A 57,671-nucleotide genomic window follows, 5' to 3' on the forward strand; every position below is an offset into this window, starting at 1 on the left:
GTTCGGGCGTCTCGCATGACAACCAGCCGAGCTTTGCCGAAGTGTTCGACGGAATGCGGGGTCGTTAGGGTCTGGCCCGACTATTTATGGGTCCGAGGTTTGAAGCGATTTTGTTCAGGGCAAGGAAGCAAGGCGAAGTAATATGCTGATATTTCAAGGCTTGCTGACGCAGCCATGGGCAAAATCGATCAAATCCCGAAGGGACGCCGAAATGGCTTCGATCTTGGGCTTGCGCGGTCTTGCGGGTAGCGATGCTACCCGCTGCACCCGCCGACACCCAATATCTTCGCCATTTCGACGCCTCGGACCCATAAATAGTCGGGCCAGACCCTAAATGGCCGCGCGTCCCAACATGCCGCGGCCGATCATCGTCAAGAAGATCGTCGCGGCGCCGCACGCCGCGCACCATGGCGGGGCGTGGAAGGTCGCTTATGCCGACTTCGTGACCGCGATGATGGCCTTCTTCCTGCTGATGTGGCTGCTCGGCGCGACGACCGAGAAGCAGCGCAAGGCGCTCGCCGACTATTTCGCGCCGACGATCGTTCAGACGAAAGCCGACACCGCGGGATCGACCGGCCTGTTCGGGGGCGATTCGCTGGTGGCGGCCGACAAATATCCACATGGCGCGGCGCAGACTGGCACGCGGGCGATGACCATTCCGCGCGACGCCGTTGGCGGGCCGCGTGAGGCCTCGGGGCGCGAGCGCGAGGCGGAGTCGAAGAAATTCAACCTGATCGCCCAATCGCTGATGGATCGGGTGTCGAGCAAGGGCGACCTCAAGCGCCTCGCGCGCAATGTACGGTTCACCGAAACGATCGAAGGGCTGCGCATCGACGTGATCGACGACGCCGATTTTTCGATGTTCGTGATCGGCACCAGCCAGCTGACCCCCGATGGCGCGCGGCTGTTCCGCGAGATTGCAGAGCCGATCGCGACCGTTTCCAACCAGGTGATGATCCGCGGCCATACCGATGCGGCCCCTTGGTCGGCGAAGGCGGGGACGAACAACTGGCGCCTGTCGGTCGACCGCGCCGAGGTGACGCGCCACTATCTCGAGTTTCGCGGCATCACGTCGGATCGCTTTTCGCGCATCGAAGGGGTTGCCGATCGCGAGCCCTACGTGCCCTCCGACCGATTCGATCCGCGCAACCGCCGCATCTCGATCACGCTCGGCTGGCGAAGCGGCGGCAACAATTAGTGCCAGTTTGGCAGCGTTTCGGGGATGGTTAACGCAATTGCGGGCCCATTACTTCCATTTTGGCAATAACCATTTATTTTGAAAGAGTTAGCTCGTCCCAACTAAGCTTTTGTTTACCAATTTCGTCAATCTCTGGATCCATCGAAAAGGCGCCGATTGGGGGGCGCGGTGGAGACGAAAATGACGGTGGGGCAGAATGTTAACGCGGCGCTTGAAGCGCTGATCATCGGGACGAGTCCGGCGACCTGCCGGCTGCGGGAAATGATCCGCCGCGTGGCGCGCTCGAACGCCTCGGTGATGCTCTGCGGTCCGTCGGGGTCGGGCAAGGAGCTCGTCGCCCGTGCAATCCATGACGAAGGCGTTCGCGCCGGCAAGGCTTTCTCCGCGATCAACTGCGGCGCGATCCCTGGCGAACTGATCGAATCCGAATTGTTCGGGCATGAAAAGGGCAGCTTCACCGGCGCACATGCCCGCCGCATCGGCCATTTCGAAGCGACCGAGGGCGGCACGCTCTTCCTCGACGAAATCGGCGACATGCGTTTCGACATGCAGGTCAAACTGCTCCGCGTGCTCGAAGACCGGACGATCGTCCGCGTTGGCAGCAGCGACGTGAAGGCCGTCGACATCCGCGTCATTTCGGCTACCCACCAGGATCTCGGCGCCGCGATCGCCGATGGCAAATTCCGCGAAGACCTGTTCTTCCGGCTCGGCGTGGTTGTGCTCCAGGTCCCCAGCCTTGCCAACCGCGTCGAGGATATTCCCGCGCTGATCCGTCATTTCCAGCGCAAGATGCCCGCCGACGCCAAGTGCCGTTTCGACGATGCGGCAATGACGCTGCTGATGCAGCATGGCTGGCCGGGCAATGTCCGTGAACTGCGCAATTTTGTGGAACGCGCCAGCGTTCTCCATGGCGGCGAGACGCTCGGCGTCGAAGACGTCGCCATGCTTTTGAACCCCACCGCAGCGCTTGCACCACGGCGGGCTGTCCCCAGCAGCCCCGCCCTGGTGCAGGCCAGCGCGGAAGACCTTGCCGCCGCGCCGTTCGCTTCGGGCACGCCGCATGCCAAGACGCCGGCGCCGGGCCGCCCGATTGACCTCAAGCGCGAGATCGAAACGATCGAACTCGAACAGATCTACGTCGCGCTCGACCTCGCCGACGGCATCATTTCCGAAGCCGCGCGCCTGCTGACGCTGAAGCGCACGACGCTGATCGAAAAGATGCGCAAATATGGGGTTCACCAGCAGGCCGCCTGACCGGCCGCGACACAGGTTTCAGCATGGCTGAAAAAAGGGGGCTCTGGTCCGCCCCCGCTCCACCCGGCCGCCCGTCCCCACCTCGGGCGGCCGGGTAACCAGTTTAGATTGCACAAGACGGCACCGGTCCGCTCCCCATTCGAGGGGCGGGCCGGGTGCCATATTTCCATGTCGGTGGATCGGGGATCAGCGAAGCTGCCGCCAGGCGGCGCTGATCGTCAAAATCCCGTCGAGTAGTTCGGTCAGTGCCTCGGCGTTGTTCTGCGCGACCGCCTCGTCGAGCTTGCGCCGCATGCTCCGATACACGCGCGACAGCGCGGTCGCCACATCCCCCCCCGCCTCGCGATCGAGACCCGCATCCAATCCGATCAGGATCGCGCGCGCGCGGTGCGCGGGTTCGGTGGCCGAGACGCGCTGGCCCTGCCGTACCATCGCCGCGAGCACGCCGACGGCGGTTTCGAGCTCGTCATAGAGCATCGTCACCAGCTCGACGGGGTCGGCGGCCGCGGCGCGGCTTTCATACTGCAATCGGCGATAGAGTCCGGTCGCCCGGACGGTCGAGGCGGTAGCGTTCACGGCCCTGGTCCCTAGTCGTTGCCCTGGTTGGTCCAGAGCTTGATCTGCTGTTCGAGATAGGTTTGCGTCGCCTTGAACGCCGCAAGCCGCGCGTCGAGCGACCCATATTGCTTCTCGAGCCGCGCGCGATAGGCATCTTCGCGTTCCTCGATCTTCTCGAGCTGCTCGGCGAGCGTTTCGCTTTTCGCCTTGAGCGAGCTCGACACGCGGTCGATCACGCCGTCGGTGGCGATCGCCTTGTCGCGGATCGCGTCGAGGGCGAAGGCGATACCCGGATCGGTCGTCTCGTTATGCGCCCCGTCGCGGCGCGGATTGAACAAGGCCTCGACCGCGCCGGCGTCGGTCTCGAGCACCTTGGCGAGCTTCGCCTCGTCGACGGCGAGAAGGCCCTCTTTTGTCGTCGAAATGCCGATGTCGGTCAGCTTGTTGATGCTGCCATGGCTCGAAAGCACCTTGCCGACCAAGCCCGCAAGCTCGCGTTCGAGTTCGCGCAGCGAGGTCGTCGACCCCGACAGGCCGGCGGCGGACGACAGGCTTTTCTTGAGCTGGTTATAGACCGAGACGAAATCGCCAACGGTCTGCTTGATCATGTCGAGCGGGCGGCTCGCGCCGATGTCGACCGGCTGGCCGGGTGCCGCTTTTTTTAGCGTCAGCGACATGCCGGGAACGACATCGTCGATGATATTGCTCGCGCGGCTGAACGCCACCCCGTCGATCGTGAATTCGGCGTTCAGGGCGCTCTGGCCCAGCGTCATGCCGCCGCCCGTGGCAAAGGCATTCAAGCCCGGATCGGCCCCCGCGTCGGCGGTGAGGGTGAAGGCGTTCGCTTCGCCCGACGGACCTTTCAGGATCAGGCGATGGCCGCCTTCGTCGGCGATGATCGACGCGGTGACCCCGGCACCGCTGGCGTTGATCGCATCGGCGAGCCCGTTGAGGCTGTTGTTCGTGGCGCCGACGGTGATCGTCTTGGCGACGCCGCCGACGGTCAGCGTCATCGTGCCGGTGCCGATCGCCGCGGTGCGGTCGGCGACCACGCCCGAATAGCTGCTTTGCGCGCGCGCAAGCTGGGTCACCATGACGGTCGCCGCAAAGCTGTCGGCGGAAAGACCGGCACGGCTCGTAGCGGTCAATACGCTCTCGTCGGACACCGTCGGGGTGCTGCGCAGCGTGCCGTCGCTGACCATCTGGCCCAGCGAATCGGCAAAGCCTTCGAGGTCGGATCGCGCCTGCGCGAGCGCGCTGATCCGCGTCTGGTTCTGCTGGGTCAGCGTGGTGATGCGCGCGACCTTCGGTTCGCGCGACGCATTCGACAGGTCGGTGACCAGCTGCTTGGTGTCGATGCCCGAACCAAAGCCCAAGCTGTTGATGATTGAACTGACCATGGCAAAATATCCTTCGCATCCCTTAACGGCGGCGGCGCGGCGATTTTAAGCCTGGCGGCGACCATCGGGATCGAAGCGATGCGTGGGCGGCACATCGACCGGCGGGGGTACCGTACCCTCGGCGGCGGCGCGCTCGAGCTGGAAGACGAAGGCGAGCACGGTGGCGACGGCGACGAACAATTCCTCCGGGATCACACGCCCGGCGCGCGCGGTGAAATAGATGGCGCGGGTCAGCTGCGGATATTCGAGGATGGGAACGCTGGCGCCGCGCGCGAGTTCGCGGATCGACAGCGCGACGTCGCCGCGCCCGCGCGCGACGACGACGGGCGCCGCATCGATCCCGGGGCGATAACGAAGCGCGACCGAGAAATGGGTCGGATTGGTGAGGACGACGGTTGCGTCGGACACGGCCTTGCGCGCCGAACCACTCAATATCTCGTGCGCGCGCTGGCGCTGCGCCTGCTTGAGCTCGGGGGCGCCATCGGACTGGCGCATCTCCTCCTTCACTTCCTGCTTGCTCATCATCAGCCGCTTGTTGCGCGTGAACCATTGCACCGGCACGTCGATCAGCGCGATGACGACCAGGCCGCCGGCGAGTACCAGCATCGCATGGCCGATCGCTTTTCCGGCAAGCCCGATCGCGGCCATGAGGTCGGTCGACGCCATCGTCATGATCGCGGGCAGGCTGCCCTCGACCAGCCAGTATCCGATGGTGCCGAGCAGCAGCACTTTGGCCATCGCCTTGCCGAGTTCGGTGACCCCCTGCATCCCGAACATGCGCTTGAGCCCGGTCATCGGGTTCATGCGATTGCCCTTGAAGTGCAACGCCTTGCCGCGCCACCCGAACGAACCGAGCAGCGCCGGCCCGGCGACCGCGGCGCCGATCGCGAGCGCAAACAGGCTCGCGAGCGGCAGCAAGATCTCGACCCCGTTGCGCATCAGCGCCTCGCCCGGCGCGAAATCGGCGACGTCGGCGGCGGTCAGCGTCAGGCCGCGGCGGAGCAGATCGCCCGCCGACTGGACGAACCAGCCGCCCGCGGCGATCATCCAGCCCGCAGCGGCGAGCATCATCAAGGCGGTCGCCAGCTCGCGCGACATCAGCACATCGCCTTCGCGCGCCGAGTCCGTCAGCTTCTTCGCCGTCGGCTGTTCGGTTTTCTGGTCCTTCTCGGTCGCCCCCGCCATCTTGTCAGATTCCCGCGATCATGCGCGCGCCGTCGAGCGCGTCGGACAGGATGCGCGCGATCGCCTCGGCCATCGCGGGGGTGGCGACGCCGAGCAGGACGATCCCCGCGAGCAGCGTTGCGGGAATGCCGACCGCGAACAGGTTGAGCGCGGGTGCCGAGCGGCCGATCACGCCCATGATGAGCTGGACGAGGATCAGCACGAAGCCGACCGGCATCGCAATAGTGAGCCCCGCGGCGAACATCAGGCTGCCGAAACGAAGCAGCCCGCCGATCGCGTCGAACGACGGGAAGGCATTACCCGGCGGCAGCGCGCCATAGCTGTCGACGATGATGCCGATCAGCACGAGATGGCCGTCGGCGGCGAGGAAGAGCGCGGTCGCGAGCATCGACAGGAACTGGCCGATCGCCGAACTCGACTGGCCGCTCAAGGGATCGACCATCGACGCGAAGCCGAGGCCCATCGCATTGCTGATCGCTTCGCCCGCGAGCAAGGCGGCGGCGAGCCCCATCTGGAGGACGAAGCCGATACCGAGGCCGATCACCACTTCGCCGATGACGAGCAGGAAGCCCGGGACCGAAACGATCCCTTCGGGCGGCAGCGCCATGCCCGACGCGGCCACCGCCGGCACCCCGACCGCGAGCGCGATTACCAGCCGCAGCTGGACGGGCACGCTCGATGCGCCGAACACCGGCGCGGCGATGAAGGCGGCGCCGGGACGGATCATCCCCAGCATCCACAGCTGGAGCATCGCCTCGATATTCGGGATGTCGGCGGGATTCATCCCCGGCTTACTTCACCAGACTGGGGATCTGCGCGAAGATCTCGCGCGTGAAGTCGGTGAGCAGCACGAGGATGCTGCCGCCGAAAATCGCGAGGCAGATCGCCGCGACGATCAGCTTGGGCACGAAAGTCAGCGTCTGCTCGTTGATCGAGGTCGCGGCCTGCACCATGCCGAGCAGCACGCCGATCACGAGCACCGGCAGCAGCAAGGGCGCCGAGGCGAGCGCGAGGATCCACAGTGACTGCTGCGCCACCCCGATGAAATAGTCGGCTTCCATCGCGCTAACTCATGAAGGACGAAGCGAGCGAGCCCATCGTCAGCGCCCAGCCGTCGACGAGGACGAAGAGCAAGAGCTTGAAGGGCATCGATATGATCGTGGGCGACAGCATCATCATACCCAATGACATCAGCGCCGAGGCTACGATCAGGTCGATGACAAGGAAAGGCAGGAAGATGAGGAAGCCGATCTGGAACGCGGTCTTGAGTTCGCTGGTGACGAAAGCGGGCAGCAGGATCGAGAAGGGCACGTCGCTGGGACGCGCATAGGTCGGCGCCTTGGCGATTTTCGCGAACATCATCAGGTCGGTCTTGCGCGTCTGTTTCATCATGAAGCCATGCAGCGCGACGCCCGATCGCGACACGGCTTCGCCGATGTCGATCTGTTCCTGGCCATAAGGCTCGATCGCGACGCGATTCACTTCGGTAATCACCGGCTGCATCACGAACAGCGACAGGAACAGGCTGAGCCCGACGAGCACCTGGTTCGGCGGCGTCTGTTGCAGCCCCAGCGCGTGGCGCAGGATCGACAGCACGATGATGATGCGCGTGAAGCTGGTCATCATCAGGAGCAGCGACGGCAGCACCGTCAGCAGGCTCATCAGGACGAGGATCTGCAGCGACAGGCTGAGCGGACGGCCGTCGCCACCGATCTCGTTCACCGCGCGGCTGAGGCCGCCGGCCGCCTGCGCATAAGCGGCGGGCGCGGCGCAGAGAAGGCCGATGCCACCCGCGATCGCTGCGGCGCGCAGCCAGTGGCGGCGATCAATCCGCATGGAAATCGCCCTCGCTATTGTCGGCCAGCCGGGTGATGCCGCCCCGCGACACCGCGATCAAGATCTGCTGGCCGCCGAATTCGACGACCGCGAGCTTCGATCCGGGGCCGAGCGGCAGGACGTCGACCATCTCGACCGCGCGCGGGCGCTTGGCCCCGGTGAGCGGCACCCCCATCTGGACGCGCTTCCACAGCCACAGGCTGCCCCACGCCATGCCGCCGATCAGCGGCAGCAGGATGAGCAGACGGAGGATATATTCGAACATCAGGCCCTCCGCTCGAAACCTTCGAGGCCGCGCGCCGGGGCGACGATGTCGGCGACCTGGATACCGTAACGGCCATCGACGCTGACGATCTCGCCCTTCGCGATCAGCGTGCCATTGGCATAAATGTCGAGCAGGTCGGTCGCCGCGCGGTCGAGTTCGATCACGCTGCCTTCGTCGATCGCGAGCAGCTCGGCGAGCGTCATCGAGGTCGAGCCGACCTCGACCGACACGCGCAGCGATACGCCGGCGAGCAGGTCGAAATTGGGCGCCGCGGCGATATTCTTGTTGTCGCGGCGCTCGGCGCGCGCGGCCTTGGGGGCATCGCTGATGTCATTCATGGTTCGGTCCTTTTTCGATATGTTCGATCATGATGGCGGCGTTGCCATTGGCTTCGCCGATGCTGCCGACCGCGAAGCTGCGTCCGGCGACGGTCACCGGCACATGGCGCGGCATGGTGAGCGGGATGATGTCGCCGACTGCGAGCGCGAGCAGCTTGACGAGGCTGATTTCGGGGCGCGCGAGCACCGAGCGGACGGGGAGGCGCACGTCGCGCAGCGCCTTGTTCAGCGCGCCGCTCCACAGCGGATCGCTGTCGTTGGCGGCTTGCGTTTCGAGTACCGCCTCGGCCCCCGCGATGCCGCGCAGCGAGGCGAGCGGATAGGCGCAGACGATCGTCCGGCCCTCGAACGGCGCGCCGCGCAGGATGAAGCGCTGGACGAACAATTCGTCGTCGGCGCGGACCGCGGCGAGTTTCGCGGGATCGGTCGTGACGCAATCGAGTTCGGGCTCCATCGCGAGCTTGTCGCGCCATGCGGCGGCGAGTTGCAGCCCCATGTCGCGGCCAAGTCGCGCGGCGAAGCGCTCTTCGGCGTCGGTCAGCTCTTCGCGCTCGGCGGCGAGCGCGCCCTTGCCGCCATAGAAGATGTCGACGAGCTGGAGGATCAGCGGCCGCGCGGCGGCGAGCAACACCGGACCCTTGAGCGGCGGCGCGTGATAGCGCCAGAAGATCGCCGGCGCCGCCGATGCGCTCCAGTCAGCAAAGCTCATCTGCTCGGCGCCGGCGCGCTCGACCTGGATCGCCGGGGCGCCGAGTGCGCGGACGAGATCGCGCAAGCTGCGTGCGAACTGGTTGGCGACGCTGTCGAGCGCGGGGAAGGCATAGCCGCCCTCCGCCTTGCGCAGCAGCAGCGACGCCTTTGTGTCGGCTGACTGGGCGGTAGGCGCGGCTGGGGCCTTCACGGCTTTTACGGATTTGGCGCTGGTGGTCACTGGATCACCAGGCTCGTGAAATAAACATTGTCGATACCCCCGAAACCTTCCTTCTCGCGCAGCACATCGTTGATCGCGGCGGTCAGCTGGCGCTGAAGCCGTTGTTTACCCTGCGATGTCGAGAGCAGCGCCGGATCCTGTTCGGCGAGCACCATAAGGACGACCGAGCGGATCGGCACCGCCTGGCGTTTGATATTATTGATAACCTTGCCGTCGTAGAAGGTCGAAAGGCTGATACCTATCTGGAGAAAACCCGACCCGTCGGCGAGGTTCGTCGTGAAGGCCTCGGTGATCGGATAATAGGTGACCTCATATTTCTTGGGGTCGACCTTATATTTGTCGTTCGGGACCGACACGGTGCCGACCTTCGGCGGCGCCTCTTCGCTTTCGCCCTCGGCGGCGGGGGCTTCGTCCTTGTTGCTGCGTTCAACCAGCTTGGGATAATGATCCTCGGGCTTGGCCTCATGCGCCGACAGCGCGCCGAAATAGATGCCGGCACCCGCGCCGGCGCCGATCAGCACGATCGCGGCGACGCCGATCAGCAGCAGCTTCTTGAACTTGCCCTTCTTCTTGGGGGCGCCTTCGATAGTATCCTTGGCCATGATGGGACCCTTTCTGATCAGGCGAAGCGGCCGCGGCGGTCGCCGGCGTGCTCTTCGCTATCGGTTTTCGGGCGCGGCTCGGCGCGCTCGGTGGCGGTTTCGATAAGATGCGCGGGATCGGGCGTCGCGGCACGGCCCTGGCCCTGCGACTGGCGGCCGGTTTCGCCGGGCGTGCACGTCACTTCGGCGCCCGAAACACGCACGCCCTGCTGGCGCAGCTCTTCGACGAGGCGGCCCTGCGCGGCGGTGACGATCGTCGCGGTCGCTTCGTGATGGGTGTCCATCTTCAGCGACATGCCCTCGTCCCCCATCCGCATCGCGATGTCGAGGCGGCCAAGGTGGCGCGGCATCAGGCGAAAGCTGATGTCGCCGCCGTCCGATTTGGTCGCGGCGATGTCGCGTGCGAGCTGGTCGATCCACGCGCCGTCGCTGTCCATGTCGAGCACGCGTTCGGCAATAAGCGCGGGCTGCGCAGTCTCGCCGAGGATGGCGGTGCCCTGCGCCGCCGGCTGGGCGAATTGGATCGTCATCGACGGAGCGGCTTCGGCGGGTTTCGCCGTCGGCGGCTCGGTGCCTGCGATGGTGAGCATCGGCGTCGGCGCAGCTTCGCGCGACCGCGCCGTGGTGGGTGCGGCGGCGTCGTCGCGAGCTGGGACGGCGGCGGCTTCCGCCGGCTTGGCGGGCTTGGTCGTGGTGGGGACAGCCACGACGGCTGCCAACCAGGTAGCGACCGACGCGGCCGTGACGGCTTCGTCGGCGGCGGGGTCGGCGGCGGTCTCGGTTTCGGTCGCGGCCGGAACCGGTTTGCCGGACACGGGTTTGGGGGCAGGGGCGGTGTTGCCGCCGTTCAGCGCGATCAGAAGATTGGCGGCAAGGGCCGCTGCGGCATCGGCTTCGACTGTCTCGGGCTTCGCCACCGGCGTTTCGGGGACGACTGCGGTTTCGGTCGGTGCGGTACCGACATGCGGCGCCGCGCCTTTGACGGGCGATGCCTGCGCGGCATTGGCCTGAACAAAATTGGCCTGGACAAACGGGATCGCAGCTGCGCCGTCTGCCGGCGCGATCGCCCCGCTCACTGGAGCGGCGGCGAGCAGCTGGTCGAATCCGCCGGCTTCGCTGCCGTCAGCCGAAACCTGACCGATCGTCGCGAGAAAGGCGGCGAAGCCAGCGGGCGCCGGGCCCTGCGCGGAGGGGAGCGAGGGCGCGCTCATCATGATGCGCCGCCTTCGATCAGGCGCAGGCGCATGCCATTCCGGGCGCGGTGCGGGCGGTTGGCGTCGCTGCGGCGTTCCTGTTCGGCTTCGGCCGACTTGCGGCTGCGTTCGTAGAGGCGGACCGCCGATTCTTCCTTGACCATCGCGCTCTGGGCAAGCGCGCCGGCTTGGTCGCGGCGCGCGTTGGCGTTGCTCAGCGGCGCAGTCAGATTTTCCTGCGCGATGTCGAGGCGCATCGCGAGTTCGCCGATCGTGTTGAGCGCGCCGCCCGCGACCGCCCCCTTCGCCATCGCAAGGTCGACGCGCAGCGTTTCGAGCCGCTTGGCCAGTTCGACGAGGTTCGCGAGTTCGCCATTGGCGCGCGCGAGATTGGCTTCCGCCATCTGATGTTCGACGGTGCGCACGCGGATGATACGTTTGCGGCGTGCGGTGCGGGCGTTCATGCGGAATATCCTTCAATCAGGGCTTGGCGGGAAAGTTCGAAATCGACCTGCGCCTTGGCGGGCTGGGTCACGAAGGCGAGCTGGTCGGCGTGGCGCGCGATGGCGGTGTCGAGCACCGGATCGCCGCCGGCGACATAGGCGCCCATCAGCATCAGATCGCGGTTCTCTTCATAGGCCGACCAGAGCTGGCGGAAGCGCGCGGCGGCGACGGCATGTTCGGGATCGACCGAATCGACCATCGTGCGCGACAGCGAACGCGCGACGTCGATCGCGGGATAGACCCCCTGTTCGGCAAGCTGGCGCGACAGGATGATATGGCCGTCGACGATCGCTCTTGCTGAGTCGACGACCGGATCGTCGATGTCGCCGCCGTCGGCGAGCACGGTATAGAGCGCGGTGACCGATCCGCCGGTCTGCTTGTCAATGCCGGCGCGCTCGCACAGCGAGGGGATCAGCGCGAAGACCGAGGGCGGATAACCCTTCATCGTCGGCGGCTCGCCGAGCGTGAGCCCGATCTCGCGCTGCGCATGGGCAACACGCGTGAGGCTGTCGATCAGCAGCAGCACCTTCTTGCCGTCGGCGCGAAACGCTTCGGCGATCGCGGTCGCGCGCATCGCGGCACGTAGCCGGAGCAGCGGCGGATGATCGGCGGGAACCGCGACGACGACCGCCTTTTTGCGCACCTCGGGGGGCAGCTTGGTTTCGACGAAATCGCTGACCTCGCGGCTGCGCTCGCCGATCAGGCCGACGACGATGACGTCGCATTCGGTGCCGGCGATCATCTGACCCATCAGCACCGACTTGCCGACGCCCGAGCCCGCGATGATCGCGACGCGCTGGCCTTCGCCGACGGTGAGCAGGCCGTTGATCGCGCGCACGCCCATGTTGAGCGGCTTGGTCACGCGGCCGCGGCGCAGCGGATTGACCTTGCGCCCGGCAAGCGGCCACTGGAATTGCGATTTGACCGGCGGACGGCCGTCGAGCGGGTTGCCCTGTGCATCGATGATGCGGCCGAGAAGCGCCTTGCCGCACGCAACCATGGAGCTCGCGCCATGCGGTTCGACCGGCGCGCCGGTGACGAGCGGCATGTTGGTGTCAAAGGGAAGGACGAGACTGCTCTGGCCGCGAAAGCCGACAACCTCGCCATAGACATAATCATTGTTCGCCGAACGGATGCGGACATTGCTGCCGAGCGGCTGCGGAAAGCCCGACACCTCCAGCATGATGCCCTCGTGCGAGACGAGCGTGCCGATACGGCGCGGGCTGGCATGCGTCAGGTCGACGGGGTCGAGCAGCTGTTGCGCGCTCATGGCGAGGCGGCGCGTCATGCGGCGTCTCCCGTACCCAGCGCGGCGCGCAGTTCGTCGAGATAGACCGCGCGGCCATGTTCGATCCAGCCGGTCGAGGTTTCGATGCGGACGGTGCCGCGCATCATCGCGGGATCGCTTTCGAGCGCGATCGTGAGCGGGCAGTCGATGAGCAGCGCGGCATCTTCGGGGTGGACCCACAGGCTGCGCGCCTTGTCGGCGTCGGCGACCATGTCGGCCGCGGTCTGGGCCTGCGTCCGCAGCCATTCGGCGTCGATCGGCGCGGCGGCGACGATCTGGCGGACCAGCCGTTCGACGGTCTCGGCGATCAGCTGCGCGAGCTCCTCGCTCGGCTCGTCCTGCAACGCCTCGGCGCCGGCGAGGAGCGCGAGCAGCTGGTGGCGCTCGGCAACAAAGGCGGCTTCGGCGACACGCTGGCCTTCGGCCAGACCGCGGGCGAAGGGATCGTCGAGGTCGAGATCGTCGGGGCTTTGCGGCGCGGCTTCGGTCTCGCGCACGTCCGCGCCGAACGACAGCGGGCGAAATCCGCCGGTCCGGGCCATGGCGTCGGCGAGTGCGACGGGGGCAAAGCCGGTTTCGGCGGCACGATCAGACATAGTCGTCGCCGCTGCCCGCGATCATGATTTCGCCTGCCGCCGCCATCTGGCGGACGATCAGCATGATGCTCTTTTGCGCATCGTCGACGTCGGCGCGCTTGACCATCGTCATCTCGGCCATTTCGTCGCGGATCGTTTCCGACGCGCGCTTCGACATGGTGGCGAGGCACAGGTCGACCATCTCCTCGTCGGCGCCCTTGAGCGCGATCGCGAGCTGCGCCGCATCGACCGAACGCAGCACGCTGCCGAGGCTCTTCTTGTCGAGGTCGCGCAGGTTTTCGAAGATGAACATCTCTTCCTCGATCGTCTGGGCGAGCTGCCGGTCGTGCTTCTTGAGCGAACGGAGCGTGCGTTCGGAAAGCTGTTTCGGCATTTTCTTCATGATCTTGGCGACGTCGCTCGGACCGCCGATCGCCTGCTTGGCGACGCGCTGGCCATCGACATTGGCGCTCGCGAGGACCGATTCGAGATCCTCGATCGCCGCGGCGGGGACCGAGGTGAGCATCGCGGCGCGCAGGACAAGGTCGGCCTGCAGTACTTCGTCGAGCGTCTCGATCGCACGCGCGGCGACATCGGGAACGAGCACCGACAGGATCAGCGCGCCGACCTGTGGATGCTCGCTGGCGAGCAGCCCGCTGATCGCATCGACATCCATCCAGCGCAGCATCTCGAGCGACGCGGCACTCCGCTGCGGCGCGATGGCGGCGAGGATATTGTCGGCGCGGACATTGCCGACCGCCTCGTTCATCACGGTACGGATGCGCGTGTCGGCGCCGATCGCGAGCGCGCTGACGTCGCGGCTGCGCGTCACGAAACGGTCGAGCGCCTGCCCGATCTGCTGTTCGCTGGCGTTGGCGGTGTCGAACATCGCCTTCGCCAGCTGGCGTACCTCTTCGGGGCCGAGCTGCTTGAGGATCGTCGCGGCTTCGCTTTCGTCGAGCAGCATCAGCAGGATCGCGGCGGCGGCCGATCCCTCGATGGCGGGCTTCGTCGGTGTCTGGTCGATTTCGGCGGCGTCAGGCACGGGCGCCCTCCTGCATAAGGTGGCGGACGACCAGCGCGGCGCGCGCCGAATCCTGGCGGACAAAAGCGCGGACGAGGTTGGCGCGCGCTTCGTAGCTCGGCGCCTGTTCGATCATCTCGAGCGTGATTTCGCGGCCGCCATGGCCGCTGACGAGCGCGGGGCGCCCGTCGGTGGCGGCGAGCAGCGATTCTTCGAGGGCGGCGTTGCGCTCGGCGCGCGCCGCGCCGCGTTCCTTGGCGGCGCGGATCAGCGGGCGGCCGATGAACAGGAAGGCGAGCAAGGCGGCGAGGATTGCGCCGACCTGCTGGATCAGCGGCATGAACCAGCCCTGGTCGTAGAAGGCAGGCGCGGCGTCTTCGACCTGCACGAAGGGGCGCTGGTTGATCGCGACGAGGTCGCCGCGCGTCGCATCATAACCGATCGCGCCCTTCACCAGATTGTCGATCTTGGTCAGATCGGCCTGTGTCAGCGCTTTCTTGCCCTGGTTGAGCGCCACCGCGACCGAGACACGGCGAAGCTGGCCCTGCGGCGAGTGCGTCACCGAAATTTCGCGGCCGACTTCATAGGCGCGCGCGGCCTTTTCATTGCTCTCGGTTCCGGGGGTCGTGGCGGGGGCGGGCGTCGGCGCCGGCGCGTTGGCGGTGACCGTCGTCGCCTGCGGCGGCTGGTTCGACAGCGCGCCGGGGATGCCGACCGCGGGCGGGGTGCTCGCGCCGCTGACCGATCGGGTAATCTGTTCGCTGGTCATCGCGCGGTCGTCCTTGGGAAAGCTCTCGCGCGTCGCCTGGCTTTCGGACATGTCGACGTCGGCGTGGACCTCGACCGTATAATTGCCGGCGCCGAGCATCGGGCCGAGCAAGGTGTCGAGCGCGCGGCGGAAGCGGTCCTCGACCTGCAACTGGAGTTGGAACGCCTTCATGTCGCTGCCGCTCGCGGTATCGGAGAGCAATGCGCCGCGCTGGTCGATCACCGACACCTGGTCGGCGTTCATCCCGGGGACCGAGGAAGCGACGAGGAAGCGGATCGCCTGCACCTGACCGTCGGAGAGCGAGCGGCCATTCTGCAGCGACAGCATGACCGACGCGGTCGCAGGCTTGTCCTCGCGAACGAACAGGCTGGGTTCGGCGGCGGCGATATGGACGCGCGCGCCCTTCACCGCATCGATCGTCTCGATCGTGCGCGACAGGTCGGCCTCGCGCGCCGAACGGAGCGTTTCGCCCTCGATCGCGCGGCTCGATCCCATGGGCAGCGAGGCGATCAGGCTGTCGCCGCTCGGCTGCGCCTTGGGCAGGCCTTGTCCGGCGAGCGCGATGCGCGCCTGGTGCAGCTTGTCGGCGTCGACCGTCAGCGCGCCCGTCGTCGGATCGATGCTGTGGGCGATGCCTTGCGTCTGCAGCGCGTCGGCAACCGCCGACTTGTCGGTGTCGTCGAGCCCGGCGAACAGCTGGGCCTGCGGTGCCGACTGCATCGTGAAATAGGCGAGCGCGGCGATGCCGATCGCGGTCGTCATCGCGATCGCGGGCAGCGCGCGCTGCACCGCCGGCTGGCGGACGAACCCGGTGAGCGGTGCGAGGCGGCCGCCGAGGACGGGAGCGGGCAGGCGGTTCGCGGCGCCGTCGTCGACGGGGGTCAGGATCTGGGTCTCGGCCATGGGTTAGACCGGCATGTTCATGATGTCGCGGTAGGCGGACAGCAGTTTGTTACGGACCTGCAGCGTGGTTTCAAAGCCGAGCGAGGCCTTTTGCCGCTCGATCATCACGCTGACGATGTCGTGCGTGTCGCCGCGTTCGTAGGCTTCGCTGATCGCGCTCGCCTTCGACTGCTGGGCGTTGACCTGTTGCAGCGCATTGTTGATCGCCGCGCCGAAATCGGGGGTCCCCCCTGCGCCGTCGACGCCGCCTTCTGGCGCGCCGATACCGCCGCGGCCGGCGGCGCGCTGCAGCGCCTGGTTCTGATTGAGGATCGAACTGCGCATCTGCAGCAGCCGGCTCGGGTCAATCGTGCTCATTGCTTTCCATCCGTCCTTGGCGCGGCGGTGCGCCGCACGCAAAGAACAATGCAAAGGCCGTGCCAGAAAAATTTATCGCTGTTTTTCAGGATGTTGAATCATTGCCGCCTCGGCGATCAGGCGCTTTCGGCGTTTTTTTGACGGGGCGGGCTTAAGCGCCGCCGCCGCCCGCCGTTACTGCTTTTCGTGACCGCTCCTCGAGCCCTCACATCACGGGAATGGCCATCGAGGCCGGAAAGGAACATTATGACTGTCATCAACACCAATGTGAGCGCGCTTCGCGCCCAGAATAACTCGCGTGTTGCCGAACGCTCCCAGTCGCAGGCGATGGAACGCCTGTCGAGCGGCAAGCGCATCAACAGCGCCAAGGACGATGCTGCCGGCCTTGCCATCGCCACCCGCATGGACGCCAGCGTCCGCGGCCTGAACCAGGCTGTGCGCAACGCCAATGACGGCATTTCGCTTGCTCAGACCGCCGAAGGCGCGATGGGGGGCATCTCGAACATCCTCGTTCGCATGCGCGAACTGGCTGTCCAGTCGGCCAACGGCACGAACGCCGCGACCGATCGCACCGCGATCCAGACCGAAGTCACCGCGCTGCTTTCGCAGATCGGTGATATTGCGACCCGCACGACCTTCAACGGCACGAACCTGCTGTCGGGTGGCGCGAGCATCGACATCCAGACCGGCACGGCTTCGGGCCAGACAGTCAACATCGCGATCGGCGACCTCACCGCCACCGGTCTCGCCGTCGATACGGTCGACCTGTCGACGGCCGCCGGCGCCGCGACGGCTCTGGGGCTGCTCGATACGGGCATCCAGACCGTTGCCACGCAACGCGCCAACCTTGGTGCACAGCAGAACCGCCTTGAATCGGCTGTCGACAATTTGACGTCGACCGTCACGAATCTGGCAGCCGCCAAGTCGCGCATCGAAGACACCGACTTCTCGGCGGAATCGACGAAGCTTGCGGCTGCCTCGATCCTGTCGCAGGCGTCGACCGCGATGCTCGCCCAGGCGAACCAGAGCCAGCAGGGCGTGATGAACCTGCTCCGCGGCTAAAAATCCGCGAACCCATTTCAGGCTATATTCGGTTGGTCCCTTAGATAGCCTGATTCGATGCCCCGGCCCCCACAGCCGGGGCATCATCTTTTTCTGTTTCGCGTGAACCCTTTTCATCCACGCCTCTCCGGCAATCACGACTCTAATGAAAATCCCGCGACTTGGGCAGGATGCGGACGTTGCGTGGGTGTCCATGCCTTTGGGCATGGCCGGGCGGGGTTTGCGGCTCATCGGCGGGAGAAATGACGGGCGGGCGCGATTCGCCAAGCCGGTCGAGCATCGCGGTGCGATCGACGATCCGCGTCGCCATCAGGTGGATCACGCCTTCCTTGCTCCGCTGCACCTCGCCTTCGGCGAGCATCAGCCGCGACGCCATGACGGCACGGCGATAGCGTTCGAAATGGCGCGCCCATAGCAGGATGTTGACGATCCCGCCCTCATCCTCGAGCGTGATGAAGACCGCATTGCCCTTGCCCGGACGCTGGCGGATCAGCACGACGCCGGCGGTGCGGACGATCGATCCGTTCTTCGCCGCTGCAACCTCGGTACAGCTCAGCACGCCCGCCTTTGCAAAGGTGGGGCGCAGGAACGCCATAGGATGGCCCTTCAGCGACAGCCGCATTGTCTGGTAGTCGGTCAGCACATGCTCGACGAGCGGGGTGGGGGGGAGCTGCGCATCCTCCTCGAGGCCCAGTTCGTTTGCTTCGGCGGCGCCGAACAGCGGCAGCACGCCTTGCCGCACGCGCCGCGCATCCCATAGCGCGGGACGCCGTTCGAGCCCCATCGAGCGGCAGGCATCGGCATCGGCGAGCAGGCGCAATGCGCGCGATGGCAGATTGGCGCGGCGCGCGAGTTCCTCGACGCTGGCAAAGGGCGCGGTCCGCGCATCGGCGATCTGCTTCGCCCATTCCTCGCGAAACCCGTCGACCTGCCGGAAGCCGAGCCGCAGTGCGAGGGCGCCGTCGGTGCGCCGTTCGAGGCTGTTGTCCCAACCGCTCGTGTTCACATCGACCTCGCGCACCTCGACCCCATGCTCGCGCGCATCGCGAACAAGCTGCGCGGGGGCATAGAAGCCCATCGGCTGCGAGTTCAGGATCCCGCAGGCGAAGACCGCAGGGTGATAATGCTTGATCCACGACGAGACATAGACGAGCCGCGCGAAGGATTGGGCGTGGCTTTCGGGAAAGCCATAGCTGCCGAAGCCCTCGATCTGCTTGAAGCAACGCTCGGCGAAATCCTGCTTGTAGCCTCGACGTACCATGCCGCCGATCATCTTCTCTCGGAAATTCTCGATCGTGCCGACGTTGCGGAAGGTCGCCATCGCTCGGCGCAGGCCGTTCGCTTCTTCGGGAGTGAAATCGGCCGCGACCATGGCCAGCTTCATCGCCTGTTCCTGAAACAGGGGGACGCCGAAGGTTTTGCCCAGAACATCATGCAATTCGTCCGGTGGGTGCGGTGGAGACGGCTCGGGGAACTCGACTGGCTCTTCCTTGTTCCGTCGTCGGAGATAGGGATGGACCATGTCGCCCTCGATCGGACCCGGGCGGACGATCGCGACCTGCACCACCAGATCGTAAAAGACTTTCGGTCGCAGGCGCGGCAGCATGTTGATTTGAGCGCGACTTTCGACCTGGAACACCCCGATGCTGTCGCCCTTGCACAGCATGCCGTAAACGGCGGGATCGTCAGCATCGAGATCGAGTTCCAGCGTCTTGTCGCCCAGACCATGCTCGCGCATCAGGTCGAAGCATTTGCGGATGCAGGTGAGCATGCCGAGCGCGAGCACATCAACCTTCATCAACCCGAGCGCGTCGATATCGTCCTTGTCCCATTCGATGAAGGTGCGGTCGTCCATCGCGGCATTGTGGATCGGCACCAGCTCGTCGAGCCGTCCTTCGGTGAGCACGAAGCCGCCGACATGCTGCGACAGGTGGCGCGGTGACTTCAGCAATTCGCCGACAAAGCGGTGCAGCCGCTCGATTTCGCCATTGTGCGGATTCAGCCCGGCTTCGACGAGCCTCTCGACCGGCACCTCGTCGCCCCAGCTTCCCCAACTCGTGTCGGCGAGCCGTGCCGTCACATCCTCGCTGAACCCCAGCGCCTTGCCGACCTCGCGAATCGTGCTGCGCGGGCGGTAATGGATGACGGTCGCGGCGATGGCGGCGCGGTCGCGGCCATAGCGGTCATAGATATACTGGATGACCTCCTCGCGCCGTTCATGTTCGAAATCGACGTCGATGTCGGGCGGCTCGTCGCGCTCGGCCGAGACGAAGCGCGAGAAGAGCAGGTCGTGCTGCATCGGATCGACGGAAGTGACGCTGAGCAGGAAGCAGACGATCGAATTGGCCGCCGAGCCGCGGCCCTGGCAGAGGATCGGCGGCTTCTGCGACCGGGCGAAATGGACGAGATCGTGGACGGTGAGGAAATAATAGACATAGCCCCGCTTTTTGATCAGCCGGAGTTCGTCGGCGATCAGTTTGCGGACTTTTGGATCGCGCTTCGTCCCATAGCGCTTCGCCGCCGCGGTCTTCACCAGATGATGCAGATAGGGAAAAGGCTTCCAGCCCGGCGGGACCGGCTCGTGCGGATATTCGTAGCGCAGGTCGTCGAGGCGGAAGGCGATGCGTGCGAGCAGCTTCGTGCTTGCCTCCATCGTTTCGGGGTGATTGCGGAACAGCCGCTTCATTTCCGCAGGCGCCTTCAGATGGCGTTCGCCATTGGCGCGAAGCAGCTTGCCGGCTTTCTGCACGGACGTGCTCTCGCGGATGCAGGTGATGATGTCGTGGAGCGGGCGCTGCGCGACGGCCGCATAAAGCGCGTCATTGGTCGCGAGCAGCGGGACGCCGGTTGCCGCCGACAGTCGCTCAAGCTCGACCAGTCGCCGTGCGTCGGCGCCCGACCGCGGCATCGTTGCCGCAAGCCATACCGATTTCGGCCTGGCTCGTTTGAGCGTGCGGAGCAGCGTTTCATCGCCGCCCATCGCAATCAGCAGCAGGTCGTGGCAATGAGCCAGAAGATCTTCCAGCTCGAGGATGCAGTCGCCCTTTTGCGCGCGCAGGTTGCCGGTCGAGAGCAGCCGCGTCAGCCGGCCCCACCCGTGGCGCGTTGCCGGATAGGCGACGATGTCGGGCGTGCCGTCGGCGAAGGCCAATCGCGCGCCGACGACCAATTTGAAGTCCGGCATCGCCTCGCCGAGCTTGACCTTTCGTTCCTTGAGGAACGCCCATGCCCGCACCACCCCCGCGACGCTGTTGCGGTCGGCGATGCCGATGCCGGGCATGCCGAGGCGCATCGCCTCCGCCACCATGGCAGCGGGGTGCGAGGCGCCGCGCAGGAAGCTGTAGTTGGTCGCTGCGACCAGTTCGGCGAAAACGGGTTCGGGCTCGGGTTCGGGGGTAAGCGCCTCGCTCATGCGAACAGCCCGTGGATGTACCAGCGCGGGTCGGCCTTCTCTTCGTAAAGCCCGTGGCGGAAGAGCCAGTAGCGGCGGCCGCGGTCGTCCTCGACGCGGTAATAGTCGCGGGTCAGGCCGGCATTGTCCTTGCGCCGCCACCATTCGGCGGCGATCCGCTCGGGGCCTTCGTAGCGGCGGATTGCGTGGAGCATGCGGCGCCAGCGGAAACGGTGCGGCGGCCCGTCGGGCACCTCGGCGAGCACGTCGATGGGTTGCGGCGGGTCGAAGAGATAGAAAGGCCGCGTCGGCGGTTCGCCAGGTTCGGGCGTCGGCCAGGGCAGCAGCAGCGGTGCGTCGATTGCGGGCAGCGCGAGCTGCGCCTGTTCGGGGATATGGGTGTCGGCAGGGCGCAGCCGCCGGACGCGACCACGCCCGAGCCGGATCGCGAGCCGGTCGACGAGTTCGTCGGTTCCCGCTTCGCGCACTGCGCCACCCTCGAGCTGGAGCTGCGTCGCGGCAAGCCGCTCGAGCCGCGGCACGGCGAGGCGGATCATGTCGAAACCGAAGCCGGGGTCGAGCGGGTCGCGCAAGCTATCCATCCGCTCGGCGAACAAGCGCATAACCAGCCTCGCGTCGCGCGTCGAATGACCAGTCTCGATCTCGATGCTGCGGGCAAGCCCGTCGCTGCGAAAGAAGGTCGCGCGGAAATGCCGCCCGCCCTTGCCGTGCCCGGCGAGGTCTTCGATCGCTTCATCGGCGAGTTCGGCGAGGATCTTCGAGGCATGGGTGCTACTGGCAATAGGTTCGGCAAAGCGGCGCTCGGTGACGACCGGCGGCGGCGCAATCCGCGGATCGAGCGGGCTGGGCGCGTCGCCCAGGATGCGGCGCAGCGCGGTCGCGGCGCCGGCACCGAAGCGCGCGGCGATATTCGCCATTGGCCGCGCCGCAAGGTCGCCGATCGTCTTGAGCCCGGCGCGTAGCAGCGCGGTCGTCGCCTCGGCCTCCAGTTCGAGCGCCGCGACGGGGAGGCGGCGGATCGCCGCAGCCTCGTCGGGTGCCGGCAGCGCCTGATACCGCGCGAGCGCGCGCGCGGCATCGGCGGTGGGGCCGAGCGCGTGGCGCAGCGTCATACCGAGCCGCGCCAGCCGCATCTCGAGATCGGCGACCAGCTCTGCCTCGCCGCCGAACAGATGCGCGGCGCCCGCGATGTCGAGGATCAGCCCGTCGGGGGCATCGAGCGCGACGAGCGGCGTATAGCGCGCGCAGCCCTGTGCCAGCCGGTCGAGCCAGTGCTCGTCGGCGGCGGGGGCGTGCGGGACGATGGCAAGTTCGGGCACCCGTGCCCGCGCGTCGGCGAGCGGCATGCCGACGCTGAGCCCCAGCGCCTGCGCGCGCGCGTCGACGCGCGCAAGGCGCATCGCCCCACGCTGCTTCTCGGTGAAAACGAGCGGGGCGTCAGGCGGCTGCGGCGCTGTGCGAAGCCACCGCTCGGCGGGCAGCCAGGGGAAGAACAGCGCCAGGTAGCGCCGCTTCGCCGAAGCTTTGCCCGAAACTTTGTGCGTCATGGTTCCAGTCCAGTCGCCAGCGCAGACCGGCGGGGCCGGCGCGCCAGCGCAGCAGTTCGAGGTCGAAAGCCGGCGCCCCCGGTGCATTGGCCTCCAGTTCGCGCGAGGGGGCGGCGGCGACGCTCCAGCGCGTTTCGGCGACGCTCGGTGTCGGGGCGGCATTGAGGCGGAGCATCAGCAGCACCGTCCCCGCATCGCGCGCGCCGAGCGCGAGGCGGCGTCCGGCGGTGAGGTCGAGCAGGGGGAATTTCCCCCAGCTTTCGACGATCACCGCCGCCGATCCCGCGCAACGCACGGCATCGTTGGCGCAGGCGAGCAGCATCTTGGGATCTGGCGTCTCGACGAGAAGCAGCCGGTCGGGATCGCCGCCAAGTTCGGCGATGCCGGGCGCATAGATTTGGCCGGTGCGGCGCCCGGCATCGGCGGTGCGCAGCCAAAGGAGCGGCGCCTTGCCCGGGGTGCGAAAGGCGAGCAGCGCGGCGACCGCCGCGGCGCTTGTCGCGTCGAGCGCATCGGCGGCGAAAAACTCATGGCATCGTCCGATCGCCAGCCCGCCGCCCAGCGCGTCGTCGAAGGATGCGTGTCCGCTCGCCAGCCAGCCGTCGGCCCGGCGGCTTTCGAGACCGCCACTGGCGGTCAGCCGGGCGATGCGTTTGCGCAGCCCGGCGAGTTGGGAAGACGACTCGCGCATCATTTGTTCCTGATATGTTCTATTAGCGCTTTTGAGGCGGCGCTTGTCAAGGCGTCGAACGCAGCGCCAATTTGTTTCGCGCGAAGACGCGAAGAGGCTGGTTCGGGCCGACAGACCCATATTCTCTTCATCGGTGCGGTCGGTCGCAAGGCTGGAAAAGAAGACCGCTTCGCGGCAAGCCACAACCTCTTCGTGCCTTCGCGTCTTCGCGCGAAATTTTTAGCGCGGCGTTGCTGCCTCAGTTCCCGCGTTGCTGTCGCCGCCAAGGGCCCGGAACAGCGCGATTCGCGTCTGGACGAGCAGGAGCTGCGTACCGATCTCGCCGCGCCGCGCCGCATAAAGGCTGCGCTGGGCATCGAGGCTGGAGAGGAAGCTGTCGACCCCGCCCTTGTAGCGCGCGTCGGTGAGCGTCGCGGTGTCGGCCGCGGCTTCGCTATTCGCCGCCGCGGCGCGCACGCGTTCGGCGATGGTGCCCTGTACCGCGAGGGCATCGGCGACTTCGCGGAAGGCGGTCTGGATCGCGCCTTCATAGCCTGCGAGTGCGGCATCGCGCTGCGCCTTGCTCACGTCCACGCCCGCACGGCGGCCGCCGGCATCAAAGATCGTCGCGGTAGCGTCGCCGCCCGCCGACCAGTTGAAGGCCCCGCCATCGAACAGCCCGCCCAGTGCGTCGCTGGCAAAGCCGAGCAGTCCGGTGAGCGAAATCGACGGGAAGAGCCGCGCGCGCGCGACGCCGATGTCGGCATTCGCGGCGCGCAGGCCATATTCGGCCTCGATCACGTCGGGGCGACGCAGCAATATTTGGGAACTGACCCCGGCGGGCAGTGGGGCGATTGCCGGCGTCACTTCGGTCAGGCTCGCGGGCAGCAGCGTCCGGTCGACGTCGCCGCCGACGAGCAGGCGGATCAGATTCTCGTCCTGCGCGAGCGCGCTCGTCTGCGCGGCGATCGCATCCTCGGCGGTTGCCAAAATCTGTTCGGCTTGCCTGAGGTCGGTGCGCGGCGCGACGCCGCCGTCGAGGCGGGCGCGGGTCAGCCGGACATTCTCGCGCGCATTGGCCGCGGTATCGCGCGCGATCGCGAGCAGGTCGCGGTCGGCGCCATAGGTTGCCCAGGCTTCGGCGAGGTCCGCGATCAGCGCGACGCGCACCGTGCGCGAGGCGGCCTCGGTCGCGAGCGCGCGATTGCGATCGGCTTCGGTTGCGTTGGCGAGGCGGCCGAACAGGTCGATCTCGAAGGCGGTGACACCGCCGCGCAGCGAGAAATCGCCGCTGCCGTTTCCGCTGCCGCTATCCGAATAGCCCGCCTCGGCGCTGACCCCGATTTCGGGGAATTGCCCCGCGCGGGTGATGCGCGCCTGCGCGCGGGCGGCGGCGACATTGGCGTAGGCGACGCGCAGGTCGCGGTTGTTCGCGAGCGCCTGGTCGGCGAGCGCCTGCAGCCGCGGATCGGTGAAAACGCTTTTGTAGGAGAGGATCGGCAGCGCCGCCTCGCTCTGCAGCAGATAGGCGTCACCGACCGGCCAGCTTTGCGGCACCGGCGGTGCCGGCAGAACCGTCTTCGGTGCGAGCGAGCAGCCGGCGAGTATCAGCGCGCCCGCGAGCAGGAGAGTGCGGACGCCCTTCATGCCGGCGCCTCCTCTGCGCCCTTGTTCTTGCTGAAGCGGCTGCGCACTGCTGCAAGCCCGTCGCGCACCCCGCGGCGGACAAGCACGAAGAAGAGCGGGATGAAGAAGATCGCGAGAAAAGCCGCGGTCAGCATGCCGCCGATCACCGACGTGCCGATCGCGACGCGGCTGTTCGCACCGGCGCCGGTCGCGATCGCGAGCGGCAGCACGCCGAAGATGAACGCAAAGCTTGTCATCAGGATCGGGCGCAGGCGGATGCGCGCCGCTTCGACCGCCGCCTCGATCACGCGCTTGCCCTTGCGTTCTTCCTGCTCGGCGAATTCGATCATCAGGATCGCGTTCTTCGCCGCGAGCCCCATCGTGGTCAGCAGCCCGATCTGGAGATAGACATCATTTTCGAGGCCGCGAAGGTTCACCGCGAACACCGCGCCGATCAGCCCGAGCGGGATGACGAGGATCACTGCGAGCGGGATCGACCAGCTTTCATACAAGGCGGCGAGGCAGAGGAAGACGACGAGCAGCGAGATCGCGTAGAGCAAGGGCGCCTGCCCCGACGACAGCCGCTCCTGATAGGAGGAACCCGACCAGGCAACGCTGGTGCCCGGGATCTGCGCCGCCATCGCTTCCATTTCGTCCATCGCTTCGCCTGAGCTGGTCCCGGCGGCAGGTTGGCCCGAGATTTCGAACGCGGGGACGCCTTGAAAGCGCGAGGTGCTGCTGGGGGTGGTCGCCCAGCTTGTGCGGGCAAAGGCCGAGAAGGGCGACATCTCGCCGTCGGTCGAACGGACATACCATTGGCCAAGATCTTCGGGTGTGGCGCGATAGGGGGCGTCGCCCTGGACATAGACGCGCTTGACGCGGCCCTTGTCTATGAAGTCGTTGACGTAGCGGCCGCCCCACGCGGTCGAGAGGGTCGAATTCACATCGGCGTTGTCGATGCCATAGGCGGTCAGCCGCTGGGTATCGACGTCGATCTTGAGCGTCGCGACGTCGGGCAGGTCGCCGAGGCGCACCGACGTCAGCCTGGCGTTGGCGCTCGCCATCGCGAGCAGCCGGTCGCGCGCCGCGGCGAATTGCTCGCGGCTCATCCCGCTGCGGTTCTGCAGCTGCATCGTAAAGCCCGACGAGTCGCCGAGCCCGCGCACCGCGCCGGGGACGAGCGCGAAAACCTGCGCATCGCGGAGGCCGCTGAACGCCTTGCGCGCGCGGTCGACGATCGCGTTGGCGGTATTTTCCTGTCCCGGCCGGTCGTCCCAATGGGTGAGGTTGACGAAGCCTTGGCCCGTATTCTGGCCCGATGCACCGCCCCCGCCGCCACCGGCGATCAGGAACAGCGCCTGTGTATTCGCCTTTTCATGCGTCATGAAATATTTCTCGACCGCGTCGCGCACTTCGAGCGTGCGCGCCTGGGTGGCGCCGGCGGGCAGACGGAACTGGACCTGGACACGGCCCTGGTCCTCGTTCGGCAGGAAGCCGCTGGGGAGCCGCAGGAACAGGACGGCAAGCAGGACGAGGATGATCGCGTAGAGGCCGAGGAAAAGCCATTTGCGGTCGACCACCGCGGTGACGCTGCCGACATAGCGGTTCACCATGTTGTCGAAGCGCGTGTTGAACCCGTTCTTCGCGCGTTCGAGCGCGGCGCGCGCGCGCAGGAAGCGGCCGCCGGTCGCGGCTTCGCCATGGTTTTTGGGTTTGAGCAGGCTGGAGGTCAGCGCGGGGCTCAGGATCAGCGCGACGAGCACCGACAGCGCCATCGCGGACACGATGGTGATCGAGAATTGCCGGTAAATAACCCCGGTCGACCCGCCGAAAAAGGCCATCGGCAGGAACACCGCCGACAACACCATCGCGATCGCGATCAGCGCGACCTGCAATTCCTGCATCGACTGGATCGTCGCCTCGCGCGCCGACATGCCGGGATTTTCTTCCATCAATCGCTCGACATTCTCGACCACGACGATCGCATCGTCGACGAGTAGGCCGATCGCGAGCGTGAGGCCGAACAGCGTCATCGTGTTGATGCTGAACCCCGCCATATAGAAGATGGCGAATGTCCCGAGCAGCACGACGGGGACGGCGATCGCGGGGATAATCACCGCGCGCCAGCTTTGCAGGAAGACGAACATGACGAGGATCACGAGCAGGATCGCCTCGAACAACGACTTCTGCACCTCGCTCACCGACAATTTGATGAAGGCGGTCGCGTCGTTAGCATAGCTATAGGTCAGGCCGTCGGGGAAATCGGCGGCGAGTTCCTCCATCCGCGCCTTGACCCGGTCGGCGGTTTCGAGCGCGTCGGACCCCGGCGACAGCGAAATCGACATGCCCGCGCCGGGATGGCCGTTGATGCGGCTGACGACGGCATAGCTTTCGGCGCCGATTTCGACCCGCGCGACATCCTTGATCCGCACGCTTGATCCGTCGGGCAAGGTCTTGAGTACGATATTCTCGAATTCCGGAACCGTCTGCATTCGCGATTGCGCGGTGACGGTCGCGTTGAGCATCTGGTTCTGCGGTGCGGGCAGGCCGCCGACATCGCCGGCGGCGACTTCGCTGTTTTGCGCGCTGATCGCCGCAATCACATCGCTCGGCATCAGCGATACCGCGGCGAGCCGCTGCGGGTTCAGCCAGATGCGCATCGCGTGCGGCGCGCCGAAGATATTGACCTCGCCGACGCCCTCGACGCGCGACAGCGGATCCTGGATGTTCGACGCCATATAGTCGGAGACATCCTGGTTCACGCGCGTATCGGTCTCGTCATAGACGCCGACGAGCAGCAGCGTGTCCGAATTGGATTTGGTGACGCGGATGCCCTGGCTCTGCACCTGCGCCGGGAGGCGCGACAGCGCCGACTGGATCTTGTTCTGGACCTGCACCTGCGCGATGTCCGGGTCGGTCCCCTTGGCGAAGATCGCGGTGATGCTCGCCTGCCCGCGCGAACTCGACTGCGAGCTGAAATAGAGCAGACCGTCGATGCCCGTCAGCTGTTGTTCGAGCACCTGCGTGACGCTGTTCTCGATCGTCTCGGCCGAGGCGCCGGGATAGGTTGCGCGGATATTGACCTGCGCCGGCGCGATATCGGGATATTGCTCGATCGGCAGCGCAAAAAGCGCGCCCACGCCCCCCAGCATGACGATGATCGCCAGCACCCAGGCAAAAATCGGCCGGTTGATAAAGAGCCGCGACATGGGGGGTTATGTGCCCTTTTCTGTTGTCTTGGCCGCGGGTGCCCCCACCCGCTGCACACTGTTCGCCGGAACCGGCCGGATCGGTGCGCCCTGTTTCAGATTGCCGACCCCCTGCGTGATGACGCGCTCGCCGGACTTTAGTCCTTCGGTGATGACCCAGTTGGCACCGAGCGTGCGATTGGCGGTCACCTTGCGCCGGACCGCCTTATTATCCTTGCCGACGAGATAGACGAACGCCGACCCGTCGAAATCGCGCTGTACCGCGGGTTGCGGCACGAGGATCGCCGCCGGGTTGACCGCCTGGTCGAACAGCGCGGTCACGAACATGCCGGGCAGCAAGACCCCCTTGGGATTGGGAAAGCGCGCGCGCAGCGTGACGGTGCCGGTCGCTTCATTGACCGTGATGTCGGAAAACTGGACCGTCCCGGCGAAGCCATAGGCGCTGCCATCCTCCAGCCGCAGGCGTGCCGAGGCGCTGCCCGCGGCAACGCCGCCGCTTTCGAGCGCCTGGCGCAGCGTGGTGAGCTCGGCGCTCGACTGCTGCATGTCGACATACATCGGATCGGTCTGCTGGATGACCGCGAGCGGTGCCGCCTGGCTCGCGCTGACGAGCGCACCGGGGGTTGCGAGGCTGCGCCCGATACGGCCACTGATCGGCGCGGTGATCGTCGCGTAGCGCAGATTGATCCGCGCGGTTTCGAGCGCCGCGCTATTCTGTGCGACGGCGGCGCGCGCCATCCGCGCCTGGGCGAGCGCGTCGGTATAATCCTGCTCGGCGACCGCCTGCATCTTGGCGAGCGGCTCGAGCCGCCGCGCGCGCTCCTCGGCCGCCTGCGCGCTCGCGCGGGCGCTGGCGAGGTTCGCCGACGCCTGATCAACCCCCGCCTGATAAAGGCTCGCGTCGATCTGGTACAAAGGCTGGCCGGCGCGGACGAAGCCGCCCTCGGTGAACAGGCGGCGGCGGATCAGGCCGTTCACCTGCGGCCGTACTTCGCTGGTTTCGAAAGCGACGGTGCGCCCGCCGAGCGATGTGGTGACCGGCACGGCCTGCACCGCGACGCTGACATAACCGACCTCGGGCGCGCCGCGGCCGTTTTTGCTTTCGTCATCCGGGCCCGAGCACGCGCCGAGCGACAAGGTCGCGGCACACAGGGCTCCGGCCAGCAACGGCGACCATTTGTCCAGCATAGCAGGTTGTTCTCGTGTCGGTTCGCCGGGAGGCGGGGAGGCGTTCGTCCTATTCAACCCATTGGATTGCCGCATGCAAGCCCAATGCGGGCGCTGCGACAAATTACGACAATTTTCTGCCGCAGCCTATTGGCACCCAGAGTTGTCATACAATTAATGCTTGACAGGCGCGAGGCAATTCTCCCATCATTCGTGACACCGGTTACCAATACCGGCAACGAAACGAAAAACAGGCAAGGGCGCGCGTGGGTCGGCCGCAAGGACGCTAGCATCATGCAAACTCAGGGAAAGTTCCTGGAAAATGGTTCGCACGGACCGATTTTCCGCGAGGTGGGAGGATGAAAATGGCTATTCGGACAATGGGGCGCGCTCGCGCGCTGGCAAGACTGGCAGGCGGGGCGTCGCTCGCGGCCTATGCGTTATCTCCGGCTTATGCGCAGGACGCCGCGACACCGGCAGAAGAGGATGCGATCGTCGTCACCGGCATTCGCGCCTCGCTCGAACAGGCGGCCGATATCAAGCGCGAAGCGTCGCAGGTGATGGACGTCATCACCGCCGAGGACGTCGGCAAGCTCCCCGATGCCAATGTCGCCGAGGCGCTGCAGCGCGTCACTGGCGTACAGATCACCCGCGTGTTCGGCGAAGGCCAGTCGGTGTCGGTGCGCGGGCTGCAACAGGTGCGCGTCGAGGTCGACGGGCGCACCTTGCTCGGCTGGTCGGCGCGCCTGTCGCCGCCCGAAAACGACCAGCTCGGCCGCTCGTCGGGGCTCGATTCGGTGCCGTCGAGTCTGTTCGGCCGTCTCGAAGTGCGCAAGTCGCCGCTCGCGAGCCAGGCCGAAGGCGGGCTCGGCGGCACGGTGAACCTCGTTACGCCGAAGCCGCTCTCGTTCAAGGAGCCGACCGTCTCGCTGCGCGTGCAGGGGGTCTATTCGGAAAATTCGGACAAGTTCGAACCCGCGATCACCGGCTTTGCGACGACCAAATTCGCCGACGGCCGCATCGGCGTCATGATCGCCGGCGAATATCAGAAGCGCACCTCGACGACCCAGACGTTCGAGCGCAACAATTTCCTCAATCGCAATTATACCGGCGCGGGTGGCGGGGTGTTCCAGACGCCGGTGCTGTTGCAATATGAGCAGTTCACCGTCGATCGGTCGCGCCTTGGCCTCAACGGCGCGATCCAGTTCGAGGTCACCCCCGAATTCACTATCACCGCCGATGCGCTCTATTCGAAGCTGACCACGGGGCGGAAGCAGGATTTCTTCGCGTTCCGCCTGCCGACCGGCAACAACCCCGTCACCAACCGCGTGGTCGAGGACGGCATGGTCGTCGCGGGCAATGCCAATGGCACCGTCACCACCGCGGGGCAGATCCGCAACGAGCCGACCGAAAGCTTCCTCTACGGGCTCAACGGCAAATATGAAAATGACGGGCTGACGATCGAGGCCGACGGCTATTACAGCAAGGGCACGATCGATCAGACGATCCAGATCATCACGCTGCAGGCGACGGCGCCGGTCCCGGGCGCGTTCGATTTCCGCGACACCACCACCCCGTTGCTGACGCTGACCGGACCGTTCAACCCTGCCAACTACGCCTCCTACAATCCCGCCAACAACGGCGTGCGCAGCAACCGCCTGATCGGCCTGCTCGACGAATGGACGGGCAAGCTCGACGTCAGTTACGAAACCGGCGGCGGCGTTACCATCGCTGCGGGGGTGCGCTACACCGACCTGCACGCGCGGTCGAACGCCTTCCGCAGTCAGGTCACGCCGACCCGCGCCGAGATCGAGCCGTATCTGAAGCTCGTGAACGGCAATGATTTCCTGCCCGACATCGCGGGCAATTTCCCGCGCAGTTTCCTCAGCACCGCGCCGACCTTCGACTATGTCTTCACGCGGGCGCAGGCGGCCGAGCCGAACCCCGATCCCAACGGCAAATCGACGCTGCTGCCCAATTTGCAGCGCGACTATGACTTCAGCGAACGGACGCTCGCCGGTTATCTGATGGTGTCGGGCGAGGGTGAGATCGCGGGCATTCCGTATAAAGCGAACGCCGGGGTGCGCATTGCGTCAACGCGCCTGTCGGTCGATTCCTATGTCAACGTCGGCACCGTGAGCCGGCTGGTCAACGACAAGAATCGCTACACCAACGTGCTGCCCAGCGCGAACATCGCGTTCAACGTCACCGACGATTTCCTGATCCGCGTATCGGGGTCGCAGACGATGCAGCGCGCGTCGATCGCCGACCTCGCGCCCTCGACCTTCTTCAACGCGACGAACCTGTCGGTCACCGGCGGCAATGTGAATCTCCAGCCGCCGATCTCGACCCAGGCCGATGTCAGCTTCGAATATTATACGGGCAAGAGCTCGCTGGTCTCGGGTGCGCTCTTCTACAAGGATGTGAAGGATTTCATCGCCAGCTTCGTGACCACGGGGGTCGATACCAACCTCGATCCGCAGGGGCGCGAACTGACTTTCTCGCGCCCCGAAAATCTCGCGAGCGCGAAGATCAAGGGTTTCGAAATCGGCATCCAGCAGTTCATGGATTTCCTGCCTTCGCCGCTCGACGGCTTCGGGATCATCGCCAACTACACCTATTCGGATTCGGAGGATAACAACGGCTTCCCGTTGGTGGCGGTGTCGAAGAACAGCTACAATCTCGTCGGCCTCTATGAAAAGGGCATCTTCTCGGCACGCCTCGCCTATAATTACCGCGACGAGGCGGTGTTCGAATTCTCCGAAGGACGGCCGAGCTTCGTCGGCGCGCGTTCGCAGCTCGACGCGCAGATCGGGGTCGACATCACGAAGAATATCGCGCTGTCGCTGCAAGCACAGAATTTGATGCCCAAGAAATCGGCGACGAGCGAGTATAGCAATTTCAACACGACCGCGCTCAACAGCTATGCGCTGTCCGAGCGGCGCTTCTCGGTCGGCGTGCGCGCGAAGTTCTGATCCGCTGGCGTGGCGGTGCCGTTCGCGGCGCCGCCATGGTCGGGACCCGCAGGGAGTGGGATTTGATGACGATGGGTAGCCGGGGCGTGCGCCTTGCTTGTGGATTGGCGCTGGGCGCGGCGCTGGTTTTTCCGGCGCAGGCGCAGCCCGCGAAATTGTCCAGGATCCTGTCCGACCCTGCGGTCGCGAAGGCCAACCCGCTCCCCGATTTCAGCTATGCGGGCTATGGCTTCGGCCTCGCGCCGATCCCTGCCGATGCCGGGACCGTTGTCGATGTGACTGACCATGGCGCGATCCCCGACGACGGGCTCGACGATAGCAAGGCGGTGCTCCGCGCGCTCGCCGTCGCCAACGCGGTGAAGGGCAAGGTCACACTGCGCTTCCCCAAGGGGCGCACGCAGATCACCGAAGTGCTGCGAATCACGCGCAGCGACATCGTCCTCGACGGCGCGGGAGGCGGCCCCGGCGGCAGCGAGCTCTGGTTCCCACGCCCGCTGAAGCTGATCGACCAGAGCCACGACTATGACGAGCTGCGCGAATATCTGGTGCGCGAGAAGAAGCAGCAGGTCGAGCCCGAGCATAATATCGATTATCTCTTCACCGAATATAGCTGGGCCGGCGGAATGATCCTCGTCGGGCCCGCGGGCAGCCGGCCGGTTTCCTATGACGGGACGAAGGATGTGCGCGACCCGGTGCTCGCGAGCGGCGTGTCGGGCAAGCAGTTCGAGCGCACTCTCACCGTCGACAGCGCCGCGAAGCTGCGCGTCGGCGACGTCGTGCAGCTGCAGTGGTTTTCGGTCGACGGACCGAACAGCCAGATATTGAAATCGCTGTATGGCGACACCGACCTGCCGATCGGGTCGCACCACTGGACCTCGCCGAACCGGCCGGTGGTCGTGCAGGCGACGCGCGTCGCGGCGATCCGCGGACGAACGGTGACGCTCGGCGATCCGCTGCTCCACGATGTCCGTGCGGGCCAGCCCGCTGTGGTTGCGCAATGGGCGCATCTTACCAATGTCGGCATCCAGAACCTGCGCCTGCAATTTCCCGAAGCGCCCGCGTTCGGCCATCATCTCGAACAGGGCTATAACGGGATTTACATGACCGGCGTCTTCGACGGCTGGATCCGCAAGCTGACGATCGACCGCTCCGACAGCGGCATATTGACCGACAATGCCGCGAGCCTGACGATCGCCGACGTCACCACGACGGGCGACCGCCGCGCGCATTATTCGGTGCATGTCGGCGCGGTGCATAATGTGCTGGTCAAGGATCTGAAGGTCGAGAATCCGGTGATCCATCCGCTCAGCGTCAACACCCGCTCGACGCGGTCGGTCTTCCTGCGCTCGGTCGTCGACCGCGATGCGATCATCGATCAGCACAGCGGGTCGAACCATCAGAATCTGTTCGACCAGATCGTGATGCACATCGACCCCAAGCAAGTGAAGGGCGCCTGGCAATATCAGCTATGGGTCGGCGGCGGCGCGCCCTACTGGAAGCCGGGGCACGGGCTTTACAACACGCTGTGGAATGCCCGGCTGGCGATGCCCGACACCGTGCCGGCCGATGCGACGGTCGTGATCAACAGCGGGCTCGAAGGTCCGGACGAGCGGATCGTCGGCCTCCATGCGAATCGCAGGATCGCGGTCGATTACACCCCGGCGCCCTATATCGAGGGGGCGGGGCAGGCGGTGGACGCCGCGCCGTCACTCTATGAATATCAGCTCGCTCATCGGCGCCGCTGAGCCTTATTGCTCCGGCGGCGGGGCGACCGATTGCCGCTCGACGAAGGTCGAGGCCAGGACCGTGCCCTCGTCATGGGCGATCTTGGCGCCGGGGCCGAGGAAGTCGGGCACGAGCGTTTGCGCGGCGCGAATACCCATCTCGTGGATTGGCCAGCGCACGGTGCTGAGCGCGGGCCAGATATGCGTCGCGGTCGGGCTGTCGTCGAAACCGATGATCGAAAGCCGGCCCGGCACCGATATGCCCTTGCCGTGGGCGACACTCATTACACCCGCCGCCATTTCGTCGTTCGAGCAGAAGATCGCGGTCGGCGGCGCGGGCAGCGAGAGCAAGGCTTCGCCGGCTTCGATGCCGGCGGTGTAGCGGTAATTGCCGGGGGCATTGAACTCGACCGGAAGCTCGAGTCCGGCCTCGGTCAATGCTTCGAGGAAGCCCTTTTCGCGCTCGGCCGCCGAGCGGAAGCCGACCGGGCCGCGCACAAAGCCGATGCGCCGATGGCCGAGTGCGATCAGGCCGCGCACCGCCTCGGCCACGACCTCGCGATCGTTCGACGAAATGCAGTGCTTCGCATCGTCGAGCGGCGCCGAGCCGATGCGGACGTAACGCACGCCGAGGTCTTCGCAGAGCGCGGCGAGATCGTCATTCTCGGAGATCGGCGGCAGCAGCATCGCGCCGATTGGCCGCTGCTTTTCGAGGAAGGTGCGCACGTCGTCGAGCATCTTGTCCGACCCGCGGTCGACCGGGCGGACAAGCAGCGCAAGGTCGCTGTCCTTGATCGCGTCGAGCACGCCGCGCTGGAAATTGAGCACCGTCTGGGCGTTCGGGTTGTCGTGGAGCAACGCGATCAGGAAGTTGCGGCGAAAGGCGAGAGCGCGCGCTTGCGGATTGGGAACGAACCCCAGCTGTTCGATGGCCTTTTCGACTACGGCGCGCGTTTTGTCGGTCAGGAATTCGGACCGGTTGATGACCCGGCTCACCGTCTTCTTTGACACCCCCGCAAGCGCTGCCACGTCGTTGATCGTCGGTTGCTTGCCCCCCGGCCCCCTGTTTTGTGCCGCCATACTCTATTCTTTCCCCTGCAAGCCTCTGGCCAGGCTCGCGCTTTGGCTATGCTGATGGGCGCTCAGCACCGTAAAATCAACGCCCGGACGCGGCATCAACATCTCTTGACACCGGTTACCATCAAAACTAGCAAGGCGACAAGCCGGAATTTTCAGCGAGGATGCCTTCCGATGTTTGCCAAGACCTATCACGCCACCCATCCCGACATGATGGAATGTGTCGACAATGACGCGCTGCGCGACCGCTATCTGGTCGAGGGCATGTTCGAGGACGGCAAGATCAACCTCAACTATTCGCACAACGAACGCTTCGTCATCGGCGGCGCGGTGCCCAAGGGTGGCACTTTGACGCTGCCCGAGCAGAGCGTTCCGGCGTCGGCGGCGGGCCATCCCTTCCTCGAACGGCGCGAAATGGCGGCGGTGAACATCGGCACCGACGGCGCGATCACCGTCGACGGCCAGCGCTTCGCGATGAAGAACAAGGAATGCCTCTATATCCCGATGGGATCGAAAGAGGTCAGCTTCGAGGGCGACGGCGCGCGCTTCTACCTCGCGTCGCTTCCCGCGCACAAGGTTTGCCCGATCAAGCATATCACGCTCGACCAGGCGAACCCGCTCGCGCGCGGCGACCTCGCCAATTCGAACCAGCGCACGATCTACCAGCTCGTGATCCCCGGCGTGTGCGAAAGCGCGCAACTGCTGCTTGGCCTGACGGTGCTCGAGGAGGGTAGCGTCTGGAACACAATGCCGCCGCACCTCCACGACCGGCGCAGCGAGATATATCTCTATTTCGACCTGCCCGAGGCGAACGACCGCATCTTCCATTATATGGGCGAGCCCGACAGCATGCGGCACATCGTCATCGCGAACGAGGAAGCAGTGATCAGCCCGCCCTGGTCGATCCACATGGGGTCGGGGACCAAGAAATATGCCTTCATCTGGGCGATGGGCGGCGAAAATCTCGACTATACCGACATGAACGTCCTCGACATCTGCCAGCTGAAGTAATTCCTTCATCGTCACCCCGGACTTGATCCGGGGTCCATGGCCGAACTGTCGGAATGGATGCCGGATCAAGTCTGGCATGACGAATGAAGGGGAGGGACAAGAGAGTTATGTTCGATCTTTCAGGAAAAATCGCACTCGTCACCGGCGCCAACACCGGCATCGGGCAGGGGATCGCGCTCGCGCTCGCCGAAGCCGGGGCGGACATTGCCGCTGCGGGGCGCTCGCCTGCCGACGAGACGGTCGGCAAGGTGCGTGCGCTGGGCCGCAAGGGCGAGAATTTCAGCGCCGACCTGTCGAGTGTCGGCGCGGTGCAGCCGCTCGCTGATGCCGTGCTCGCCGAGTTCGGGCGGATCGATATTCTCGTCAACAATGCCGGCATCATCCGCCGCGCCGACGCGGTCGATTTCACCGAAGCCGACTGGGATGCGGTGATGGACACCAATCTCAAGACGCTTTTCTTCCTTTGCCAGAGCGTCGGGCGCCACATGATCGCGCGCGGATCGGGCAAGATCATCAACATCGCCTCGATGCTCACTTTCCAGGGCGGCATTCGCGTCCCGAGCTATACCGCCTCGAAATCGGGCGTAGGCGGGCTGACCAAGCTGCTCGCGAACGAGTGGGCGGCGAAGGGCGTGCAGGTCAATGCGATCGCTCCCGGCTATATCGCGACGAACAACACCGCCGCGCTGCAGGGCGACGAGGTGCGCAACCGCCAGATCATGGAGCGCATTCCCGCTGGGCGCTGGGGCGATCCGGCCGACATCGGCGGCGCCGCGGTCTTCCTCGCGTCATCGGCGTCGGATTATGTACAGGGTCATATCCTTGCCGTCGACGGCGGCTGGCTCGCAAGATAGGTAACCCAAGGCCGTTCGCGCTGAGCTTGTCGAAGCGCCGTTCTGCCTTTCAAAGTTACAAGAAAAGAACAGCCCCCCTTCGACTGACTTGTCAGTCGAAGGGGCAGGCTTTGACAAGCTCAGGGCGAATGGAGTTGGGATGGCGCAAGGCAAGCTAGTCTTTTTCGGCGAATTGCTGATCCGCCTGACCGCGCCGGGCAACGAGCTGCTGATGCAGTCGCCGTCGCTCGCGCTCCACGTCGGCGGCGCCGAGGCGAATGTCGCCATCGGCCTCGCGCATCTCGGCCACAATTGCGCGATGGTCAGCAAAATCCCTTCGAATGCACTGGGTCGCGGTGCGGTGGCGGCGGTGCGCGGCGGCGGCGTCGATTGCACCGCCGTCACCAGCGGCCCGGGGCGCATGGGGCTCTATTTCCTCAGCGTCGGCGCAGGGCTGCGGTCGTCCGAGATCGTCTATGACCGCGCCGGGTCGAGCTTCGCGGCGACCGGCGCAGAGGATTATGACTGGGATGCGCTGCTCGCCGGCGCGCGCCTGCTCCACCTCTCGGGGATCACCCCCGCGCTCGGGCCGCGCTCGGCCGAGGCCGCATTGGCGGCAGCGAGCGCGGCAAAGCGGCTCGGCGTTCCCGTCAGCTTCGACGGCAATTATCGCGCAATGCTGTGGGAGGCGTGGGACAGCGATCCGCGCACCATCCTGTCCGAACTGATCGCCGCCACCGACATCCTCTTCGGCAACCACCGCGACCTGTCGCTGGTGCTCGGCCAGCAATTCGGCGGTGAGGGCGAAGACCGGCGGCGCGAAGCCGCCGAAGCGGGCTTTGCCGCTTTCCCGGGTCTCAAGTTGATCGCCTCGACCGCGCGCCACGCGCTCACCGCCGACCATCACCGCATCGCGGCGCGCGTCGACTTGCAGGGCGGGGGCTATCAGACCGACGAGATCGACGTGACCGGCATCGTCGACCGCATCGGTGCGGGCGACGCTTTTGCCACCGGGGTGCTCCACGCGCATCTGTCGGGCGGCGACGCGCGGGCGATGGCGGCCAGCGGTCTCGCGCTCACCGCGCTCAAACATTCGCTGCCGGGCGATGCGAGCCGCTTCGGCCAGGCCGACATCGATGCCTTCCACGGCGGCGGGCTGGATGTCCGGCGCTGAGCTGACGCGGCGCGGCCTGCTCGCGGGCGGGCTGGGCCTCATGGCGTCGACGGCATGGGCCAGAAGCTATGTCGCGTCGGCCGCCGTGCGGTTCACCGTCAACACCCCCGCGGGCCCCTATATCGGTTCGATCGTCGCATCGCCGCGCGCGGACACGCCCGCTGCGATCCGTTTCCGCGGTATCCGCTATGGCCTCGACACTGCGCCCCGTCGCTTTCAGACGCCCGTCGCGCCGCCCGATCATCGCTCGGCCTATGACGCCACCGGCGATTTCGCGCCCGCCTGTCCCCAGCCGGGCGGGCACTATGTACCGGCTGGCGAGGATTGTCTTTTCCTCAATATCTGGACCCCGAATGCGTGGCCGAGACCCGCCGACAAGCGCCCCGTCATGGTCTATTTCCACGGCGGCGCCTATTCGACCGGCAGCGTGACCGATCCGGTCAACGATGGCGTCCGGCTCGCGGCGCGCGGCGACGTGGTGGTCGTGACGGTCAACCATCGGCTGAACGCGCTCGGCTATCTTTATCTCGCGCGCCTCGACCCGCGTTTCCCCGATAGCGGCAATGCAGGGCAGCTCGACCTGATCCTCGCGCTGCAATGGGTTCAGCGCAATATCGCGGCGTTCGGCGGCGATCCGGGTAATGTCACCGTTTTTGGCCAGTCCGGCGGGGGCGCAAAGATCGCGACCTTGATGGCGATGCCCGAAGCCAGAGCGCTGTTCCACAAGGCGATCACGATGAGCGGGCAGCAGGTCACCGCCTCGGGCCCGCTCAACGCGACCAGGCGCGCGGAAGCCTTTCTTGCCAAGCTGGGCGAGGGGGTCGATCCCGCGACGGCGCCGGTCGAGCAACTCGTTGCGGCGCTGGCCGCGAGCGATCCGATCCTTGGCGGCGGGGTCTATATGGGACCGGTGCTCGATATGACGCACCTGACCCGCCATCCCTTCTGGCCCGACGCCGCGCCGCAGTCGCGCGGCATCCCGATGATGCTCGGCAACACGGAGATGGAAACGCGGGCCTTCTACGCCTCCGATAGCAAGCAATTGTCGGGGCTGAATTTCGACAACCTCGCCGCGCGCATCGCGCCCGAGATGCGGATCGACATTGCGCCATCATGGGTCGTGAGAGAATTCCGCGCGCGTTATCCGCAAGCCGAACCGCTCGAACTCTTCCACCGCATCGTGACGTCGGCGCGCAGCTGGCGGGGGCAGGTCGAGGAGGCCGAGGCCCGCGCCCACGCCGGGCATCCGGGCTTCGTCTACCAGCTCGATTTCGAACAGGCGAAACATGCCGACGATATCGGTCTCAGCTTCGGGACGATCCCCGACCCGACCCCGGCGGAGCAGGCGATGAGCGACCGGGTGATGGACGCCTTCGTCCGCTTCGCGCGCACCGGTAATCCGGGCTGGCCCGCCTATGAGCTGGACAAGCGGCAGACGATGATCTTCGATGTTGAGAGTCGCGTCGAGAACGATCCGCGCAAATGGGAGCGCGAGCTGTTCGCGCGCGTGCCCTATATCCAGCCGGGCAGCTAGACGATCTTGTGCGAGGCGAGCCAGTTCCACAGCAGTTCGGGCCAGATCGCGACGGGTAGACCCGCAGTCTTCATCAATCCAAAGCCATGTCCGCCGCGCTCGAAGAAATGCGCCTCGCACGGCGCGCCGATGCCGCGCGTCGCCTCGCGCAAGCGAACGCTGTTCGCGACCTTGACGACATTGTCATCCTCGGCATGGAGCAGGAAGAGCGGCGGCTGATCGGGACGAACATTGCGTTCGGGCGAATAGAGTTTCTCGCGCGCCGCATCGGGCTGCGCACCGATCAATTTTTCGCGGCTCACCGCATGCGCGATCACCGGGTCCATCGACACGACCGGATAGAAACCGGCAAGCGCATCGGGTCGCGCTGACAGGCCATCCGCCGCATCGGCGGGGGCATAGACTTTGGCGTCGAAGCGCGTGAGGAGGCTCGTCGCGACCTGTCCGCCCGCCGAGAAACCCCCAAAAGCGATGCGCGCCGGATCGATCCGGTCGAGCTTCGCGCGGCTGCGCACCAGCCGCACCGCTCGCTGGGCATCGGCGAGCGGGACGTCGGCGCCGTTGGCCCACCCGTCGCCGGGAAGGCGGTAGAAGAGGACATAGACGGTAACCCCGCGCGCCTTGAGCCAGCGCGCCAGCTCATAACCTTCCTTGTCGATCACGACGTAACGATAGCCGCCGCCGGGCGCGAGGAGTACCGCGGCGCCATTGGGCTTCGCCGGACGGAAGACATCGAGCCGCGGGCGCGTGATGCCTTGCAGCATCCGGTCGCTGGCATTGGGGTCGTCGCTGCGCTGGACGACCGCTTCGACGAGGCCCGCGGGTGGTTGGATATGTCCGTCGGGCCACAGCGCGAAACTCGCGTCGGGCCGGACGTTGGCGGGCCGGCTGTTGTCGGGCGGAGGCGTCGCGGACGCTCTCGCGGCGAGCGGCAGCGCGATCCCCGCAGCGAGCAGCGCGCGGCGGTCGAGCGCCATCACTCCGCCGCCTTGTTCGGGTAGGCGATGATCAGCACCAGCGGTTCGCTGCCCGTCTGGCGGATGCCCACCTTCGCACCCCGGTAGAGCCACGCCGCGGTTCCCGCCTTCAGCGCCTTTTCCTCGCCGTCCGAATGAACGACGCCGGTGCCCGATAGCACATAATATATCTCGTCATGGTCGATCGGATGCACGCCGATCGCCGCGCCGACATGCAACGCGCGCTTGCGGAATTCGAAGCTGCGCGGGGCTGGCACCGAATCGCTGATCCGGTATGCCGTCGACATGCCAATCGCGCCATGCGGCGGGGCTTCGTCGCGCACCGTCGCCGCCTCGTCGATGACGACCATGGCGGGCGCGGCGGCGGCGCTGAGCACCAGGGCAAGGAGCGCGCTCATCGTCAATTTCCTGTGCGCGAGGCGCGGTCGCGCTGCGACAGGTTTTCCTGCGGCATCGGCGCAGTCTGGCCGGGATAGGCGCCCGACTTCGGTTCCATCGTGACGAGATTCCAGTCGGCCTCGACAAAGGGCGTGCGCACTTCCTTGACCTTGGGATAGCCGCTCACTTCCTTCTCGTCGTCGATCACCTCGCCGCGCCCTTCGGCGACGAAGAAGAGCACGCGGATCTCCTCGGCATCGCGCGCCCAGGGGCGTGCGCCGGCGGTCGCGAGCACCGAGGTTTCGACATCGCGCACCGGCAGGACCTTGTATCCACCGACTGGCGCGAGCGGTGCCTTGGCGCGGATGAGTTTTGCCTGCGTCTCGCCATAGCGGCCGAATTCGGGAAGCGGCTGGCCGTGGCGGTCGACGAACAAATTGTCCTTTCCATAATATTCAAGGTCGCCGTCGCCGCCGAGCATCAGGAAGGGCAGGCCGGGATCGGTATCGTTGCCGCCGCGCATCACATTGCCGACCGCGGTGATCTGACCCGTCACATAGTCATGCCCGACCCATTCGAGGTTCATCAGGTTGTAATGCACCGCGCGGTGCTGCGGGTTGTAGATCAGATTGTTGATCATCAGCGCCTGTCCGCCGCCCTTGATCAGCGGATTGCGCTCGACATTATGCGCCCAGACATTGCGATAGAAAACGATGCCCGTCGCATTGTCGTGGATCAGCGACCCCTTGCTGTGCTCGCCCTTCGGGTGGCTCGCGTCGGCCAGCCCCTCGGCGGCGAGATTGTTCGAGAAGGTGATGTTGTGGCTGGTGCCCCCCCGCCAGTCCTCGACCGTCTTGCCGGTGAAGCGCGGCCCCGACGCCGACATATTCTCGTCGATCCCCCACATCAGCGTGCAATGGTCGACGATGACATTGTGCGCGGCGACGGTCGAGAAAGTGTCGGCTTCCCATCCGCTGCGCTTCGGCTGGCCGTCGACGCCGGTGTAGATGCGCAGGTGGCGCATCACGACGTCGTGCGTCTTCACATCGATGCCCGTGCGAATGAGGGTGATGCCGGGTCCGGGCGCGGTCTGGCCGGCGATCGTCAAATAGGGATGTTTGATCTCGATCGTCGTGCGCCCCATGTCGATGATGCCGCCGACTTCGAACACGATAATGCGCGGCCCAGGGGTCTCGATCGCCGCTTTCAGCGACCCTGGGCCATCGGGCGTGAGGGTGATCACGCGCAGGATCTGGCCGCCGCGCCCGCCGGGCGTCTGCGCCGCCGGCCCGACCGCGCCGGGAAAGGCGAGTACCGGTGTTTCGGCCGCGAGCGCCGGGCTCACAGGCACCGCAAAGGCCAGAAAAAGCGCGGTCAGCCAAGGCTTTTTGGGCATCCAGTCTCTCCTGTTCATTGGGGTATTGACACGACCGCCCATATCCTTCAATCTTTCTGACACCGGTTACCCACATCGGTCAACGAGAAAATATTTCCAAGGGAGAGGGTTATTGCCGGGCCAGTCGTTAAGGGCGACGGCGCTGCCATCACTCTCGAAAATTTTTGAGCAGGCAAATCGGATCGATTTGCCTGGCTCGCGAAAGTAACCGGTGTCATTCCTTGCGCAAGCGAGGATCCGGGGCGATCAAGGGAGGATGACGATGATGATTTTTGCAACGCGGGGCACGCGCACTTTGACCAGGCTGGCGTGCGGCGCATCGCTTGCCGTGCTGGCGGTGTCGCCGGCCTATGCGCAGGACGCGGCGCAGGATGCCGCCGCGGCGGAGCCGGTGGGCGGCGAAGACGAGATCGTCGTCACGGGCTTTCGCGCCTCGCTCGAGGCCGCGCTCAACGTCAAGCGCGACTCGGTCTCTGCGGTCGATGCGATCGTGGCCGAAGATATCGCCAAATTCCCCGATCAGAATCTGGCCGAATCGCTTCAACGCATCCCGGGCATCTCGATCCAGCGCGACGGCGGCGAAGGTCGCGCAATTACCGTTCGCGGTCTCGGGGCGCAGTTCACGCGCGTCCGGCTGAATGGCCTCGAAACGGTCGCGACCTCGACCGATGGTGCCTCGTCGAACCGCGACCGCTCGTTTGACTTCAATGTCTTCGCGTCCGAGCTGTTCAGTAGCATCGTCGTCCACAAGACCGCCGAGGCATCGCTCGACGAGGGATCCCTGGGCGCGGTCGTCGACCTCAACACCGGCAATCCGCTCGGCGCAAAGGACGGCTTCCACGGCGCGCTTTCGGTTGTTGGCTCGTACAACGACCTGTCGAAGGACCTCGGGCCTCGCGTCGCGGGGCTGCTCAGCTGGCGTAATGTCGATGGCACCTTTGGCGTTTCGGTTTCGGGCGCCTATTCGAAGGGCGACACGCTCGAGCTTGGCAACAACAGTGTTCGCTGGGCACAGGCGCGCTTCGATTCGGTGAACGGGACGAATTGCTTCACGACTGCGAACAGCGGTGGCACCTACCTCCCGGGTGCGGCCTGCACGAAGGCCTCGCTTGCCTTTCATCCGCGCATTCCGCGCTATGGCGAAATCGAGCATCGCCGCGAGCGTATCGGCCTGACCGGGTCGGTTCAGTTCGCGCCGACGGAGCATACCCGCATCTCGCTCGATGCGCTTTATTCGCGCTTCCGTGAGGATCGCGAGGAAAAATGGGGCGAGGTGCTGCTGCGTTCGAACGAGCGCGCGATCAACGTCGTGAATCCGGTCTATGACGATAACAACAATATGATCGCCGCGACGCTCAACGACGTCTATGTCCGGACCGAGCATTATTTGCGCAAGTCGGAAACCGAGTTCACGCAGCTTGGCGGCAGCTGGGACCAGGATCTGGGCGACAGCTTCCGCTTCACGCTGCTCGGCGGTTTTTCGAAATCGAACGCCGATATTCCGGTCGAAACAACGATCGTTTTCGACGATCGCGACGCGCAGGGCTATCGCTACGACTATAGCGATATGAAGCGCCCGGTACTGACCTTCGGCACCAGTGTCACCGATCCGGCGAACTTCCAGCTCGCCGAAATTCGCGATCGCCCGTCGAACGTCACCAACAAGTTCAAGACGGCACAGCTGCGCACCGAATGGGATGTGACCGACGGCTTCCGGGTCAAGGCGGGCGCCATGTGGCGCCGCTTCAACTTCGACGCCGTCGCGTTCACGCGCGATACCGCGGTGTGCGGGAATGGCGGCACCAGCCTCGTCACCAGCACGTCGGGAACGATCGCCTGTTCGCCATCGAGCCTGTTCGGCCCGACGGCGGTCTATGGTTTCCCGGTGACCTCGCAGCTTGCCGAGCTGTTCACGCTCGGCCGCGCCGGCCAGCCTGACGGTACGACGACGCAGTGGCTGATCCCGTCCTTCCCGGCGGCGACCGATTTCACCCAGCTCTATGGCCGCACCGCGGCGCGCGATAACGGCAATACCCGTTCGGTGCAGGAAACGACCTCGGGCGGCTATCTGCAGTTCGATGTGAAGGGTGAAATCTTCGGTCTTGAATATGCCGGCAATGCGGGCATCCGCTACGCGCGCACCGGGCAGTCGTCGACCGGCGTCCTGTCGGGGAACAGGGTTACGGTGAAGCGCAGCTATGACGACTGGCTACCGTCGTTCAACGTCGCGCTCTATCCGCACGAGGATGTCATCGTCCGCGGTGCGATCGCAAAAGTGATCACTCGGCCGACGCTCGGCAATCTGACGCCCGGCGGTACGATCGACGGCTTTCAGTATCGCATCACATACGGCAACCCGCAGCTCGCGCCTTATCGCGCGACCAACTTCGACCTCGGCGTAGAATGGTATTTTGCGCCGCAAGCGGTGCTGTCGGTCGCGGGCTTCGTGAAAAAGGTCGAAAGCTTCCCGATCAGCCAGGCTTTTTCGGCGACCTATGCGTCGACGGGCCTGCCGAAGGAAGCGCTGCCGCCGAGCTCGCCTGCCTTCATCAATTTCGATCCCAACCAGCTCTATACGATCACCGCCAACATCAATGGCTCAGGGGCGACGCTGAAGGGGGTCGAACTGGCGGCGCAGATACCGTTCAGCGCATTTGTCGACCAGGGCTTTATCAGCCACTTCGGCATCCTGGCCAACGCGACTTTCATCAGTTCGGATGCGACATACCGCGTCCAGGGACCGGTGGTGAACGATTGCGTGCCGCCGACTTGTACCTTCGGTCCGTTCGTCAACCAGGACCGCAACTCGACCCTGTTCGGCGTTTCGCGGCGCGCCTATAACGGCACACTCTATTATGACGACGGCACATTCAGTGCGCGCGCGTCGGCGAGCTACCGCAGCCGCTATGTCGACGCAAACAGCGGCACCGGCAACATCTTCGAAGGCTATGGCGCGACGTGGAACGTCGATGCGTCGATCCGCTACAAGCTGACCGAGTGGATCGAACTGTCGATCGAAGGCAACAATCTGCTCGACACCTATCGCTATCGCTTCACCGATTTCGACGCCGATCGCAATTACGAGAATAACCATTTCGGCCGCACCTTCCTGTTCGGTGCGCGCGTCAAGATCTGATGCACCAGGTTGGTCCCGGTGAGGCCCGGTCTTCGCTTGCGGGGGCCGGGCCTTTCTTGTTTTGAGGAGAGAAAAGTGACCGATCGCCGCGACATGCTCAAACTGGCCGGAACCGGCCTTACCGGAGCGATGATCGGGACGCCCATGGCGTTCTCGGCACGCGCGCAGGAACCGGCGAGGTCCGGGTCGTCCGATGCGGCGGTGTGGGGCAAGGGTTTCGATCGCCAGCGCAAGGCCGACCTGGGTGACGGGCGCTTCCTCAACCCGATCATGGCCGGCGACCATCCCGATCCGTCGATCCTGAAGGACGGACACGACTATTATATGACCTTCTCGACCTTCGACAGCTATCCGGGGCTGGTCATCTGGCATTCGCGCGACCTGGTGAACTGGCGGCCAATCGGCCCTACGCTGACGAAAAACATCGGCTCGGTCTGGGCGCCCGAACTGTGCAAGCACAAGGGCCGCTATTATCTCTACATTCCCACCAAGGGGCCGAATACCAGCTGGGTGATCTGGGCCGACCGGATCGAAGGGCCGTGGAGCGATCCCGTCGACCTCGAACTCCCCAATCATATCGACCCCGGCCATGCGGTGGGCGAGGACGGATCGCGCTGGCTGTTCCTGTCGGGCGGCGACCGCGTGCGGCTGGCGGATGACGGCCTCAGCCGCATTGGCGAGCCCGAGCATGTCTATGATCCGTGGCGTTATCCGCCCGACTGGGTGGTCGAGGGCTTCGCACCCGAGGGGCCGAAGATCACGCGCCGGGGCGGCTGGTATTATATGATCACCGCGGTCGGCGGGACAGCGGGGCCGCCGACGGGGCATATGGTGATCACGGCGCGATCGCGCTCGATCCACGGGCCGTGGGAAAATTGCCCGCACAATCCGCTCGTCCGCACGGCATCGGCGGCGGAGAAATGGTGGTCGCGCGGCCATGCGACGCTTGTCGAGGGACCGGCGGGCGACTGGTGGAGCGTCTATCACGGTTATGAGAACGGCTATTGGACGCTGGGGCGGCAGGCGCTGCTCGACCCGATCGAATGGACCGGCGACGGCTGGTTTCGGATGAAGGGCGGCGACCTGTCGCAGCCTATCGTCAAGCCGAAGGGCGGGGCGGCGGGGCCGCACGGCATGGCCTTGTCGGACGATTTTACGACCCTCGCGCTCGGCGCCAAATGGAATTTCTTCAAGCCCGCCGCTGACGAGTGCAGCCGCGTGCGTGTCGAAGACGGCGCGCTGCACCTCAAGGCGCGGGGCGTAGCGCCCGTCGACTCATCACCGCTGCTGCTGATCGCGGGGGATCAGGCTTATCGGTTCGAATGCGATATCGAAACCGCGCCGGGCGGAACCGCGGGGTTGACCCTCTTTTATGACGAGCGGCTCTACTGCGGGCTCGGCTTCGACGGCGAGCGGTTTGTCACGCACCAATATGGCATCGAACGCGCGCGGCCGGCCAATCCGCACGGCCGCAAGATGCGCATGCGCGTCACCAACAACCGCCATATCGTCACCTACGACACGAGCGGCGATGGTGGAAAGACCTGGGTCCGCTTCGACCGCGGCATGGAGGTGTCGGGTTACCACCATAATGTGCGCGGCGGGTTTCTGATGCTGCGTCCCGGCCTCTATTCGGCGGGGCAGGGCGAGGCACGCTTTCGCAATTTCACCTTCAGCGCGCTCGATTAAAGCGTCACGCCCGACTTCCAGATCGCAATGTCGCGTTCTTCGTTGCGTTCGGCTTTCGTGGCGGCGCCCGAGGCTGTCGCGACGATCAGGTCGAGCAGCGCATCGGCCGCCTTGTCGAAACCGGCCTCCAAAACCTGTCCCGCGTCGAAATCGATCCAGCCCGCCTTGCGTGTGGCGAGCGGGCTGTTCGACGCGATTTTCAGCGTCGGTGCCGGGAAACCCAGCGGGGTGCCACGGCCGGTGGTGAACAGGATGATCGTCGCGCCTGCTGCGGTCAGCGCGGTCGACGACACCGCGTCATTGCCCGGCGCTTCGAGTAAGGTGAGGCCGGGGAGCGTCGCCTCGCCGCCATAACGCCGGACGTCGACGAGGGGCACCTTGCCGCCCTTCTGCACCGCGCCCAGCGACTTCTCCTCAAGCGTCGTGATGCCGCCGGCGATATTGCCGGGCGAGGGATTCTCGCTCACCGGTTCGCCGTTGCGGACGAAATACTCCTTGAAGTCCCGAACGAGCGCGACGGTCTCGTCGAAGACATGCCGCGACGCCGCGCGGTCCATCAGCATCTGCTCGGCGCCGAAGATTTCCGGAATCTCGGTCAGCACGACCTTGCCGTCCGCCGCCGCGACCGCATCGGCCATGCGCCCGACGAGCGGATTGGCGGTCAGCCCCGACAGGCCATCGGACCCGCCGCATTTCACCCCCAGCACGAGCCGCGACAACGGCATTTCGGTCCGCGGCATGTTCGCGCAGCCCGCGACCAGTTCGTCAACCAGCGCGAGGCACGCCGCTTCGTCATCCTCGACCGCCTGCGCCGACAGCGTGCGGATGTTCGCGCGGCGTTCGGGCGCGATCAACTCAAGCAATGGACCGAGCTGGTTGCTCTCGCAGCCGAGCCCGACGATCAGCACCCCGCCGGCATTGGGATGCTGTGCGAGCGCGGCGAGCAACGCGCGCGTATGGCCGAGGTCGTCGCCAAGCTGCGAGCAGCCGAAAGGGTGTTTGAACGCATGAACCCCGTCGATGCACCCGGCATGGCGCTCGCCCGCAATCCGCGCGACGCGCGCGGCGAGGTTGCCGACGCAGCCGACCGTCGGGAGGACCCAGATCTCGTTTCGCGTTCCCGCGCGCCCATCGGCGCGGGCATAGCCCATGAAGCTGTGCGATGGTGGGGTAGGCGAGGGCGCACCGATTGTCGGTGCATAGGCATATTCGTCGTCGCTGTGGAGCGCGGTTGCCAGATTATGGCTGTGGACATGCGCCCCTGCGGCAATGTCGGCGGTGGCGATGCCGATCGGAAAACCGTATTTGACGATACGTTCGCCGCGCGCGATGGGGGCGAGCGCGAATTTGTGCCCGCGCGCAATAGCCTCACGCACCGGGATTCTCACCGCTCCGACGGTCAGATCGCTGCCCGCCGCAAGGTCGCCCAGGGCGGTTGCGACATTATCGGCCGCGTGGATGCGGATTGCGTCTGTCACCTGTGAATCCTCCGGCCCCAGCCGCTATTCGCTTGCTTTTGACACCGGTGTCTCTTAGACGCTTTTGCGGAAGAGGGAAATGACAAAGATGCCGGCAAGCCCCGAACAGGAAAATGTGGCCCGCGCCTTTCTGGCCGCGCGAGCGGAAAAGACACCGCTTACCTTGTACCCCGGCGCGAGGCCGCAGACGATGGCCGAAGCCTATGCGATCCAGGGCGCGGCGATCGCGCTCGACGGGCGGCGGCTCGGCGGCTGGAAGGTCGGGCGCATCCCCGCAGACCTCGTCGAGCGCTATCAGGACAATCGCCTGACCGGACCGATCTTCAGCGACGAAATATTCGACGGTAGCGCCGGGCAGGTGCCCGCGATGCCCGTTTATGCCGCGGGCTTCGCGGCGGCCGAGGCCGAAGTGCTGCTGTGCTTTGGCGAGGTTGGCACGCGCGACTATGACCTCGACTCGGTCCGCGATTGCATCGCCGACGTGCGCACCGGGATCGAGATCGCAAGTTCGCCTTTTGTCGAAATCAACCGGCACGGCCCCGCCGTCACCGCGTCCGACTATGGCAACAACAAGGGGCTGATCCTCGGTCCGTCGATCCCCGATTGGCGCAACGCAGACCTGATCGCCATGCCCGTAGAAATGGCGATCGACGGCGATACCGTTGGCGTCGCTACGATGGAAACCATGCTCGACGGCCCCTTTGGATCGGCGCTGTTTCTTATCCGCGTCCTGCGCGCGCGCGGCATCGCGATCCCGCCGGGCACTTGGGTGTCGGCCGGCGCGATCACCGGAATTCACGAAATCATACCCGGCCAACGCGCCGACGCAGTCTTCGACGGAAAAATCCGCGTCAGCTGCACGATCACAGGCTAATAGGCCAGAACGGGAGAGAGAAATGGCACAGGCAATCGCGGGCGGAGGTGCGGCGCCGCCGGTGCCCAGGGCGGGTCGCTATCGCTGGCTGATCATCGCGCTGCTCTTCGCGGCGACGACGGTCAATTATATCGACCGGACGATGCTCGGCCTGCTCGCGCCCGTGCTCGGCGACGAGCTCGGCTGGAGCGAGAATGACTATGGCAACATCGTCACCGCTTTCCAGGCCGCCTACGCCCTCGGCTTCCTGCTCATGGGCTGGCTGATCGATCGCTTCGGACCCAAAGTCGGTTATGCGATCGCCATTTCGATCTGGACGATCGGCCATGTCGCGCACGGCTTCGCCTCTTCGGTCGTTTCTTTCATGATGGCGCGCGTCATCCTTGGGGTCGGCGAGGCGGGGCATTTCCCGTCGGTCGTCCGCGCTTCGAGCGAATGGTTCCCGCAAAAGGAGCGCTCCTACGCCATCGGCTGGGTCAACAGCGCGACGACGATCGGCGTCATCCTGACCGCGCCGACGATCGCGCTGTTCATGCGCTTTCTCGGTTTCGACTGGCGTCAGACCTTCATCACCACCGGCGCTTTCGGCGTCGTGCTGCTGATCCTCTGGCTCTGGCTCTACAGCAATCCGCGCGAGAGCGGGAAGGTCAGCGATGCCGAACTCGCGTGGATCGAACATGATCCGCCCGAACAGGTCGAGCGCCTCGGTTGGAGCAAGATCGTCACCAAGCGCGAGGCGTGGGCGTTCGCGACGGCCAAGTTCCTGACCGATCCGGTATGGTTCCTGATGCTCTTCTGGCTGCCCAAATATTTCAGCTCGACCTATGACGTCGACTTGAAGGTCGTGCTGCTGCCGATGATCATCATGTATCTGCTCTCCGACGTCGGCAGCATCGTCGGCGGCTGGACCTCGTCGAAGCTCATCCAGCAGGGCCATAGCGTCAATTTCGCGCGCAAGATCACGATGCTCGGCGCCGGCTGTTGCGTCCTGCCCTTGCTGTTCGTGACCGGGCTCGAGAATATGTGGCTCGCGGTCGTGCTGATCGGCATCGCGCTTGCCGGGCATCAGGCCTTTTCGTCGACGATCCTGTCGATCCCGCCCGACATGTTCCCGAAACGCGCGGTTGGTTCGGTGATCGGACTCGGCGGTTTCATGGGCGGCATCGGCGGGATGATCATGGCGAAGTCGACCGGCCTCGTGCTCGACGCGACGGGTGGCAATTACACGATCATCTTTGCCGTCTGCACGACAACCTATTTCCTCGCCGTACTGGCGGTGCATCTGCTCAGCCCGCGGCTTGCGCCGGTCACCGTAGAAAGCGAAACGGCAATGGCATGACGCGTCCGCTTGCCCTGAACCCCGACCGCCTGTTTCCGTCCGACCCGGTGCAGCGCGACATTGCGCGGCGCCTTTATGCGGAGGTTGCGGGCCTGCCGATCGTCAGCCCGCACGGGCATACCGATCCCAGCTGGTTCGCGGGCAACGCGCCGTTCGGCAATGCGGCCGAGCTGCTGCTCCATCCCGACCATTATGTATTCCGGATGCTCTACTCGCAGGGCGTGTCCTTGGACGCGCTGGGTATCCGCAATCCCGCTGCCGATCCGCGCGAAAGCTGGCGATTGTTCGCGCAAAACTATCATCTGTTCCGCGGCACGCCGACGCGGATGTGGATGGACTGGGTGTTCGCTGAAGCCTTTGGGATCGAGGTGCAGTTCGAGGCGGCGACCTCGGATCTCTATTATGACCGGATCACCGAGGCGCTGGCGACCGACGCCTTTCGTCCGCGCGCCTTGTTCGACCGTTTCGGGATCGAGGTCATCGCGACGACCGAAAGCCCGCTCGACACGCTTGAGCATCATGCCGTCGTCCGCGCCGCTAATCAAAGTGGCGAATGGGCCGGGCGGGTCATCACCGCCTATCGCCCCGACCCGGTCGTCGACCCCGAGTTCGAGGGCTTTTACGCCAACCTCGCCCGCTTCTCCGACCTCTCGGGCGAGGATGCGTACAGCTATGCAGGCTATCTCGCCGCGCACCGCAATCGCCGCGCCTTCTTCGCCAGCATGGGCGCAACTTCGACCGACCACGGCCACCCGACCGCCGCCACCGCCGACCTGTCGGATGCCGAGGCCGAGGCGCTGTTCGCGCGCGTGACGGGTGCGAATGTCAGCGCCGCCGATGCCGAGCTGTTCCGCGCGCATATGCTGACCGTGATGGCGGGGATGAGCCTCGACGATGGCCTCGTGATGCAGATCCATCCGGGCGCGTTCCGCAATCACAACCCCTGGCTGTTCGAGCATTATGGCCGCGATAAGGGCGCCGACATTCCCATGCCGACCGACTATGTCCATGCGCTGCGCCCCTTGCTCGGCAAATATGGCAATGCGGCCGGGCTGACGATCATCCTCTTCACCCTCGACGAGACGAGCTACGCGCGCGAACTCGCGCCGCTCGCGGGCCATTATCCGGCGCTCAAGCTCGGCCCTGCCTGGTGGTTCCACGACAGCCCCGAAGGGATGCGGCGATTCCGGAACCAGACGACCGAGACCGCGGGTTTCTACAACACAGTCGGCTTCAACGACGACACCCGCGCCTTCCTGTCGATCCCCGCACGCCACGACGTTGCACGGCGCATCGATTGCAGCTTCCTGGCTAGCCTCGTCGCCGAGCATCGCATCGAGGAATGGGAAGCCGCCGACCTCGCGACCGACCTCAGCTATAATCTCGCCAAGGCGGCCTACAAGCTGTGAGGCTGTCGTCCTTAACTGCGCTCCCGGCGTCGGTGCAGGGTCCGGGCTACGACCGCTCCGCGCAGGCGGCGGGCATCGTCCATATCGGCATCGGCGCGTTCCACCGCGCGCATCAGGCGGTCTACACCGACGACGCGATGGGCGCGGGCGGCCGCGACTGGGGCATCATCGGCGTGTCACTGCGTTCGGGCGATGTCGCGGCGCAATTGAATCCGCAGGACGGGCTCTACACCGTCGGTGCGCTCGGTGTCCAAGGCAGCAAACTCCGCCTCATCGGCGCGGTACAGCAAGTGCTGGTCGCGTCCGAAAATCCGCAAGCCGTGATCGATGCAATCGCCGCAGCGACGACGCATATCGTCAGCTTCACCGTCACCGAGAAGGGCTATCTGCGCGGGCCCGGCGGCATGCTCGACCTTGCCGCCGCGCAAGGCGCGCCCAGCCTCTACCGCTTCGTCGGTGCGGCGCTCGCCGCGCGCAAGGTGGCGGGACTGCCGGGGATCACGCTGCTCAGCTGTGACAATCTCGCGGGCAATGGCGCCGCACTCAAGGCGCTGATGCGGCAATATCTCGCCGCCCGACATCCCGACCTTTTGGACTGGTTCGACGCCGAATGCCGCTGCCCCGCGACGATGATCGACCGCATCGTCCCGGCGACCACCGACGCCGACCGCGCCGCGGTCGAGGCGATGCTCGGCGCGCGCGACGAGGGCGCGGTGGTCACCGAAGCCTTCAGCCAATGGGTGATCGAGGATGATTTCGCCGGCCCGCGCCCGCGCTGGGAAACGGTCGGCGCCGAGCTGGTCGCCGACGTCGCGCCCTACGAAACGGCCAAGCTGCGGATGCTCAACGGCGCGCATTCGGCGCTCGCCTATATCGGGCTTGGACGCGGCCACGAATTTGTCCACCAGGCGATCGGCGATCCGGCGATCCTTCCGTTGATCGAGCGGCTGATGCGCGACGAAGCTGCGCCGACAATCGACGCCGCGCCGGGTCAGGATCTTGCCGCCTACGCCGATGCGCTACTCAACCGCTTCGCCAATCCGGCGCTTGATCACCGGCTGAGCCAGATCGCGATGGACGGCAGCCAGAAGATCCCCCAGCGCTGGCTCGAAACGCTCGCGTGGCATCAGGTGCGCGGGAGCAGGTGTCTGTCGCTCGAGGCGGCGATTGCGGCTTGGATCGAATTTCTGCGCAGCGATCATCCTATCGACGATCCGCTGGCAGATAAGCTGCGCGAAGCGGTTGCCGGTCCTGGTGCGATGGAGCTGCTGTTCGGCAAGAACGGCTTGATCGCGTCGGAATGGCGGCTCGTAAGCTAGGCGTCCTCCGAACCCGTTCGCCCTGAGCTTGTCGAAGGGCTGCTCTTCCGTCTGGCGACGTCAAAGAAAAGAACGGTGCTTCGACAAGCTCAGCACGAACGGACGTGGGCCGTTATGTTTAACCCGGCACCAACAACCCCCGACTCTCCCGCACCTCGGCATCCAGCCAGTCGATAAACGCACGGATGCGCGGCTGCGGCGCGACGTCGCGGTGGAGCGCGAGCCAGAAGGCGCGCGCGATCGTTTGGCCCGGCCGCACGCGCACCAGCGCCGAATCGCCCGCGGCGAGGAAGCAGGGCAGCACGCCGACCCCCGCACCGCCCGCGATCATCCGCCGCTGCGCCAATATGCTCGACGATCGCACGGTCGCGCGCAGCCCCGGCTCGATCTCGCCCAGATAGTCGAGTTCGGGCGCATAGAGGATGTCGGGCATATAGCCGATCACCGGGATGCCCGTGCGCGACAACGGCGCGGCCGTAACCGCCGCCTGCCAGTCGGGGCGGTCGGTAGGCGCGTAGATGCCGAGGCTGTAGTCGGACAGCTTGCGCGTGATCAGCGGGCCTTTGCGCGGTCGCGCGAGCAGCACCGCCATATCGGCCTCGCGCCGCGAGGGGTTGAGGAACCCTGACGAGGCGACAAGATCGATCTCGAGTTCGGGGTGCGCCGCGACGAAGCTCGCGAGGCGCGGCGCGATGAAGCTGTTTCCGAAGCCTTCGGAGACGCTGACGCGTAATTGCCCCGACAAGGCCGACCTGCCCTCATGCGCCGAATGGATACGCGCCGCCGCCGCCGCCATCGCTTCGGCGTGCGGAACGAGCGCGCGGCCCGCCGCGGTCAGGACGAAACCCGACGGTGCGCGTTCGAAGAGCGTTTGCCCGAGCGCCGATTCGAGCGCGCTCACGCGGCGGCTGACCGTTGTCGCGTCGACTTGCAGCGCCTGTCCTGCGCGCGCGAGCGTGCTGTGGCGCGCGACGAACAGGAAATATTGCAGCTTATCCCAATCCATATGCTGCAAATATGCAGCATTGTCCTGCAAGTCTATCCCTTGCAATCATGCCCCGCATGGTCTGTTGCTGCTGCAACTGGAGACGGAGATTCACCATGCGACAGATTGACCACCTCATCGTCGGCGGCGCCGGCGGCAGCGCGCGCCTGGGCGACGTGTTCGACCCCAACAGCGGCGGCGTGCAGGCGCAGGTTGCGCTCGGCGATGCGGCGCTGCTCGATCGCGCGGTTGCCGCGGCGAAGAAGGCGCAGCCCGCATGGGCGGCGACCAACCCGCAGCGCCGCGCGCGCGTGATGTTCGAATTCAAACGCCTCGTCGAAGCCAATATGGATGCGCTCGCGCACATGCTGTCGAGCGAGCATGGCAAGGTGATCGCCGATTCGAAGGGCGACATCCAGCGCGGGCTCGAGGTCATCGAATTCTGCTGCGGCATCCCGCATGTGCTGAAGGGCGAATATACGCAGGGCGCCGGCCCCGGCATCGACGTCTATTCGATGCGCCAGCCAATCGGCATCGGCGCGGGCATCACCCCGTTCAATTTCCCCGCGATGATCCCGCTGTGGATGAGCGGCGTCGCGATCGTGACGGGCAATGCCTTCCTCATCAAGCCGAGCGAGCGCGACCCGTCGGTCCCCGTCCGCCTCGCCGAACTCTTCCTCGAGGCCGGGCTTCCCGAAGGCATTTGCCAGGTCGTGCACGGCGACAAGGAAATGGTCGACGCGATCCTCGACCATCCCGACATCGGCGCGGTCAGCTTCGTCGGCTCGTCGGACATCGCGCATTATGTCTACAACCGCGGCGTCGCGAACGGAAAGCGCGTGCAGGCGATGGGCGGCGCGAAGAACCACGGCATCGTCATGCCCGACGCCGATCTCGATCAGGTGGTGAACGACTTGACCGGCGCGGCTTTCGGCTCGGCGGGCGAGCGTTGCATGGCGCTGCCGGTCGTCGTCCCCGTCGGCGAAGACACCGCCAACCGCCTGCGTGAGAAACTGATCCCCGCAATCGCGGCGCTGCGCGTCGGCGTGTCGACCGATGCCGAGGCGCATTACGGCCCGGTGGTGACGCAGGCGCACAAGGAAAAGGTCGAAGGCTGGATCCAGAAATGCGCCGACGAAGGTGCCGAACTGGTCGTCGACGGCCGCGGCTTCTCGCTGCAGGGGCATGAAAAGGGCTTCTTCATCGGCCCGACCCTGTTCGACCATGTCACCACCGACATGGAAAGCTACAAGGAAGAAATCTTCGGCCCCGTTCTGCAGATCGTCCGCGCGCCCGATTTCGAAACCGCGCTCGAACTGCCCAGCAAGCACCAGTATGGCAATGGCGTCGCGATCTTTACGCGCAACGGCCATGCCGCGCGCGAGTTCGCCGCGCGCGTGCAAGTAGGCATGGTCGGCATCAACGTCCCGATCCCGGTGCCCGTCGCCTATCACAGCTTCGGCGGCTGGAAGCGTTCGGCGTTCGGCGACACCAACCAGCACGGCATGGAAGGCGTGAAGTTCTGGACCAAGGTCAAGACGATCACCCAGCGCTGGCCCGACGGGTCGCCCGACGGCGGCAACGCTTTCGTCATTCCGACGATGGGGTGAAGCTTGCTTCGGCGGCTGCTCCTGCCCCTGATGATTCTGTTGCTGTTGCCCGTTCAGGCAGCAGGGCAGAAGACGATCGCGCTGTCGTTCGACGATGTGCCGCGCGCCCGCGGTGCCTTTTTTACGCCCGATGAGCGCACGAAGCGCATCATCCGGGAATTGTGGCGCGCCGATGCGCCGCAGGCGGTCTTTTTTATTGTCACGGGCCAGCTAGGCCATGGCGATGGTTACGGCGGCCAGCTGCGGATTCAGGCCTATGTCGATGCGGGCCATGCGATCGCGAATCACAGCAATAGCCATCAGCGCCTGAGCGCGCTGACCACCGAGGCTTATCTTGCCGACATCGACGCCGCCGAGCTCTGGCTGAAGGGTCGTGGCGCCTATCGTCCCTGGTTCCGCTTTCCCTTCCTCGACGAAGGCGGGCGCGACAAGACCAAGCGCGACGCGGTGCGCGCCGGGCTTGCCGCACGCGGGTTGCGCAACGGCTATGTCACCGCCGAATCGTCGGACTGGCACCTCGAAAACCTGACGCGCGAGGCGGTGCAGGCGAACAAGAAGGTCAATCGCAAGGCGCTGCGCGACCTTTATGTCACCTGGCATGTCGAGGCGGCAAACTTTGCCGATACGATGATGCAGAAGGTCACTGGCCGCCAGCCGGTGCAGATGCTGCTCCTCCACGAAACCGACCTCGCCGCGCTGTATGTCGGCGACCTCGTTCGCGCGCTGCGCAAGGACGGCTGGACGGTCGTCGATGCCGATGCCGCCTATGCCGACCCGATCGGCGCGGTGATGCCCGATACGGCTGCCGCCAACGGCACATTGACCGAGGCGCTGGCATGGCAGGCGGGCCAGCCCGCGCCGCGCTGGTATCGCTACAATGACACCAAACTGGCGACCGCGATGTTCCGCGAAAAAGTGCTCGACGAAGGCGGCGGCGAATGATGCACCACCAGCCTCTCATGAAACCCGCACGCCGCGCGGGGCATTTCTCCTTTCGAAGGAGATTGCCGATGACCCGCTTCATGCTTCCCGCCGGATTGCTGATGCTCGCCGCGTGCAGCGGCGGCAATGACGACGAATCCGGCCCCGAAGCCACCGCCGCGATCAGCCCGCTGCAAAAGGCCGAGCGCCCTGCGCCTGCCGAAGCACCCGAAACGATCGACGCGGACCTGACCGAAACAGCCGAGGAAATGCCTGCAAAACCTGAAGCCGGGAACGATGGTGGCGGCAAGGCGATCCCGGCGGCGATCCAGGGTCGCTGGGCGCTCAAGGCGGCCGACTGCCAGGCGAAAAGGGGCACCGACCTCACGGCGTTGACGATCGACGCGACGAACCTGCGATTTTTCGAATCGCACGGCGAACTCGCTCGCATCCGCGAGCGCGAAGCGAACCGCATCGTCGCCGATTACAAGTTCAGCGGCGAAGGTGTGGAATGGGACCGCCAGATGCTGCTGCGCGTCGAGGATGGCGGCAAGACACTGGTCCGCCGCGACACTGGAGAGGGTGCCGCGGCCGGGTCGATGCGCTATACGCGCTGCGCCGGCTGACGGTTTTTTGAAAGGGAGACGAAAGATGGATATTCGCTGGATTGCAATTGCCGCCACCCTGCCGCTCACCGCGTGCGCGGCCGCCGATACTTCCGCCGAATCCGCGCCCACGCCGCCGCCGGCCGAAGCGGCGTGCAATGCCGATGGCGTGCAGTCGCTGGTCGGCCAGACCGCGACCGCCGCTGTCGGCGGCCAGCTGCTCAAGGGCAGCGGCGCGGCGACGCTGCGCTGGGTCCCGCCGCGCACCGCGGTCACCATGGACTTCCGCCCCGACCGGCTGACCGTCTCCTACGACGATGCGCTCAAGATCGAACGGATCAGCTGCGGCTGATG

49 protein-coding genes (1 of these 49 only partly in view) are annotated in these 57,671 nt (G+C 65.8%); 20 read left to right on the plus strand and 29 right to left on the minus strand.

Annotated elements, in window-relative coordinates; all coding sequences use genetic code 11:
• The 3 genes from motA to V6M50_RS02770 all read left to right on the plus strand — a co-directional run.
• Positions 1 to 68, plus strand: partial view of a flagellar motor stator protein MotA gene (motA, locus tag V6M50_RS02760; protein ID WP_332817005.1) — the 3' end only. It extends 796 nt beyond the left edge of the window; 68 of the gene's 864 nt are visible here — the last part of the coding sequence; its start codon lies beyond the left edge, outside the window; its stop codon occupies positions 66 to 68.
• Between the two features lie 266 nt (positions 69 to 334).
• Entirely contained in the window at positions 335 to 1,198 is an 864-nt protein-coding gene (locus V6M50_RS02765) for a flagellar motor protein MotB (protein WP_332817006.1), read from the plus strand.
• Positions 1,199 to 1,378: 180 nt separating this feature from the next.
• Positions 1,379 to 2,452, plus strand: coding sequence for a sigma-54 interaction domain-containing protein (locus tag V6M50_RS02770; RefSeq protein WP_332817007.1), 1,074 nt, complete (start codon positions 1,379 to 1,381; stop codon positions 2,450 to 2,452).
• Between the two features lie 186 nt (positions 2,453 to 2,638).
• On the opposite strand, the gene V6M50_RS02775 is transcribed toward V6M50_RS02770, so the two are convergent.
• Genes V6M50_RS02775 through fliE form a run of 17 tightly spaced genes read right to left on the minus strand, consistent with a single transcriptional unit; the run spans position 2,639 to position 16,180 of the window.
• Positions 2,639 to 3,028 (minus strand): flagellar export chaperone FliS, encoded by a 390-nt coding sequence (locus V6M50_RS02775; protein ID WP_332817008.1) that lies wholly within the window; start codon positions 3,026 to 3,028, stop codon positions 2,639 to 2,641.
• A gap of 11 nt (positions 3,029 to 3,039) precedes the next feature.
• A complete protein-coding gene (gene fliD / locus V6M50_RS02780) occupies positions 3,040 to 4,410 on the minus strand; it encodes a flagellar filament capping protein FliD (RefSeq protein ID WP_332817009.1) in 1,371 nt (456 codons plus the stop codon).
• Between the two features lie 45 nt (positions 4,411 to 4,455).
• The gene (locus tag V6M50_RS02785) at positions 4,456 to 5,595 is read right to left on the minus strand and encodes an EscU/YscU/HrcU family type III secretion system export apparatus switch protein (protein ID WP_332817010.1); all 1,140 of its coding nucleotides are present in this window, start codon (positions 5,593 to 5,595) and stop codon (positions 4,456 to 4,458) included.
• Between the two features lie 4 nt (positions 5,596 to 5,599).
• Positions 5,600 to 6,379 carry a flagellar biosynthetic protein FliR gene (gene fliR, locus V6M50_RS02790; RefSeq protein WP_332817011.1) on the minus strand — a complete coding sequence of 260 codons (780 nt, stop codon included), beginning with the start codon at positions 6,377 to 6,379 and terminating at the stop codon, positions 5,600 to 5,602.
• Positions 6,380 to 6,386: 7 nt separating this feature from the next.
• On the minus strand, positions 6,387 to 6,656 hold the full coding sequence (locus V6M50_RS02795; RefSeq protein WP_039577709.1) for a flagellar biosynthetic protein FliQ: 270 nt from the start codon (positions 6,654 to 6,656) through the stop codon (positions 6,387 to 6,389).
• 4 nt (positions 6,657 to 6,660) lie between these two features.
• Positions 6,661 to 7,431, minus strand: coding sequence for a flagellar type III secretion system pore protein FliP (gene fliP / locus V6M50_RS02800; RefSeq protein ID WP_332817012.1), 771 nt, complete (start codon positions 7,429 to 7,431; stop codon positions 6,661 to 6,663).
• Entirely contained in the window at positions 7,421 to 7,696 is a 276-nt protein-coding gene (locus V6M50_RS02805; protein WP_332817013.1) for a flagellar biosynthetic protein FliO, read from the minus strand. Before V6M50_RS02805 ends, fliP begins: the two co-directional genes overlap by 11 nt.
• Positions 7,696 to 8,034, minus strand: a complete 339-nt coding sequence (gene fliN / locus V6M50_RS02810) for a flagellar motor switch protein FliN (protein ID WP_332817014.1) — start codon at positions 8,032 to 8,034, stop codon at positions 7,696 to 7,698. Before fliN ends, V6M50_RS02805 begins: the two co-directional genes overlap by 1 nt.
• Entirely contained in the window at positions 8,027 to 8,965 is a 939-nt protein-coding gene (locus tag V6M50_RS02815) for a flagellar motor switch protein FliM (protein ID WP_332817015.1), read from the minus strand. Before V6M50_RS02815 ends, fliN begins: the two co-directional genes overlap by 8 nt.
• Positions 8,962 to 9,567: a flagellar basal body-associated FliL family protein gene (locus V6M50_RS02820; protein WP_332817016.1), complete on the minus strand. Its 606-nt coding sequence runs from the start codon at positions 9,565 to 9,567 to the stop codon at positions 8,962 to 8,964. Before V6M50_RS02820 ends, V6M50_RS02815 begins: the two co-directional genes overlap by 4 nt.
• A 17-nt stretch (positions 9,568 to 9,584) precedes the next feature.
• On the minus strand, positions 9,585 to 10,781 hold the full coding sequence (locus tag V6M50_RS02825) for a flagellar hook-length control protein FliK (protein ID WP_332817017.1): 1,197 nt from the start codon (positions 10,779 to 10,781) through the stop codon (positions 9,585 to 9,587).
• A complete protein-coding gene (locus V6M50_RS02830) occupies positions 10,778 to 11,224 on the minus strand; it encodes a hypothetical protein (protein WP_332817018.1) in 447 nt (148 codons plus the stop codon). Before V6M50_RS02830 ends, V6M50_RS02825 begins: the two co-directional genes overlap by 4 nt.
• Positions 11,221 to 12,552, minus strand: coding sequence for a FliI/YscN family ATPase (locus tag V6M50_RS02835; RefSeq protein ID WP_332817019.1), 1,332 nt, complete (start codon positions 12,550 to 12,552; stop codon positions 11,221 to 11,223). The genes V6M50_RS02830 and V6M50_RS02835 overlap by 4 nt, the downstream gene beginning before the upstream one ends.
• Positions 12,549 to 13,148 (minus strand): FliH/SctL family protein, encoded by a 600-nt coding sequence (locus tag V6M50_RS02840; protein WP_332817020.1) that lies wholly within the window; start codon positions 13,146 to 13,148, stop codon positions 12,549 to 12,551. Before V6M50_RS02840 ends, V6M50_RS02835 begins: the two co-directional genes overlap by 4 nt.
• Positions 13,141 to 14,172 (minus strand): flagellar motor switch protein FliG, encoded by a 1,032-nt coding sequence (gene fliG / locus V6M50_RS02845; RefSeq protein ID WP_332817021.1) that lies wholly within the window; start codon positions 14,170 to 14,172, stop codon positions 13,141 to 13,143. The genes V6M50_RS02840 and fliG overlap by 8 nt, the downstream gene beginning before the upstream one ends.
• On the minus strand, positions 14,165 to 15,823 hold the full coding sequence (gene fliF, locus V6M50_RS02850) for a flagellar basal-body MS-ring/collar protein FliF (protein ID WP_332817022.1): 1,659 nt from the start codon (positions 15,821 to 15,823) through the stop codon (positions 14,165 to 14,167). The genes fliG and fliF overlap by 8 nt, the downstream gene beginning before the upstream one ends.
• 3 nt (positions 15,824 to 15,826) lie before the next feature.
• The gene (gene fliE, locus V6M50_RS02855) at positions 15,827 to 16,180 is read right to left on the minus strand and encodes a flagellar hook-basal body complex protein FliE (RefSeq protein WP_332817023.1); all 354 of its coding nucleotides are present in this window, start codon (positions 16,178 to 16,180) and stop codon (positions 15,827 to 15,829) included.
• Positions 16,181 to 16,426: 246 nt separating this feature from the next.
• Between fliE and V6M50_RS02860 the strand changes: the two genes are divergently transcribed.
• Positions 16,427 to 17,242, plus strand: a complete 816-nt coding sequence (locus V6M50_RS02860; RefSeq protein ID WP_332817024.1) for a flagellin N-terminal helical domain-containing protein — start codon at positions 16,427 to 16,429, stop codon at positions 17,240 to 17,242.
• A gap of 142 nt (positions 17,243 to 17,384) precedes the next feature.
• Here V6M50_RS02860 and V6M50_RS02865 read toward each other — a convergent pair whose 3' ends face one another.
• From V6M50_RS02865 to V6M50_RS02890, 6 genes are all read right to left on the minus strand, one after another.
• Positions 17,385 to 20,654, minus strand: a complete 3,270-nt coding sequence (locus V6M50_RS02865; protein WP_332817025.1) for an error-prone DNA polymerase — start codon at positions 20,652 to 20,654, stop codon at positions 17,385 to 17,387.
• Positions 20,651 to 22,201, minus strand: coding sequence for a Y-family DNA polymerase (locus V6M50_RS02870; RefSeq protein ID WP_332817026.1), 1,551 nt, complete (start codon positions 22,199 to 22,201; stop codon positions 20,651 to 20,653). The genes V6M50_RS02865 and V6M50_RS02870 overlap by 4 nt, the downstream gene beginning before the upstream one ends.
• Complete coding sequence (locus V6M50_RS02875) at positions 22,092 to 22,895, minus strand: ImuA family protein (protein WP_332817027.1); 804 nt, start codon at positions 22,893 to 22,895, stop codon at positions 22,092 to 22,094. The genes V6M50_RS02870 and V6M50_RS02875 overlap by 110 nt, the downstream gene beginning before the upstream one ends.
• A 216-nt stretch (positions 22,896 to 23,111) precedes the next feature.
• Positions 23,112 to 24,518 carry an efflux transporter outer membrane subunit gene (locus V6M50_RS02880; RefSeq protein WP_332817028.1) on the minus strand — a complete coding sequence of 469 codons (1,407 nt, stop codon included), beginning with the start codon at positions 24,516 to 24,518 and terminating at the stop codon, positions 23,112 to 23,114.
• Positions 24,515 to 27,706, minus strand: a complete 3,192-nt coding sequence (locus tag V6M50_RS02885; RefSeq protein WP_332817029.1) for an efflux RND transporter permease subunit — start codon at positions 27,704 to 27,706, stop codon at positions 24,515 to 24,517. The genes V6M50_RS02880 and V6M50_RS02885 overlap by 4 nt, the downstream gene beginning before the upstream one ends.
• A 6-nt stretch (positions 27,707 to 27,712) precedes the next feature.
• On the minus strand, positions 27,713 to 28,894 hold the full coding sequence (locus V6M50_RS02890; protein WP_332817030.1) for an efflux RND transporter periplasmic adaptor subunit: 1,182 nt from the start codon (positions 28,892 to 28,894) through the stop codon (positions 27,713 to 27,715).
• A 344-nt stretch (positions 28,895 to 29,238) separates the two neighbouring features.
• Between V6M50_RS02890 and V6M50_RS02895 the strand changes: the two genes are divergently transcribed.
• Positions 29,239 to 31,848 carry a TonB-dependent receptor gene (locus V6M50_RS02895; protein WP_332817031.1) on the plus strand — a complete coding sequence of 870 codons (2,610 nt, stop codon included), beginning with the start codon at positions 29,239 to 29,241 and terminating at the stop codon, positions 31,846 to 31,848.
• A 65-nt stretch (positions 31,849 to 31,913) separates the two neighbouring features.
• Positions 31,914 to 33,593, plus strand: coding sequence for a hypothetical protein (locus V6M50_RS02900; RefSeq protein ID WP_332817032.1), 1,680 nt, complete (start codon positions 31,914 to 31,916; stop codon positions 33,591 to 33,593).
• A gap of 3 nt (positions 33,594 to 33,596) precedes the next feature.
• Here the strand turns inward: V6M50_RS02900 and V6M50_RS02905 are convergent, their stop codons facing one another.
• A complete protein-coding gene (locus V6M50_RS02905) occupies positions 33,597 to 34,652 on the minus strand; it encodes a LacI family DNA-binding transcriptional regulator (RefSeq protein WP_332817033.1) in 1,056 nt (351 codons plus the stop codon).
• Between the two features lie 171 nt (positions 34,653 to 34,823).
• On the opposite strand from V6M50_RS02905, the gene kduI reads away from it, so the two are divergent.
• From kduI to V6M50_RS02925, 4 genes are all read left to right on the plus strand, one after another.
• Complete coding sequence (kduI, locus tag V6M50_RS02910; protein ID WP_332817034.1) at positions 34,824 to 35,660, plus strand: 5-dehydro-4-deoxy-D-glucuronate isomerase; 837 nt, start codon at positions 34,824 to 34,826, stop codon at positions 35,658 to 35,660.
• 107 nt (positions 35,661 to 35,767) lie between these two features.
• A complete protein-coding gene (gene kduD, locus V6M50_RS02915; protein ID WP_332817035.1) occupies positions 35,768 to 36,514 on the plus strand; it encodes a 2-dehydro-3-deoxy-D-gluconate 5-dehydrogenase KduD in 747 nt (248 codons plus the stop codon).
• A 139-nt stretch (positions 36,515 to 36,653) separates the two neighbouring features.
• Complete coding sequence (locus V6M50_RS02920; RefSeq protein ID WP_332817036.1) at positions 36,654 to 37,667, plus strand: sugar kinase; 1,014 nt, start codon at positions 36,654 to 36,656, stop codon at positions 37,665 to 37,667.
• Positions 37,654 to 39,201: a carboxylesterase/lipase family protein gene (locus V6M50_RS02925; protein WP_332817037.1), complete on the plus strand. Its 1,548-nt coding sequence runs from the start codon at positions 37,654 to 37,656 to the stop codon at positions 39,199 to 39,201. Before V6M50_RS02920 ends, V6M50_RS02925 begins: the two co-directional genes overlap by 14 nt.
• Here V6M50_RS02925 and V6M50_RS02930 read toward each other — a convergent pair.
• The 3 genes from V6M50_RS02930 to V6M50_RS02940 are packed head-to-tail and all read right to left on the minus strand — an operon-like array spanning position 39,198 to position 41,952.
• Positions 39,198 to 40,178 (minus strand): alpha/beta hydrolase, encoded by a 981-nt coding sequence (locus V6M50_RS02930; protein ID WP_332817038.1) that lies wholly within the window; start codon positions 40,176 to 40,178, stop codon positions 39,198 to 39,200. The two genes, V6M50_RS02925 and V6M50_RS02930, sit on opposite strands and share 4 nt — an antisense overlap.
• The gene (locus V6M50_RS02935; RefSeq protein WP_332817039.1) at positions 40,178 to 40,576 is read right to left on the minus strand and encodes a cupin domain-containing protein; all 399 of its coding nucleotides are present in this window, start codon (positions 40,574 to 40,576) and stop codon (positions 40,178 to 40,180) included. The genes V6M50_RS02930 and V6M50_RS02935 overlap by 1 nt, the downstream gene beginning before the upstream one ends.
• Before the next feature lie 2 nt (positions 40,577 to 40,578).
• Positions 40,579 to 41,952, minus strand: coding sequence for a pectate lyase family protein (locus V6M50_RS02940; RefSeq protein ID WP_332817040.1), 1,374 nt, complete (start codon positions 41,950 to 41,952; stop codon positions 40,579 to 40,581).
• A gap of 262 nt (positions 41,953 to 42,214) precedes the next feature.
• Between V6M50_RS02940 and V6M50_RS02945 the strand changes: the two genes are divergently transcribed.
• Positions 42,215 to 45,088 carry a TonB-dependent receptor gene (locus V6M50_RS02945; protein ID WP_332817041.1) on the plus strand — a complete coding sequence of 958 codons (2,874 nt, stop codon included), beginning with the start codon at positions 42,215 to 42,217 and terminating at the stop codon, positions 45,086 to 45,088.
• A 144-nt stretch (positions 45,089 to 45,232) separates the two neighbouring features.
• Positions 45,233 to 46,777 carry a family 43 glycosylhydrolase gene (locus V6M50_RS02950; RefSeq protein WP_443030474.1) on the plus strand — a complete coding sequence of 515 codons (1,545 nt, stop codon included), beginning with the start codon at positions 45,233 to 45,235 and terminating at the stop codon, positions 46,775 to 46,777.
• Here the strand turns inward: V6M50_RS02950 and V6M50_RS02955 are convergent.
• On the minus strand, positions 46,774 to 48,255 hold the full coding sequence (locus V6M50_RS02955; RefSeq protein ID WP_332817042.1) for a UxaA family hydrolase: 1,482 nt from the start codon (positions 48,253 to 48,255) through the stop codon (positions 46,774 to 46,776). The genes V6M50_RS02950 and V6M50_RS02955 overlap by 4 nt on opposite strands.
• Before the next feature lie 79 nt (positions 48,256 to 48,334).
• On the opposite strand from V6M50_RS02955, the gene V6M50_RS02960 reads away from it, so the two are divergent.
• From V6M50_RS02960 to V6M50_RS02975, 4 genes are read left to right on the plus strand one after another with little or no spacing between them, the layout of a single operon-like run.
• Complete coding sequence (locus V6M50_RS02960; RefSeq protein ID WP_332817043.1) at positions 48,335 to 49,129, plus strand: 2-keto-4-pentenoate hydratase; 795 nt, start codon at positions 48,335 to 48,337, stop codon at positions 49,127 to 49,129.
• Positions 49,130 to 49,151: 22 nt separating this feature from the next.
• Positions 49,152 to 50,468: an MFS transporter gene (locus V6M50_RS02965; RefSeq protein WP_332817044.1), complete on the plus strand. Its 1,317-nt coding sequence runs from the start codon at positions 49,152 to 49,154 to the stop codon at positions 50,466 to 50,468.
• Positions 50,465 to 51,877 carry a glucuronate isomerase gene (uxaC, locus tag V6M50_RS02970; protein ID WP_332817045.1) on the plus strand — a complete coding sequence of 471 codons (1,413 nt, stop codon included), beginning with the start codon at positions 50,465 to 50,467 and terminating at the stop codon, positions 51,875 to 51,877. The genes V6M50_RS02965 and uxaC overlap by 4 nt, the downstream gene beginning before the upstream one ends.
• Positions 51,874 to 53,196, plus strand: coding sequence for a mannitol dehydrogenase family protein (locus V6M50_RS02975; protein WP_332817046.1), 1,323 nt, complete (start codon positions 51,874 to 51,876; stop codon positions 53,194 to 53,196). Before uxaC ends, V6M50_RS02975 begins: the two co-directional genes overlap by 4 nt.
• A gap of 118 nt (positions 53,197 to 53,314) precedes the next feature.
• Here V6M50_RS02975 and V6M50_RS02980 read toward each other — a convergent pair whose 3' ends face one another.
• Positions 53,315 to 54,202, minus strand: a complete 888-nt coding sequence (locus V6M50_RS02980; protein WP_332817047.1) for a LysR family transcriptional regulator — start codon at positions 54,200 to 54,202, stop codon at positions 53,315 to 53,317.
• 95 nt (positions 54,203 to 54,297) lie between these two features.
• Here V6M50_RS02980 and V6M50_RS02985 point away from each other — a divergent pair, with 95 nt between their 5' ends.
• From V6M50_RS02985 to V6M50_RS03000, 4 genes are all read left to right on the plus strand, one after another.
• On the plus strand, positions 54,298 to 55,791 hold the full coding sequence (locus V6M50_RS02985) for a CoA-acylating methylmalonate-semialdehyde dehydrogenase (protein ID WP_332817048.1): 1,494 nt from the start codon (positions 54,298 to 54,300) through the stop codon (positions 55,789 to 55,791).
• 30 nt (positions 55,792 to 55,821) lie between these two features.
• Positions 55,822 to 56,733: a polysaccharide deacetylase family protein gene (locus tag V6M50_RS02990; RefSeq protein WP_332817049.1), complete on the plus strand. Its 912-nt coding sequence runs from the start codon at positions 55,822 to 55,824 to the stop codon at positions 56,731 to 56,733.
• Positions 56,734 to 56,801: 68 nt separating this feature from the next.
• Entirely contained in the window at positions 56,802 to 57,338 is a 537-nt protein-coding gene (locus V6M50_RS02995; RefSeq protein ID WP_332817050.1) for a hypothetical protein, read from the plus strand.
• A gap of 25 nt (positions 57,339 to 57,363) precedes the next feature.
• A complete protein-coding gene (locus V6M50_RS03000; protein WP_332817051.1) occupies positions 57,364 to 57,669 on the plus strand; it encodes an I78 family peptidase inhibitor in 306 nt (101 codons plus the stop codon).
• The last annotated feature ends 2 nt before the right edge of the window (positions 57,670 to 57,671 follow it).

This window comes from Sphingopyxis sp. (genome assembly GCF_036675685.1).
Taxonomy (GTDB): Bacteria; Pseudomonadota; Alphaproteobacteria; order Sphingomonadales; family Sphingomonadaceae; genus Sphingopyxis.

Coding starts and splice junctions, on each gene's coding strand:
- V6M50_RS03000 (WP_332817051.1), top strand. CDS start 57,364: ATGGATATTCGCTGGATTGCAATTGCCGCCACCCTGCCGCTCACCGCG.
- V6M50_RS02795 (WP_039577709.1), bottom strand. CDS start 6,656: ATGGAAGCCGACTATTTCATCGGGGTGGCGCAGCAGTCACTGTGGATC.
- fliN (WP_332817014.1), bottom strand. CDS start 8,034: ATGAATGACATCAGCGATGCCCCCAAGGCCGCGCGCGCCGAGCGCCGC.
- V6M50_RS02980 (WP_332817047.1), bottom strand. CDS start 54,202: ATGGATTGGGATAAGCTGCAATATTTCCTGTTCGTCGCGCGCCACAGC.
- V6M50_RS02940 (WP_332817040.1), bottom strand. CDS start 41,952: ATGCCCAAAAAGCCTTGGCTGACCGCGCTTTTTCTGGCCTTTGCGGTG.
- V6M50_RS02905 (WP_332817033.1), bottom strand. CDS start 34,652: ATGGCGGCACAAAACAGGGGGCCGGGGGGCAAGCAACCGACGATCAAC.
- V6M50_RS02895 (WP_332817031.1), top strand. CDS start 29,239: ATGGCTATTCGGACAATGGGGCGCGCTCGCGCGCTGGCAAGACTGGCA.
- V6M50_RS02825 (WP_332817017.1), bottom strand. CDS start 10,781: ATGATGAGCGCGCCCTCGCTCCCCTCCGCGCAGGGCCCGGCGCCCGCT.
- V6M50_RS02985 (WP_332817048.1), top strand. CDS start 54,298: ATGCGACAGATTGACCACCTCATCGTCGGCGGCGCCGGCGGCAGCGCG.
- uxaC (WP_332817045.1), top strand. CDS start 50,465: ATGACGCGTCCGCTTGCCCTGAACCCCGACCGCCTGTTTCCGTCCGAC.
- V6M50_RS02930 (WP_332817038.1), bottom strand. CDS start 40,178: ATGGCGCTCGACCGCCGCGCGCTGCTCGCTGCGGGGATCGCGCTGCCG.
- V6M50_RS02770 (WP_332817007.1), top strand. CDS start 1,379: ATGACGGTGGGGCAGAATGTTAACGCGGCGCTTGAAGCGCTGATCATC.
- V6M50_RS02870 (WP_332817026.1), bottom strand. CDS start 22,201: ATGACGCACAAAGTTTCGGGCAAAGCTTCGGCGAAGCGGCGCTACCTG.
- V6M50_RS02860 (WP_332817024.1), top strand. CDS start 16,427: ATGACTGTCATCAACACCAATGTGAGCGCGCTTCGCGCCCAGAATAAC.
- V6M50_RS02830 (WP_332817018.1), bottom strand. CDS start 11,224: ATGAACGCCCGCACCGCACGCCGCAAACGTATCATCCGCGTGCGCACC.
- fliD (WP_332817009.1), bottom strand. CDS start 4,410: ATGGTCAGTTCAATCATCAACAGCTTGGGCTTTGGTTCGGGCATCGAC.
- V6M50_RS02945 (WP_332817041.1), top strand. CDS start 42,215: ATGATGATTTTTGCAACGCGGGGCACGCGCACTTTGACCAGGCTGGCG.
- V6M50_RS02990 (WP_332817049.1), top strand. CDS start 55,822: ATGATTCTGTTGCTGTTGCCCGTTCAGGCAGCAGGGCAGAAGACGATC.
- V6M50_RS02960 (WP_332817043.1), top strand. CDS start 48,335: ATGACAAAGATGCCGGCAAGCCCCGAACAGGAAAATGTGGCCCGCGCC.
- V6M50_RS02925 (WP_332817037.1), top strand. CDS start 37,654: ATGTCCGGCGCTGAGCTGACGCGGCGCGGCCTGCTCGCGGGCGGGCTG.
- kduD (WP_332817035.1), top strand. CDS start 35,768: ATGTTCGATCTTTCAGGAAAAATCGCACTCGTCACCGGCGCCAACACC.
- V6M50_RS02965 (WP_332817044.1), top strand. CDS start 49,152: ATGGCACAGGCAATCGCGGGCGGAGGTGCGGCGCCGCCGGTGCCCAGG.
- V6M50_RS02900 (WP_332817032.1), top strand. CDS start 31,914: ATGACGATGGGTAGCCGGGGCGTGCGCCTTGCTTGTGGATTGGCGCTG.
- V6M50_RS02875 (WP_332817027.1), bottom strand. CDS start 22,895: ATGATGCGCGAGTCGTCTTCCCAACTCGCCGGGCTGCGCAAACGCATC.
- V6M50_RS02840 (WP_332817020.1), bottom strand. CDS start 13,148: ATGTCTGATCGTGCCGCCGAAACCGGCTTTGCCCCCGTCGCACTCGCC.
- V6M50_RS02880 (WP_332817028.1), bottom strand. CDS start 24,518: ATGAAGGGCGTCCGCACTCTCCTGCTCGCGGGCGCGCTGATACTCGCC.
- V6M50_RS02890 (WP_332817030.1), bottom strand. CDS start 28,894: ATGCTGGACAAATGGTCGCCGTTGCTGGCCGGAGCCCTGTGTGCCGCG.
- fliE (WP_332817023.1), bottom strand. CDS start 16,180: ATGAGCACGATTGACCCGAGCCGGCTGCTGCAGATGCGCAGTTCGATC.
- kduI (WP_332817034.1), top strand. CDS start 34,824: ATGTTTGCCAAGACCTATCACGCCACCCATCCCGACATGATGGAATGT.
- V6M50_RS02885 (WP_332817029.1), bottom strand. CDS start 27,706: ATGTCGCGGCTCTTTATCAACCGGCCGATTTTTGCCTGGGTGCTGGCG.
- V6M50_RS02765 (WP_332817006.1), top strand. CDS start 335: ATGGCCGCGCGTCCCAACATGCCGCGGCCGATCATCGTCAAGAAGATC.
- V6M50_RS02835 (WP_332817019.1), bottom strand. CDS start 12,552: ATGACGCGCCGCCTCGCCATGAGCGCGCAACAGCTGCTCGACCCCGTC.
- V6M50_RS02785 (WP_332817010.1), bottom strand. CDS start 5,595: ATGGCGGGGGCGACCGAGAAGGACCAGAAAACCGAACAGCCGACGGCG.
- V6M50_RS02865 (WP_332817025.1), bottom strand. CDS start 20,654: ATGAGCGAGGCGCTTACCCCCGAACCCGAGCCCGAACCCGTTTTCGCC.
- fliP (WP_332817012.1), bottom strand. CDS start 7,431: ATGCGGATTGATCGCCGCCACTGGCTGCGCGCCGCAGCGATCGCGGGT.
- V6M50_RS02820 (WP_332817016.1), bottom strand. CDS start 9,567: ATGGCCAAGGATACTATCGAAGGCGCCCCCAAGAAGAAGGGCAAGTTC.
- fliR (WP_332817011.1), bottom strand. CDS start 6,379: ATGAATCCCGCCGACATCCCGAATATCGAGGCGATGCTCCAGCTGTGG.
- V6M50_RS02920 (WP_332817036.1), top strand. CDS start 36,654: ATGGCGCAAGGCAAGCTAGTCTTTTTCGGCGAATTGCTGATCCGCCTG.
- V6M50_RS02995 (WP_332817050.1), top strand. CDS start 56,802: ATGACCCGCTTCATGCTTCCCGCCGGATTGCTGATGCTCGCCGCGTGC.
- V6M50_RS02935 (WP_332817039.1), bottom strand. CDS start 40,576: ATGAGCGCGCTCCTTGCCCTGGTGCTCAGCGCCGCCGCCGCGCCCGCC.
- V6M50_RS02805 (WP_332817013.1), bottom strand. CDS start 7,696: ATGTTCGAATATATCCTCCGTCTGCTCATCCTGCTGCCGCTGATCGGC.
- V6M50_RS02950 (WP_443030474.1), top strand. CDS start 45,233: ATGGCGTTCTCGGCACGCGCGCAGGAACCGGCGAGGTCCGGGTCGTCC.
- fliF (WP_332817022.1), bottom strand. CDS start 15,823: ATGGCCGAGACCCAGATCCTGACCCCCGTCGACGACGGCGCCGCGAAC.